This is a genomic window from Halobacillus sp. ABH2_015 (assembly GCF_056158945.1).
The window spans coordinates 3,293,761-3,350,721 of sequence record NZ_JBSWUG010000002.1 but is presented as its reverse complement, the minus strand read 5'-3'; the positions used below and the strand labels follow the sequence as shown (position 1 = coordinate 3,350,721).

Annotated in this window: 58 protein-coding genes and 1 riboswitch (1 of these 59 only partly in view); of the genes, 41 read left to right on the top strand and 17 right to left on the bottom strand. The window is 48.1% G+C overall.

Going from position 1 to position 56,961, the window contains the following annotated elements; genetic code table 11:
* Nucleotides 1–57: 57 nt before the first annotated feature.
* From ACXAD6_RS17350 to ACXAD6_RS17330, 5 genes are all read left to right on the top strand, one after another.
* A complete protein-coding gene (locus ACXAD6_RS17350) occupies nt 58–1,605 on the top strand; it encodes a Mur ligase family protein (RefSeq protein ID WP_474969968.1) in 1,548 nt (515 codons plus the stop codon).
* 45 nt (nt 1,606–1,650) lie between these two features.
* A complete protein-coding gene (gene cuyB / locus ACXAD6_RS17345) occupies nt 1,651–2,361 on the top strand; it encodes a cysteate racemase (RefSeq protein WP_474969967.1) in 711 nt (236 codons plus the stop codon).
* Between the two features lie 56 nt (nt 2,362–2,417).
* The gene (locus tag ACXAD6_RS17340) at nt 2,418–2,705 is read left to right on the top strand and encodes a hypothetical protein (protein WP_474969966.1); all 288 of its coding nucleotides are present in this window, start codon (nt 2,418–2,420) and stop codon (nt 2,703–2,705) included.
* A gap of 381 nt (nt 2,706–3,086) precedes the next feature.
* Nucleotides 3,087–3,980, top strand: a complete 894-nt coding sequence (ftsX, locus tag ACXAD6_RS17335) for a permease-like cell division protein FtsX (RefSeq protein ID WP_474969965.1) — start codon at nt 3,087–3,089, stop codon at nt 3,978–3,980.
* A gap of 49 nt (nt 3,981–4,029) precedes the next feature.
* On the top strand, nt 4,030–5,433 hold the full coding sequence (locus tag ACXAD6_RS17330; protein ID WP_474969964.1) for a murein hydrolase activator EnvC family protein: 1,404 nt from the start codon (nt 4,030–4,032) through the stop codon (nt 5,431–5,433).
* A gap of 151 nt (nt 5,434–5,584) precedes the next feature.
* On the opposite strand, the gene ACXAD6_RS17325 is transcribed toward ACXAD6_RS17330, so the two are convergent.
* Nucleotides 5,585–5,737, bottom strand: coding sequence for a hypothetical protein (locus ACXAD6_RS17325; RefSeq protein WP_474969963.1), 153 nt, complete (start codon nt 5,735–5,737; stop codon nt 5,585–5,587).
* A gap of 170 nt (nt 5,738–5,907) precedes the next feature.
* Here ACXAD6_RS17325 and ACXAD6_RS17320 point away from each other — a divergent pair, with 170 nt between their 5' ends.
* The 5 genes from ACXAD6_RS17320 (at nt 5,908) to ACXAD6_RS17300 (ending at nt 11,205) form a co-directional block, all read left to right on the top strand.
* A complete protein-coding gene (locus tag ACXAD6_RS17320; protein WP_474969962.1) occupies nt 5,908–6,873 on the top strand; it encodes a S8 family peptidase in 966 nt (321 codons plus the stop codon).
* 372 nt (nt 6,874–7,245) lie between these two features.
* Nucleotides 7,246–8,436 (top strand): Alp7A family actin-like protein, encoded by a 1,191-nt coding sequence (locus ACXAD6_RS17315; protein ID WP_474969961.1) that lies wholly within the window; start codon nt 7,246–7,248, stop codon nt 8,434–8,436.
* Between the two features lie 11 nt (nt 8,437–8,447).
* A complete protein-coding gene (locus tag ACXAD6_RS17310) occupies nt 8,448–9,047 on the top strand; it encodes a hypothetical protein (RefSeq protein WP_474969960.1) in 600 nt (199 codons plus the stop codon).
* Nucleotides 9,048–9,139: 92 nt separating this feature from the next.
* Nucleotides 9,140–9,829 (top strand): ABC transporter ATP-binding protein, encoded by a 690-nt coding sequence (locus ACXAD6_RS17305; RefSeq protein WP_474969959.1) that lies wholly within the window; start codon nt 9,140–9,142, stop codon nt 9,827–9,829.
* Nucleotides 9,826–11,205, top strand: a complete 1,380-nt coding sequence (locus ACXAD6_RS17300) for a hypothetical protein (RefSeq protein ID WP_474969958.1) — start codon at nt 9,826–9,828, stop codon at nt 11,203–11,205. Before ACXAD6_RS17305 ends, ACXAD6_RS17300 begins: the two co-directional genes overlap by 4 nt.
* Before the next feature lie 6 nt (nt 11,206–11,211).
* Here the strand turns inward: ACXAD6_RS17300 and ACXAD6_RS17295 are convergent, their stop codons facing one another.
* Both ACXAD6_RS17295 and ACXAD6_RS17290 read right to left on the bottom strand, forming a co-directional pair.
* The gene (locus tag ACXAD6_RS17295; protein WP_474969957.1) at nt 11,212–11,469 is read right to left on the bottom strand and encodes a DNA alkylation repair protein; all 258 of its coding nucleotides are present in this window, start codon (nt 11,467–11,469) and stop codon (nt 11,212–11,214) included.
* 41 nt (nt 11,470–11,510) lie between these two features.
* Complete coding sequence (locus ACXAD6_RS17290) at nt 11,511–12,116, bottom strand: biotin transporter BioY (protein WP_474969956.1); 606 nt, start codon at nt 12,114–12,116, stop codon at nt 11,511–11,513.
* Between the two features lie 254 nt (nt 12,117–12,370).
* On the opposite strand from ACXAD6_RS17290, the gene ACXAD6_RS17285 reads away from it, so the two are divergent.
* Nucleotides 12,371–14,281, top strand: a complete 1,911-nt coding sequence (locus ACXAD6_RS17285; RefSeq protein WP_474969955.1) for an LTA synthase family protein — start codon at nt 12,371–12,373, stop codon at nt 14,279–14,281.
* Between the two features lie 423 nt (nt 14,282–14,704).
* Here ACXAD6_RS17285 and ACXAD6_RS17280 read toward each other — a convergent pair whose 3' ends face one another.
* The 7 genes from ACXAD6_RS17280 to ACXAD6_RS17250 form a co-directional block, all read right to left on the bottom strand.
* Nucleotides 14,705–15,481 (bottom strand): sulfite exporter TauE/SafE family protein, encoded by a 777-nt coding sequence (locus ACXAD6_RS17280; RefSeq protein WP_474969954.1) that lies wholly within the window; start codon nt 15,479–15,481, stop codon nt 14,705–14,707.
* 71 nt (nt 15,482–15,552) lie between these two features.
* Complete coding sequence (locus ACXAD6_RS17275; RefSeq protein ID WP_027956743.1) at nt 15,553–15,783, bottom strand: sulfurtransferase TusA family protein; 231 nt, start codon at nt 15,781–15,783, stop codon at nt 15,553–15,555.
* Nucleotides 15,784–15,848: 65 nt separating this feature from the next.
* Complete coding sequence (locus ACXAD6_RS17270) at nt 15,849–16,979, bottom strand: MBL fold metallo-hydrolase (RefSeq protein WP_474969953.1); 1,131 nt, start codon at nt 16,977–16,979, stop codon at nt 15,849–15,851.
* Between the two features lie 35 nt (nt 16,980–17,014).
* On the bottom strand, nt 17,015–17,584 hold the full coding sequence (locus tag ACXAD6_RS17265) for a sulfurtransferase TusA family protein (protein WP_474969952.1): 570 nt from the start codon (nt 17,582–17,584) through the stop codon (nt 17,015–17,017).
* A gap of 34 nt (nt 17,585–17,618) precedes the next feature.
* Nucleotides 17,619–17,915, bottom strand: a complete 297-nt coding sequence (locus ACXAD6_RS17260) for a rhodanese-like domain-containing protein (protein WP_474969951.1) — start codon at nt 17,913–17,915, stop codon at nt 17,619–17,621.
* Between the two features lie 17 nt (nt 17,916–17,932).
* Nucleotides 17,933–18,412, bottom strand: coding sequence for a DsrE/DsrF/DrsH-like family protein (locus ACXAD6_RS17255; RefSeq protein ID WP_474969950.1), 480 nt, complete (start codon nt 18,410–18,412; stop codon nt 17,933–17,935).
* Between the two features lie 53 nt (nt 18,413–18,465).
* Complete coding sequence (locus ACXAD6_RS17250; protein WP_474969949.1) at nt 18,466–18,723, bottom strand: metal-sensitive transcriptional regulator; 258 nt, start codon at nt 18,721–18,723, stop codon at nt 18,466–18,468.
* 144 nt (nt 18,724–18,867) lie between these two features.
* Here ACXAD6_RS17250 and ACXAD6_RS17245 point away from each other — a divergent pair, with 144 nt between their 5' ends.
* A complete protein-coding gene (locus ACXAD6_RS17245) occupies nt 18,868–19,581 on the top strand; it encodes a DUF421 domain-containing protein (protein WP_474969948.1) in 714 nt (237 codons plus the stop codon).
* 33 nt (nt 19,582–19,614) lie between these two features.
* On the opposite strand, the gene ACXAD6_RS17240 is transcribed toward ACXAD6_RS17245, so the two are convergent.
* Nucleotides 19,615–19,998: a DUF302 domain-containing protein gene (locus ACXAD6_RS17240; RefSeq protein WP_474969947.1), complete on the bottom strand. Its 384-nt coding sequence runs from the start codon at nt 19,996–19,998 to the stop codon at nt 19,615–19,617.
* A 139-nt stretch (nt 19,999–20,137) separates the two neighbouring features.
* Between ACXAD6_RS17240 and ACXAD6_RS17235 the strand changes: the two genes are divergently transcribed.
* The 7 genes from ACXAD6_RS17235 to ACXAD6_RS17205 all read left to right on the top strand — a co-directional run bounded on the left by ACXAD6_RS17235 (nt 20,138) and on the right by ACXAD6_RS17205 (nt 28,072).
* Nucleotides 20,138–20,878 carry a Cof-type HAD-IIB family hydrolase gene (locus tag ACXAD6_RS17235; protein WP_474969946.1) on the top strand — a complete coding sequence of 247 codons (741 nt, stop codon included), beginning with the start codon at nt 20,138–20,140 and terminating at the stop codon, nt 20,876–20,878.
* 142 nt (nt 20,879–21,020) lie between these two features.
* Nucleotides 21,021–22,184, top strand: a complete 1,164-nt coding sequence (locus tag ACXAD6_RS17230; protein WP_474969945.1) for an acyl-CoA dehydrogenase family protein — start codon at nt 21,021–21,023, stop codon at nt 22,182–22,184.
* Nucleotides 22,177–23,322: a thiolase family protein gene (locus ACXAD6_RS17225; protein WP_474969944.1), complete on the top strand. Its 1,146-nt coding sequence runs from the start codon at nt 22,177–22,179 to the stop codon at nt 23,320–23,322. Before ACXAD6_RS17230 ends, ACXAD6_RS17225 begins: the two co-directional genes overlap by 8 nt.
* Nucleotides 23,319–24,086 carry a 3-hydroxyacyl-CoA dehydrogenase gene (locus ACXAD6_RS17220; RefSeq protein WP_474969943.1) on the top strand — a complete coding sequence of 256 codons (768 nt, stop codon included), beginning with the start codon at nt 23,319–23,321 and terminating at the stop codon, nt 24,084–24,086. The genes ACXAD6_RS17225 and ACXAD6_RS17220 overlap by 4 nt, the downstream gene beginning before the upstream one ends.
* Nucleotides 24,087–24,159: 73 nt before the next feature.
* Nucleotides 24,160–25,713 carry a fatty acid--CoA ligase gene (locus ACXAD6_RS17215; protein WP_474969942.1) on the top strand — a complete coding sequence of 518 codons (1,554 nt, stop codon included), beginning with the start codon at nt 24,160–24,162 and terminating at the stop codon, nt 25,711–25,713.
* Nucleotides 25,714–25,843: 130 nt separating this feature from the next.
* Nucleotides 25,844–26,683 carry a MerR family transcriptional regulator gene (locus ACXAD6_RS17210; protein ID WP_474969941.1) on the top strand — a complete coding sequence of 280 codons (840 nt, stop codon included), beginning with the start codon at nt 25,844–25,846 and terminating at the stop codon, nt 26,681–26,683.
* Nucleotides 26,684–26,743: 60 nt separating this feature from the next.
* Nucleotides 26,744–28,072, top strand: a complete 1,329-nt coding sequence (locus ACXAD6_RS17205; RefSeq protein WP_474969940.1) for an MATE family efflux transporter — start codon at nt 26,744–26,746, stop codon at nt 28,070–28,072.
* Nucleotides 28,073–28,241: 169 nt separating this feature from the next.
* Here the strand turns inward: ACXAD6_RS17205 and ligD are convergent, their stop codons facing one another.
* A complete protein-coding gene (ligD, locus tag ACXAD6_RS17200; RefSeq protein ID WP_474969939.1) occupies nt 28,242–30,002 on the bottom strand; it encodes a DNA ligase D in 1,761 nt (586 codons plus the stop codon).
* A 91-nt stretch (nt 30,003–30,093) separates the two neighbouring features.
* Here ligD and ku point away from each other — a divergent pair, with 91 nt between their 5' ends.
* From ku to thiE, 7 genes are all read left to right on the top strand, one after another.
* Entirely contained in the window at nt 30,094–30,939 is an 846-nt protein-coding gene (ku, locus tag ACXAD6_RS17195) for a non-homologous end joining protein Ku (protein WP_474969938.1), read from the top strand.
* Nucleotides 30,940–31,083: 144 nt separating this feature from the next.
* Nucleotides 31,084–32,043, top strand: coding sequence for a pyridoxal-phosphate dependent enzyme (locus ACXAD6_RS17190; RefSeq protein ID WP_474969937.1), 960 nt, complete (start codon nt 31,084–31,086; stop codon nt 32,041–32,043).
* A 16-nt stretch (nt 32,044–32,059) separates the two neighbouring features.
* A complete protein-coding gene (locus ACXAD6_RS17185; protein ID WP_474969936.1) occupies nt 32,060–33,742 on the top strand; it encodes a PucR family transcriptional regulator in 1,683 nt (560 codons plus the stop codon).
* Between the two features lie 88 nt (nt 33,743–33,830).
* Nucleotides 33,831–33,940: riboswitch (TPP riboswitch) on the top strand.
* Nucleotides 33,941–34,019: 79 nt separating this feature from the next.
* Entirely contained in the window at nt 34,020–34,508 is a 489-nt protein-coding gene (thiW, locus tag ACXAD6_RS17180) for an energy coupling factor transporter S component ThiW (RefSeq protein ID WP_474969935.1), read from the top strand.
* 46 nt (nt 34,509–34,554) lie between these two features.
* Nucleotides 34,555–35,358, top strand: a complete 804-nt coding sequence (gene thiD, locus ACXAD6_RS17175) for a bifunctional hydroxymethylpyrimidine kinase/phosphomethylpyrimidine kinase (RefSeq protein ID WP_474969934.1) — start codon at nt 34,555–34,557, stop codon at nt 35,356–35,358.
* Nucleotides 35,355–36,119 carry a hydroxyethylthiazole kinase gene (thiM, locus tag ACXAD6_RS17170; protein WP_474969933.1) on the top strand — a complete coding sequence of 255 codons (765 nt, stop codon included), beginning with the start codon at nt 35,355–35,357 and terminating at the stop codon, nt 36,117–36,119. The genes thiD and thiM overlap by 4 nt, the downstream gene beginning before the upstream one ends.
* On the top strand, nt 36,116–36,733 hold the full coding sequence (gene thiE / locus ACXAD6_RS17165; RefSeq protein ID WP_474969932.1) for a thiamine phosphate synthase: 618 nt from the start codon (nt 36,116–36,118) through the stop codon (nt 36,731–36,733). The genes thiM and thiE overlap by 4 nt, the downstream gene beginning before the upstream one ends.
* A gap of 78 nt (nt 36,734–36,811) precedes the next feature.
* On the opposite strand, the gene ACXAD6_RS17160 is transcribed toward thiE, so the two are convergent.
* Together ACXAD6_RS17160 and ACXAD6_RS17155 are read right to left on the bottom strand one after the other, a co-directional pair.
* Nucleotides 36,812–37,714, bottom strand: coding sequence for an aldo/keto reductase (locus ACXAD6_RS17160; protein WP_474969931.1), 903 nt, complete (start codon nt 37,712–37,714; stop codon nt 36,812–36,814).
* 31 nt (nt 37,715–37,745) lie between these two features.
* A complete protein-coding gene (locus tag ACXAD6_RS17155; RefSeq protein WP_474969930.1) occupies nt 37,746–38,966 on the bottom strand; it encodes a threonine synthase in 1,221 nt (406 codons plus the stop codon).
* Nucleotides 38,967–39,147: 181 nt separating this feature from the next.
* Between ACXAD6_RS17155 and ACXAD6_RS17150 the strand changes: the two genes are divergently transcribed.
* From ACXAD6_RS17150 to ACXAD6_RS17110, 9 genes are all read left to right on the top strand, one after another.
* Entirely contained in the window at nt 39,148–40,350 is a 1,203-nt protein-coding gene (locus ACXAD6_RS17150; protein WP_474969929.1) for a M24 family metallopeptidase, read from the top strand.
* A gap of 12 nt (nt 40,351–40,362) precedes the next feature.
* Nucleotides 40,363–41,334, top strand: a complete 972-nt coding sequence (locus ACXAD6_RS17145; RefSeq protein ID WP_474969928.1) for a cyclodeaminase — start codon at nt 40,363–40,365, stop codon at nt 41,332–41,334.
* A gap of 1 nt (nt 41,335) precedes the next feature.
* Nucleotides 41,336–42,514: a cystathionine gamma-synthase family protein gene (locus ACXAD6_RS17140; RefSeq protein WP_474970453.1), complete on the top strand. Its 1,179-nt coding sequence runs from the start codon at nt 41,336–41,338 to the stop codon at nt 42,512–42,514.
* 12 nt (nt 42,515–42,526) lie between these two features.
* The gene (locus ACXAD6_RS17135) at nt 42,527–43,711 is read left to right on the top strand and encodes a M20 metallopeptidase family protein (protein WP_474969927.1); all 1,185 of its coding nucleotides are present in this window, start codon (nt 42,527–42,529) and stop codon (nt 43,709–43,711) included.
* A gap of 2 nt (nt 43,712–43,713) precedes the next feature.
* A complete protein-coding gene (locus ACXAD6_RS17130; RefSeq protein WP_474969926.1) occupies nt 43,714–44,766 on the top strand; it encodes a homoserine dehydrogenase in 1,053 nt (350 codons plus the stop codon).
* Nucleotides 44,767–44,781: 15 nt separating this feature from the next.
* Entirely contained in the window at nt 44,782–46,224 is a 1,443-nt protein-coding gene (locus ACXAD6_RS17125; RefSeq protein ID WP_474969925.1) for an aldehyde dehydrogenase family protein, read from the top strand.
* 136 nt (nt 46,225–46,360) lie between these two features.
* Nucleotides 46,361–47,137 carry a CAP domain-containing protein gene (locus ACXAD6_RS17120; RefSeq protein WP_474969924.1) on the top strand — a complete coding sequence of 259 codons (777 nt, stop codon included), beginning with the start codon at nt 46,361–46,363 and terminating at the stop codon, nt 47,135–47,137.
* A 58-nt stretch (nt 47,138–47,195) separates the two neighbouring features.
* A complete protein-coding gene (locus ACXAD6_RS17115) occupies nt 47,196–47,894 on the top strand; it encodes a GDSL-type esterase/lipase family protein (protein ID WP_474969923.1) in 699 nt (232 codons plus the stop codon).
* Nucleotides 47,895–47,930: 36 nt separating this feature from the next.
* Nucleotides 47,931–48,941, top strand: a complete 1,011-nt coding sequence (locus ACXAD6_RS17110) for a Gfo/Idh/MocA family protein (protein WP_474969922.1) — start codon at nt 47,931–47,933, stop codon at nt 48,939–48,941.
* A gap of 44 nt (nt 48,942–48,985) precedes the next feature.
* Here ACXAD6_RS17110 and ACXAD6_RS17105 read toward each other — a convergent pair whose 3' ends face one another.
* Together ACXAD6_RS17105 and ACXAD6_RS17100 are read right to left on the bottom strand one after the other, a co-directional pair.
* Nucleotides 48,986–49,348 (bottom strand): winged helix-turn-helix transcriptional regulator, encoded by a 363-nt coding sequence (locus ACXAD6_RS17105; RefSeq protein WP_474969921.1) that lies wholly within the window; start codon nt 49,346–49,348, stop codon nt 48,986–48,988.
* 20 nt (nt 49,349–49,368) lie between these two features.
* The gene (locus ACXAD6_RS17100; protein WP_474969920.1) at nt 49,369–49,569 is read right to left on the bottom strand and encodes a hypothetical protein; all 201 of its coding nucleotides are present in this window, start codon (nt 49,567–49,569) and stop codon (nt 49,369–49,371) included.
* Between the two features lie 307 nt (nt 49,570–49,876).
* Between ACXAD6_RS17100 and ACXAD6_RS17095 the strand changes: the two genes are divergently transcribed.
* The 5 genes from ACXAD6_RS17095 (at nt 49,877) to ACXAD6_RS17075 (ending at nt 55,591) form a co-directional block, all read left to right on the top strand.
* Nucleotides 49,877–51,589 (top strand): ABC transporter ATP-binding protein, encoded by a 1,713-nt coding sequence (locus ACXAD6_RS17095; protein ID WP_474969919.1) that lies wholly within the window; start codon nt 49,877–49,879, stop codon nt 51,587–51,589.
* Nucleotides 51,586–53,394, top strand: coding sequence for an ABC transporter ATP-binding protein (locus ACXAD6_RS17090; RefSeq protein ID WP_474969918.1), 1,809 nt, complete (start codon nt 51,586–51,588; stop codon nt 53,392–53,394). The genes ACXAD6_RS17095 and ACXAD6_RS17090 overlap by 4 nt, the downstream gene beginning before the upstream one ends.
* 57 nt (nt 53,395–53,451) lie before the next feature.
* On the top strand, nt 53,452–54,348 hold the full coding sequence (locus tag ACXAD6_RS17085) for a vanadium-dependent haloperoxidase (protein ID WP_474969917.1): 897 nt from the start codon (nt 53,452–53,454) through the stop codon (nt 54,346–54,348).
* Between the two features lie 113 nt (nt 54,349–54,461).
* The gene (locus ACXAD6_RS17080) at nt 54,462–54,917 is read left to right on the top strand and encodes a cupredoxin domain-containing protein (RefSeq protein WP_474969916.1); all 456 of its coding nucleotides are present in this window, start codon (nt 54,462–54,464) and stop codon (nt 54,915–54,917) included.
* A 20-nt stretch (nt 54,918–54,937) separates the two neighbouring features.
* Complete coding sequence (locus ACXAD6_RS17075; RefSeq protein WP_474969915.1) at nt 54,938–55,591, top strand: LysE family translocator; 654 nt, start codon at nt 54,938–54,940, stop codon at nt 55,589–55,591.
* 118 nt (nt 55,592–55,709) lie between these two features.
* Here ACXAD6_RS17075 and ACXAD6_RS17070 read toward each other — a convergent pair whose 3' ends face one another.
* Nucleotides 55,710–56,210 (bottom strand): GNAT family N-acetyltransferase, encoded by a 501-nt coding sequence (locus ACXAD6_RS17070; protein WP_474969914.1) that lies wholly within the window; start codon nt 56,208–56,210, stop codon nt 55,710–55,712.
* A 57-nt stretch (nt 56,211–56,267) separates the two neighbouring features.
* Here ACXAD6_RS17070 and ACXAD6_RS17065 point away from each other — a divergent pair, with 57 nt between their 5' ends.
* Nucleotides 56,268–56,961 carry the 5' portion of a lysine N(6)-hydroxylase/L-ornithine N(5)-oxygenase family protein gene (locus tag ACXAD6_RS17065; RefSeq protein ID WP_474969913.1) on the top strand. It continues 611 nt past the right edge of the window, so only the first 694 of its 1,305 coding nucleotides appear in the window; its start codon is at nt 56,268–56,270; the stop codon falls past the right edge of the window.

The following is a 56,961-nucleotide window of genomic DNA, read 5'->3' as shown; positions in this document are numbered from 1 at the left end:
TGCGGATGATCATCGAAATGGAAATCAGTCAAAAATGAGCAGGGAAGGTAGATAACAATGGCTATGCTTAATCAGTTATTATCATCGATTGAAGTGTTGGAAGCCTGGAATGATAAAGACATATATGTCCAGGGACTTGCCTACAATTCTAAAAACGTAAACGAAGGGGACGTCTTCGTCTGCATTAAAGGCTTTAAGACGGATGGGCACCGCTACGTGAAAGATGCGGTCCAGAGTGGTGCAGCAGCAATAGTTGTAGAAGATTACCAGGACGGATGGGGCGATCTTCCTCAATACCGCGTCGCGGACAGCCGTCAGGCTCTGGCTGCGTTAAGCGATGCCTACTACAACCACCCTTCCCAGGCTATGAAAACCATCGGGATTACAGCCACGAATGGAAAGACATCCACTTCCTTTATGACTGATGCCATTTTGGAAGAGCACGGATTGAAAACAGGATTGATCGGGACCGTAGTCGTGAAATACGGCGACTATTCCGAACCGACCAAGCTGACGACACCTGAATCGCTGGATCTGCACAGATATTTTGCAGAAATGAGAAACCAGGATGTTTCCCACGTAACGATGGAGGTTTCATCCTCCGCCCTTGATTTAAGCCGGGTGGGCAGTGTCGATTTTGATATCGTCTCATTGAACAATATCAGCAGAGAGCATATTGATCTTCACGGATCTTTTGAGGAATACTTTAACAGTAAAGCCAGCTTGATCCGGAACGCTTCTGAAGGGAGCTGGGCAGTCCTGAACCTGGATGATTCCTATTCGGCATCCTTAGTTGAAGAAACGAAAGCCAATGTCCTTACATTCAGTGTGGAAACCGCCGATGGGGATCTCGTCTGTAAGAATCTTGATCTTTCAACGGGACGAGCTAAGTTCACAGTGGAAATCCGCCGCCCGTTCTCTGTCGGGAATACCGGGTACGCTCCACAGGAATTCGATATTGAATTGTCCACGCCGGGTTATCATTCCGTTTACAATTCCATGGTGGCCATTGCAGCTGCACTTCTGAATGAGGTACCGATTCCAACGATCCAGTCCGGGATTAAAGGCTTTGGCGGGGTGGAGCGCCGCTTTGAAATGGTTTTTGAAGATGACTTCAAAATGCTGGATGATCACTTCGCCAACTATGGAAATATCAACGTTACACTGAGTACGCTGCAGCAGATGGACTACTCAGACTTGAAACTTGTTTATGCTATCCGTGGAAGCCGCGGGGTCACAGTGAACAAAGAGAACGCGAATGCCATTGTTGAATGGGCTCCGCGTCTTGGCTTGACGGAAATCATTGCTACAGTGAGCCATTCTCATGTGACTGAGAAGGATGTTGTGACGGACGAAGAGGTCCGTGTGTTCCAAGAAGCAATGGATGCAGCCGGCATCAAAGTCCATCTTTATAAAGAGCTTGATGACGCTGTGAACCACGCTATATCTGAAGTGAAGGAAAACGATGTGCTGCTGCTTGCAGGATGTCAGGGCATGGATCCCGGCGCAAAGATTGCTTTAGAACAGTTAAGTACAAAAAGACCAGACATCGACGAAGATCAGCTGTTCAAACCGTTGAAAAACCGGGTGGCCGGTGTTCTGTGAATGGCTTCTCAGCCACGTATCGGGTCTTTTGTAAGGAGGCAGACGATGAACGACAAAATTATCGGCATACTCGGGGGGATGGGACCTGAGGCTACGGCTGAATATTATATGAAGATTATCCGCGCGACACAGGCCGAAAAGGATCAGGATCATTACCGTGTGATTATTGACAGCAATGCTAAAATCCCGGACCGTACTGCGGCCATATCCGGGCGCGGGGAAAATCCTGTCCCGCAAATGATCGATGCCGCTAAAAATCTGGAAAAAGTAAATGTGGATGTGGCTTGTATTCCGTGTATGACAGCCCATTATTTTATCGAAGATGTTCAAAAAGCCGTATCCTTCCCACTTATGAATGCTTTTGAAGAGTTAAAAAAATACATCGAGGATCATTATCCCGCGGTTCGTAAAATCGGGGTGCTGGCAACGTCCGGCACACTGCAGACCGGATTGTTCAAAAAGCACCTTGGGCACCTTGATGTTATTGAACCGCGCCCGGTGACACAGAACGAGAAAGTGATGGAATCCATCTATGGAAGCAATGGCATTAAAAGCGGCAACACGGATGCAGAACCGCTCTCCCTTTTAAAAGCTGCTGCTGAGGAACTGCTCGATCAGGGCGCAGAAGTGATCATCTCCGGCTGCACAGAAATCGGTCTGGTTCTAAAACCCTACCATCTTCCTGTGCCGCTGCTTGATCCCATGGAAGTCGTAGCCCATGCCGTAGTAAAAGAATCTGTATTCCAGAAGTCATGAACCTTCCCGTTTCGTCTTATATATAACTAAGACGATTCACTCGAGGGGGAAAGGCATTGGCAAAAAAAGCGTTTGAGCGATTCTTGTTCGAGTCATTTCAAGAAGGTATCTTCTTCAGGGAACTCCGCTTGTCTGAAAAAGAGGTGACACGTCTCAAGAAACTCTACCCTTCGGCTGAGATTAAACAGACGAGCCCGGTGGATGCCGTGCTCCGAAAATCATGGTACGAAGTAAACCTGGATCCGGACGCCCGGACGAGGAAGTCGTACGATTCCGTAGTACTGGAAAACCTCCTGCTCAAGAGGGAAATTGAAAAATTAAAGAATCATCACCTGAAAAAATAAGCTGTCTTTCTACAAGGACAGCTTATTTTTTTATGCTTATTCAGGGTCTATAGACCTGATTATATTTACCTGTAAAGACTCGTGAATATGACGGATGATGTCGAAAAGAAACCCTGATATTACAGGGTTCTGTAAACTTATGAAACACAAATGTAATAATAATTTGTCTTTATTTAGCGAATATATTTGATATAATTAGTAGGGTAATTGAACGAGACGACTGAGACTACATAATTTTTTACAACATAGATCAACAAATATGAAAGATTGGTAGGAAGTGATAGAAATTGTTTGAAACACATCACCGTATAACCGAAGACGCAGGCAGGATGAGGGACTTTCAAACCGTTATAAATCAGAAGTGCCGGGGTGACAGGAATTATGAAATTTAAAACGTTCGGCCGGCACGGAAAAGAAGGCGTCAAAAACATAACGAGAAACAAGTGGATGTCGGTAGCCTCCATTTCAGCGGTAACCGTAACCCTTCTGCTTGTAGGAGTTTTCGCGACACTTCTCCTGAACTTGAATGATATGGGAGAACAAATCGAGGAAGACGTCGAAGTCCGTGTTTTCATCGACCGTACCGCAGATGAGGAAAGCCGTGAGAACCTGCAGGGTCAATTGGAAGACGTATCGGGTGTATCCAGTGTGAATTTCCAGTCGAAGGATGAAGGCCTGGATAACCTGATCAACAGCATGGGAGATGAAGGGGAAGCCTTTGAATCTCTCAAAGATGAAAATCCATTGAATGACGTTTACGTAGTAAAAACGGCAGATCCACAGGATACGATTCAGGTAGCTGAATCGATTGAAAGCTTTGAAAACGTGGACAAAGTCGAGTATGCCAAAGAGACCGTAGAACGTTTGTTCAGCGTTATGGATGTAGCCAGAAACGTCGGACTGGCGATTATCGCAGGACTTTTGTTTACAGCGATGTTTTTGATTGCGAATACAATCAGGATCACTATCGTAGCCAGGGGACGTGAAATCGAGATTATGAAAATGGTAGGAGCGACCAATTGGTTCATACGCTGGCCTTTCTTATTCGAAGGTATCCTAATCGGAATTCTCGGGTCGATTTTACCTATCGCCTTTGTGATCTTTGGTTATGAGGCTCTCTACAATGAGATTACGGCCAGATATCCTACTTTATTTATAGACTTACTGCCGGTTTATCCGTTTGTTTTTGAAGTATCTGCCCTGCTTGTCCTGATGGGGGTCACCATTGGACTTTGGGGAAGCTTTACGTCCATCCGTAAGTATTTGAAGGTTTAAAAAATAGATGAATCATACACACAGGTGAGGAATCGGGGGAGGAAGAAGAGTGAAATCAAAAATCATAACTGCCGCTCTTACTGCCGGTCTGATTCTATCCGGTTTACCTGTTTCAACAACGGTGAATGCTGAAACAAATCAGGAGAAACTGGAAGAGAATAGACAACAGCAGTCTGAAAATGAGCAGGAAATTCAAGAAAAAGAAGATACAATCGCTGAGCTTCAGGAAGATCAGGATGAAGTAGATGCTGAGATTGCACGTCTGGACGAGCAGACGATGGATACACTGGATAAGATCCAGACGAAGGAAAATGAAATCGCACAGACAAGAGAGAACATCGATCAGCTGAAAGAAGAAATTGCGGAGCTTGAAAAGCGGATTGAAGAGCGTGATGAACTTCTTAAAGAACGGGTGAAATCCATGCATCAAAATGGTGGAAGCGTGGATTACCTTGATGTTCTCATGGGCGCTGAAAGCTTCGGAAACTTCCTGGAGCGTGTCATGAGCCTGAATACGATTGCTACACAGGATAAGGAAATTCTGGAAGAGCATCTTGCTGATAAGCAGGCTGTGGAAGAAAAAAAAGCCCAGGTGGAAGAGGAATTATCTTCCCTTGAAAGTAAATTGTCCGAGCTTGAAACATTAAAGCAGGAGCTTGAAAGTAAGAAAGAAGAAAAGGAAGCCTTGATGTCCACACTTGAGCAGGAAGAAGCAGATGCTCATAACCACATGGTCAGCGTGGAAGAAGAACAGGAAACGCTTGCTGCACAGGAAGCCGCTATTGAAAAGGAAATCGAGCGTCAGCGCCAGCTCGAACTTGAACGGAAGCGTAAAGCTGAAGAAGAAGCCAGAAAGAAGGCTGCAGCTGAAAAAGCCGCAGCTGAAGAAGCCGCTGCAGAAAAAGCGGCTGAGGAAGAAAAAGCAGAGGAGACTGTAAGCAGTGCCTCTTCCAATTCTTCATCTTCGGATAAATCCAGCTCATCTGATTCAAGTGAGTCTGAAAGCACGTCCAGTTCGTCATCCAGCAGCAACAGCTCAGGATTCATCTGGCCTGCTAACGCACCGGCCGTATCTGAATATGACCGTAACCGAATCCACCCGATTTACGGAACGCCTCGTCTTCACTCAGGGATTGATTTAGCTGCCGGAGGCACGATTCCGATTCATGCATCCGCATCAGGTACAGTTATCCGGGCAAACTATTCATCCAGTTACGGAAACGTGGTTATGATTTCCCACTATATGAACGGTCAGACGTTCACAACTGTTTATGCACACTTGAGAAGTACACCGGCTGTATCTGCCGGTCAAACGGTCTCTCAAGGCCAATTCCTAGGTAATATGGGGAGTACCGGTGATTCTACAGGACAGCACCTTCACTTCGAAATTCACGAAGGTTCCTGGAATGGAAGCCGTTCAAACTCTGTAAACCCTAGAAAGTATCTCCCATAAGTGAGAGGAGCTGTATCGATATGAATCGGTGCAGCTCTTTTTTATACTTTTCAAACCGGTGATGACCCTGTCATTGCTGCCTGCTTCTTATACTGCTTGATGCCTCGGTGGCCTGATGTATGTAATGGAACTGGTAAGCGTGCCTGACGGCTTAAATCTCTGCCACATAAGGGGCAGGTCCAATGTTCGTTCTGACAGCTGTAGGATGCCCTGTGGCAATGATGACATATTTTCCTGTACATAAGGCAAGGTCACTCCTTGAATAGTTGTTCTTTATAAAGAACTTTCTTTCATTATACTCCATTGCGCGTTGGATTCAATATAAAATACATATGTTCTTTATATCATTTGTGATTCTAAGGTCCTTATTTCAAAAACCTGTCCGAGGTGGGTATATCTGGATGTTATAATGAAAGGAAGAATGACTCCAAGATTGTACACCAACACCCTTTACCATAATGGAGGAGGATGTCCATGAGTCGGATGAAATTGATTCCGTACCGTACAGAAGCGATTATAGAAACAACAAACGAGCGGCCGAAAGGTATACAGATGGTGGAAGCTGAAAGCCTCTGGGAAGAATCGGATCAAGGAAATGGAAGCGTTACAGCGATCATTGATACAGGTTGTCAGCTTGATCATCCTGATCTTGAAGAAAACATCCTGGATGGACATAACTTTACGGATGATTATGGAGGGGATCCTGATAATTACTCAGATAACAATGGCCATGGGACACATGTAGCAGGGACCATTGCTGCCGTAGAGAATGGGGAAGGTGTCATAGGAACGGCACCCAAGTCAAAACTTCTCATCTTAAAGGTCTTATCAGAGGATGGGGGAGGGGAGTATGAATGGATTATTGATGCCATTCATTACGCCGTTAACTGGAGAGGACCCAATCAGGAACGGGTGAGAGTCATATCCATGTCACTTGGAGGTCCTCAAGATACAAAAGCCTTGAGAGAAGCTGTTAAAAACGCTGTCAGCCAAAATGTATCCGTCGTTTGTGCTGCTGGTAACGAGGGAGATGGCAGGGAAGACACGATGGAGTACGGTTACCCTGGAGCATATAATGAAGTCATTCAAGTAGGAGCCGTAGATGAACGGCGGAAACTGGCTGATTTTACGAATACGAACACCCAGCTTGATCTTGTGGCTCCCGGAGTGGATGTCCTTTCCACCTATTTAGAAGGAAAATACGCGAGGCTCTCTGGTACATCAATGGCCACGCCTCACGTCTCCGGGGGACTCGCTCTCCTTATTCCATTAGTTGAGAAGCAATTCAATCGATCGATGACAGAATCAGAAATATTCTCCCAGCTTATCAAACGTACGACTCCTCTTGGATATTCAAAAACAGCAGAGGGCAATGGGTTGATGACTTTGGCTTTAACGAAGAAGTTGGAGGATTTGTTCAGTACTTATATGAAGCAGTAAAAAGAAGACGATGCAGATAGCATCGTCTTCTTTTTATGGATCTCAGTCCATGTAATAGAAACAGTGATGAAAACTCAGTCCGTGATTTTGTGTAGAAAAATGTAAAAAACGTAAAAATGATCTTATGTATACAAAAATGTTTGCAAGTGTACAAAAAGAAAACGTTTTGTTTGCGTTTATGATTGCATGCGTACAAAAGCGTGTACATGCCGTCATAAAAGGAAGTGTGCAATTATGTGTGCAAGTACACAGTATTGTTTACTTGTATGCATAAATGAACACGAAAAAAGGAGGATTGACTATTCTCTGATAGTTTAATAGATTCTAACTAAGGAGAGGTCATTTAAATAACTTATAAAAGGAGAACTGTTTATGACACATTCAAGAATTGCAGCCATTGATGTTGGTAATGATGCTTTGAAAGCAAACTTCGGGAAACTGGAATCTTCCCTTTATATTCCTAACGTAGTAGCGAGAGATTTGGAGGACCGCCCGGTTATCGGGATTGAGGATCTGGATGATAAAAATCCACTCGATAATCTACATATTCGGGTGCATTCCCCTGCCCTCAGGGAAAATAATGCGATTTACCGCGTAGGTAATCTGGCGACAAAAACAACAAACTCCACCGAGCTTGATCCAGGAAGCTATAAATCGGAAGAAGATCAGACCCTGATTATGCTGTTTGCGTCCCTTGCCCTTGATGCGGTTTCTGGAAAAGGATCTCAGCAAGCTAAAAATAATGTAGTAGAAGCCAACTATACGCTCGGTACGGGTCTTCCCCTGCGTGAAGTCAAAGAAGGGAAGGACGTAGGATACCGTTCCCAGCTCCTCGGATCTGTCCACCAGATTGAATTTTTAGTAACCCCTAAATACCAGGGGATGAAAGTCAACCTTAAGTTTGACGAAGTGAAAGTTTATCCGGAAGGCTTCGCCGCCTATGTCAACCTTGTTATGGATAATGATTTGAACATTATCAACAAGGAGCTTGTGGACAAGCAGATTCTTATTCAGGATATTGGTGGATTATCCACAGATATCGCGGTCATCCGCAACCGTAATGTGGATGATGACAAGGCACAGGGATTCAACCTCGGTGTTTCTGAATCGCTGGAAATGATTCGTGATGAAATTTTGACGAAGCATGGAGTGGAACTCGACAGCCGCCGGGACGTAGTCGATATTATTACGAGGAAGAACGACCGTCACCACATTATGGTTCGCGGGAGCCGTACAAGTGTCCATGACATAACCGATCGTATTCTCCTTGAACTGGCTAAGAAACAATACCGATACCTGCGCAACGTGTGGCAGAAAAATTCCCAGACGGAAATCTGCTATTTTGTTGGTGGAGGCTCTGCCGTTCTTAAGGAATACATCAAGATGTTGAACAATAAACTGGACGGATTTAATATTGAATTCTTCGAGGATGAGGAAGAAAGCATCTGGATGATGGCAAACGCTTATTACAAGCTGATTTCCGACTTTATCCGTAAAACGAACAAAAAACCAGCCGAACCGGCGAATAAAAAAGTGGAACAACAGACCGGATCTTCCAAGTAAGGTGATCATTCATGAGTTCATCTAGAAAAAGTGTCGAACGGGGGCAGTCCATTACATTTCGTGTCCCCTCGGACACTCCGGATCATTTATTGAAACAATTGTCGCACTTGAAAGAGACAGAACGGCGCAATTTTTCCAGCCGTATTGCTCAGTTCGTTATGGACGGAGTGAATGAATCTCTTTCCAAGGATAAAGAAACGATTACAGTCCCCCTTCCGAAAGCCTTGTCGAAAGAGCAGAGAAACTGGATGAAGCATGAACATTCCGAAGCATTGATCGGCAGTATCCTCCATCAACTCATTATGGATCCCGTCCGTGCTACAACACTACTGGCTTCCCTGAACAGCCGCGCCTATGATATAGACGACGCCCTGTATCTTCAGGAAGAAACCGCTGCATCCGATGAGCCTCAAGTTCCTGTTATTCCTGATGAAGAGGAAGAAGGAGAAGAGCTGAAGGAGCCGGTGTTGGATACAACCGGAGACGATGATTTGGATGGACTGGACCTTGGCCATTTCCAGGACGACCTCCGTGATGCGGAGTCGTCGGGGGAAGCCGAGGAAGAGGATGATGACCTGCTCGGAGATTTTCTTTCAAGGATGAATCAATAATCGTAAGCCCGCTCTTAACACAGGAGAGGGCTTATTTTTTTGAAACTTTTTACTGGAAAATTACGTAAACCATTATACGAGGAGGGATATACTTGGTACTTCGTGTAGAGAATTGTTCAGTGGAAATCGCCGGAAATCCGATCTTACAACACGTAAGTCTCCAGGCCGGACGCGGAGAAATCCTTGCTCTGGTCGGTCATAATGGAGCAGGCAAATCGACGTTGATGAAAACGATGATTGGTATGAGAGGGAAGCTGACAGGGACGATTATGATTCAGCAGGAAAGTATGGATGACCATTTGAAGAACTATAAGCGTTTATTCAGTTATATCCCGGAAGAGCCGCTGCTGTTCAGTGAACTAACGACCCGGCAGCATTTTGATCTATACAGGCGGAGCTACTCCATCGATGAAGATATTTTTGCAGCCAGAGTTGAAGGGTATTTGGCCGCCTTTGAAATGACGGACAAAAAGGATGACTATCCAGAAGCGTTATCCAAAGGAATGAGGCAGAAGGTTCAGACGATTTGTGCCCTCCTGCCGGATGTTCCTGTTTTGTTTATTGACGAACCTTTTATGGGTCTGGATGTATACGCTGGTCAATATTTAGAAGAAGAGTTGATTCGCAGAAAAGAACAGGGCATGACGATTATTCTGACCACTCACCAGCTGGACAAAGTGAAAGCTCTGGCAGATACATACGTTATGTTGAAACATGGTTCTGTGTCTTCCTCCGGCCCTGTCGAATCTTTTGAGAAGCTGGAAAGAAGGGGGCATAAATGAACAGGCCGGAGAGCAGGCAGGTTTTTCGGCTGCTGCAGCGTAGTCGTCGGCAGAAAAAGATGCATTTGTACCGAAAATCGTTTAAGACGTTGTATGATCCTGTGGTATTTCTTTATGCCGGGGTCATGGCCGTTATATTGCTCTTTATCAGCCTTGATTGGTTGAAAGAATTCACCCCGTTTTTTCAAACATTGGAAAAACGTGCCTTGATGTATCTCCCTTTTCTTCCCCTTGCTGTGTGGGTGAGAGCTTGTATGGCAGCTTTCAAGGATTCCTCGCTGCCTTTTACTTCATCAGAACTTCACCTCAGCCTTCTTCCTCATTCCAGACGGGACATTCTTTTATATTTATACAAGGAGAAGGCAGGGAAAACCCTCCTTCTGGCAGCCGTTTTGCTATTGGCAGCCGGTTCTATCACCCCACTATCGTCAGCCTTTACACTTTTATTTCTTATGGTATATGGAGTCAGTCATCTGTTTGAGGTGTGGATTCAATGGAGATTATACAGCACACCGTGGTATATCAAACTGGTGCTTGCCGCTGCAGGGGGAATGGTTATAACGGCCGGCTATACAGCAGGATCCTTCCTTGGTCTGGTTATCGGGACACTGGTATGGGCTGCCGCAGCTTCCAGTGCCTGCTTTTATTATTATGAACCTTCCTGGGGCAGGATCGCGGAACGGAACGACGCAAAGGTTTGGAACCTGTGGCTGGTCAATCAAGTGACGAATGTCGCTGTGAAACCACCCAGACGGTTTACTTCTGCGGTCCAGAGAAGGAGAAACAGTAGGTTTTATCCTAAGCGGTTGTATGATCGGATCTGGCTGTCCCATGGAAAAGAATCCTACAACTATCTGCTGTCTGCTCTAACAGCGGGCGTCCTTATTATCATCGTTGTCCCACTCCAGGAGGACTGGATGAGATTTTTCACGGTGCCGCTGGCTGCTTTTATCTTTGTTGAAGTGTCGACCAGTATCTTTCACAATCTTTTTAAACAGCCGACGGTATTTCGATTTATCCCAGTTGAGGATGAACTGCTCGCCCTTACGTATGTGAAATGGATGACCCCCCTGCTTGTTATTTATGGATGTGCGGTGATGGTTATTCAGGGGATGCTCGGTTTCTCTTTGGTTTCTTCGTGTATCCAGGCATTGGCCATTGCTTGTTGGACGGGGTATGACTTGAAAGGGAGCGTGTTGGAGGAGATGAGGAAAGTGAATGAAGAATCCTTTTATCCCGCTTCGTGGAATCGATTGGCGGGATATGTATTCACAGCCGCCGTTATGGTGTATCCACCTTCAGCTCTCCTTCTTATAGTCTTCTTCCTCACCCGGGGAGGGTTCCGTTTGAATATACGACGAAAAAGAACCCTCTGATTCTATTCAGGGGGTTCCATTCATACGGTGGTGTCCAGCAAAGGCTATGAAAGAGGCTTCATCTTCAATCAGACCGCAGGCCCCGCACTGGACCTTAATGGCTGGTCCTTGATAAGCGAGATGAAAGGCATCCATGGTTTCTGCAGTGTAAGAAGGATTTTTTTCTCCAGTCTGCGGGTCCATCTTGACCGGCATTGCCTGCTGTTCAATGACGTTAAAGCGAGAACGGTTTGTTCTGCATCCTGGACATAAATAAGGATTCAAATCGATCACCTCCAGGAATAGGGTTCCCGAAAGGCCGGCATTTATGAGCCGGCCTTATTTCCCGGGGAATAGAACGAGGAGGCTTCCTTTGGTACGGATTGCTGAATGAACTGTCCGGCCACGAGTCTATTTCTGACCGTAATGCCCAGCCAGGAGGCAAGAAACGCCTTGATCAATCCGACCGCGATAAAAGGATAGGCACCGGTGGCAAGGGCTGCGGTCCAGCTGATATCAAGAACGAATTTTAACTGCAGGGTTCCACATAGAAGAGTGATGACCATCCCGGCCGTATTCGCCGCCAACGCCCATCCTAAGTTGAATGACGTTTTTTCGAGGATATATCCAGTTATAAATGCACTGAGTATGAATCCGAAAATGTATCCTCCCGTCGGTCCGGCAAGAACCTGGGGCCCTCCGCTGAACCCTGCAAATACAGGCATCCCTACCGCACCCAAAGCCATGTATCCAACCATAGCTGCTGCGCCCTGGCGGCTCCCGAGAATCGTGGCGGTTAAGCCGACAGCAAGTGTCTGGCCGCTGATCGGTACAACGGGAAGAGGGATTTCAACTTGGGCCATGATGGCCGTTAATGCGGCGAAAATCGCACTATTCAACAAAAATCGAAGCTTTCTGCTTTCGTCTGACATGAAGCAGCCTCCTTTTGTAAACTTATTTTATAATAGGTTAACATAAAAAGAGGAGAGAGATGACAAACGATGAAAAATTCATGTATAGATAGTAACTTTTAAGTGTCATAGGCCAAGAGGTTCATTTTTCCATGACAAACCTGTAATAAACCAAGGATAAATGTGTCAGAGTTTTAAAACTATCGCCATAATGGTACAAAAATGAAATAAGATGAGTTAAAATAGGGTAATGTAAAATTAACGGAGGTTTTACAATGTTTACAGGAAATAAATATATAAATAAAAAAACAGGACTGAAACTACTAGTCTATGCATTTGTGATCGGTCTATTCTGGTTGAAAATGTATTATATTCAAACAAACATTTTCACATTGGGTGTCGAGAATGCGAATGAGGCGAATATTCTGGCCTTCAACCCGCTCAGCAGTATATTCCTATTGTTCGGAGTTGGAATTCTGCTTGGACGCCGGCGAGGGATGTTTGCTGCCTACATTCTAGGATCCATCCTGCTTTATGTGAATGTTTTGTTTTATCGTGAATACAATGATTTCATCACTATTCCGATGTTAAATCAAGTAGCCAACCTGGCTGACCTCGGGGGAAGTATTACGACGATTATGAGTCCTGCTGACTTATGGTTGTTCGTTGATGTGATTGCTGCAGGCTTTCTGTTGTTTTATCTCAAACCTTCCCGCTTCCAGGCGTTCACACCGAAGCGGCCGGAGGGAATCGTTCTGGCCATCGTTGCTATTCCCCTGTTCATTGTAAACCTTCAATGGGCGGAGACAGAACGTACGGACCTGCTTGAACGAACATTTGACCGCAACATGCTTGTCAAATACATTGGTGTATTGAACTATCATGTGTATGATATTGTTCTTCAAGGGAAGACCGAAATGAAGAAAACGCTGGCGGACAGCAATGAGCTCGTCCCGGTCATTAACTATTTGAACGAAAACAAGAAAGAAGACAGCGACAGACTGGAAGGTGCCGCTGAAGGCAAGAACGTGATTGCCATTTCATTGGAAAGTACACAGACCTTTGTAGTGGATAATACGCTGCACGGCGAGGAGCTGACTCCTTACTTCAACGACCTGAAAGAAGAGGGGATCTACTTTGATAACTTCTATCACCAGGTTAAACAAGGACGGACGTCTGATTCCGAATTTCTACTGGCGAACTCCCTTTATCCTCTGAACCGTGGCGCCGTATTCTTTACGCACTCCGGTAACGAATATAAAGCGATGCCGAGAGTACTTGGTGAAAATGGCTACTTTACAAATTCCATGCACGCCAACGATAAGACATTCTGGAACAGAAACGTAATGTATGATTCGCTGGGGTATGATGAATTCTTCTCCAAGGAAGATTATGAGGTAACGACAGAAAAGTCCCACGGGTGGGGGTACCTTGATGAATACTTCTTTGAAGATTCCTTGAACAAAATGCAGGAGATGGATCAGCCGTTCTATTCTAAAATGATTACGCTGACCAACCACTACCCGTTCACACTTCCTGAAGAGTTGAAACTCATTGAAGAAGGAGAAACGAGCAGCGGCACATTGAACCGTTATTTCCAAACCATCCGCTATCAGGATGAAGCGTTGAAAAAATTCGTCGAGGACTTCAAGAACTCAGAGCTGTATGACAATACAATCCTCGTCATTTATGGAGATCACTTCGGGATTTCCGAGAATCACCAGGAAGCGATGGGTGAGTATTTAGGAAAAGAAATAAATGAGTATGAACAGTTCCAGCTTCAACGTGTTCCTTTCCTTATCTACGGAAAAGACATCGAATCTGAGGAGAATCATACGGTTGGTGGACAAGTTGACCTGCGTCCAACCCTCATGAATCTTTTAGGTATTGAAGATGAGAACCCTGTCCAATTTGGTCATGATCTGTTGGATGAAGACCGCCGTCAACTGATGATCACACGAGACGGAAACTTTGCCAACGAAGAATACGTTGGTATTCAAGGCACATGCTATGATCGTGAAACAGGAGAAGAAGTCGAAGATGGAGCTGCCTGTGAAGATGGCTTCACGGCCGCACAGGAAGAATTGGAGATGTCCGACTCCATCGTATACGGCGACCTGCTCCGCTATCTGGACGAAACGGAATTGGTCACAGAAGATGAACAACCCCAATCAAACGAAGAATAAACCAAATCCCTCTGCTGTCAGGCAGAGGGGTTTTTATGTCCAGAGTGCATAAGAAGGTTTTCAAATATAGAAAGGTTCACGGTAACGGACCAGAAGCGACGGCCCTCCATCCCGGAAATCCTCCGGGGGTAGAGGGGCGGGTAAAGATAACAACGAAAAAAGGACCTGGGAAGGTCCTTTTTTAAAAGCTCTGTTAAAGTCTGTTGTTGATATTTTAAACGAGTACTAAATCGTTTCCGTCTGGAATTAGGGGTCCGGTCTGCTATTTACTCAGAGCATGGGACGGCAGGGAAAACCGTCCGCTTTCCGCTGGGAACGATGAGTCTCCTCGAACTCCAAGGTCGCCTCATACAAATCCCATGACAGAAAGGGGTGATAGGAGCTCACATGTTAAATAACAACACCAAGCAATAACAGAGCTTTTTAAAAGATGTCCATCCAGATCTTAACCGTCGATGCCAGGATCAGTACAGCAAGGACTGTCTGGAGAATCTTTGTATTCACTTTCTTACCAGCGGATGCTCCGAGAGGGGCCGCAATCAGACTGGCCACAATCATAATAGCAGCAGGCGCGTATTCCACCTGTCCGGTCGTAATTTTTCCAATCGTTGCGCCGATGGAAGAAATGAACGTAATCGCCAGAGAAGAAGCAATCGTCATTCTTGTTGGGATCTTTAATACGACAAGCATAATGGGTACAAGCAGGAAAGCACCGGCTGCACCGACGATCCCGGCTCCAATCCCGACAATCAGGGCAAGCCCGGCGGCCAGCGGACGGTTGAATGTCACTTCATCCATCTCTTGGTCATCCAGTCCATTTTTCGGAATGAACATCATAACGGTAGCAATCAGGGCGAGGATACCGTAAACAAGGTTGATACCTGCTTCCGGCATGAAACGCGACCCGTACCCTCCGATAAAGCTCCCGATCAGAATGCTGATTCCCATATAAATAATCAGCGGCTTATTTAAGTAACCGCCTTTCCGATAGGCCCACACACCGCCGATGGTGGCAAAGAAAACCTGGACCGCACTGATCCCGGAAACTTCATGAGAGGTGAAGGCTGTAAAACCGACAAGGGGTGGAATATAAAGCAGCATCGGGTATTTTATAATCGACCCGCCAATTCCGAGCATGCCTGATACATAGGAACCGACAAAACCGATAAGGAAAATCGTAAGAATAAATCCAAATTCCATGAAGATGACCTCCTTAAAAAAGGGAACCTCTACCGGTTCCCTCTGCATTTTTTATACGTGAATCTGTGTGCTTACTCGCCTTTTTGAATCCAGAATTTGAATAAGCCGTCTTCTTCTTCATGTTTCAGCAGTTCATGACCGCCGGACTTTGCCCATGCTGTCAAATCGCTTTTCGCACCTTTATCTGTGGCGTGAATTTCAAGAACTTCACCGGCTTCAACGTCTTTCATCGCTTTTTTTGTTTTTACAATCGGCATTGGGCATGCCAGACCTTTTGCATCAAGTACTTTCGCTGCGTTCATATTGTTTCCTCCTCAATTTTGATTGATGCATGCGTCCGTAGTGGACGGACGCATGTCAGAATGGTTTATCTTACAGCACAGCGGTTTGGACCAATCTCCATTTCCCGCTGCTCTTCGTGGTCAGGGCTGATTCTGCCCATATTCGTTTCACGGATCTGTTGATAGGCGTTTGGCTGTGGTGGCAGGTTTTCTGTAACCATACGGCGGAATTCACCTTCATCGGATATATTCAAGCCGTGGTTCCGGGAAAACAGAGTTCCAAGTTTCTCTGCTACCGTGCCGTCTTCGTTCAATTCGTTCATCATCATAAAGTGGGCGGGGAGGACGACGAGTTCATTAGAGAGTTCCTTATAGCGTGTATAAAGGGTTTCGCGCAGGTCCCCTACCCAGTCCTCTGCTTTTCCAGCCAGGTCAGGACGGCCGATGGAATCGATGAATAGAATATCTCCCGTCATCAGAAACGTATCGTCCACGACAAAAGAAGTGGATCCGATTGTGTGTCCTGGTGAGTACAACGCATGAATATCAATGTTCGAATGACCGATCTGGACGTGATCGGCATCCCTTAGAGGCTGATAGTTGAAGACAACTTCACCGGCATCTTCCGGTGGCAGCCAGTAAACAGCTCCTGTTTCCTCTGCAAGCTTACGACCGCCTGAAATGTGGTCTGCATGAAGATGGGTATCAAAGACATTCGTAATCGTTACTCCGAGTTTTTCAGCAAAATCCGTGTAGGCTTCGGTCATTCTTACTGCATCAATGATGGCTGCTTCGCTTCCGGATGTGACCATATAGGAAAGACATCCTTTTCCGAGACGGACGAACTGATACAGTTCACCGCCGTCCTTCAGATCACTGACTTTCCTTGGCTCGAGATGCTCACTCCAGGCTTTCATACCGCCTTCCACTGAATAAACATCTGTCATTCCTTCTTCAACAAGCATCTCTGCAACCATTTGTGAAGAACCACCTTTGGCACAAACGACAGCAATCGGTTGATCTTTTGGCAGCTGTCCTATAATTTCATCGACACCGTCCAGCAAATCAAAATAGGGAACGTTTAAATAAGAAAAATGCTCACTTTCGATTTTCCAGTCCTGATGGGCATCTTCTGTGCGGACATCCAAAAGGAACAGCTCTTCGTTATTCAGGACTTTATGAGCAATGTCTTGGATCGACATATTTTTCATTGTCATTCTAGTACCCCCTGCGGTATATTTTTATCAAAAAATTATTGATTCAGTGATTTCGTTTCACCGTTCCAGCCGCTCATCCCGGGAACTACGTTATAAACAGCAGGAAACCCTTTAGCGGCAAGCTTTTGTGCGGCCAGGTCGCTTCGGCTGCCTGTGCGGCACACGACATAGACCGTTTTACTTTGATCGAGTTCATTGCCACGATCGTCGATTTCACCCAAAGGAATAGAAATGGCCTCAGGGATGTGATGGAAGGCATATTCTGCTGTTTCGCGAACATCAACAATGATGGATTCAGGATTTGAGCGAACAGCATCCAGTTCTTCGTTGTTCACGACATCCGGGTGCTTTTTCTCTGCTGTTTCTTCATCATTTGATTTGCGTACATAGTGTTTGAGGATTCCGTCTTCTTCAATGGTACCCAGGTACTGGTGACCGGCACTCTTCGTCCATGCCTGCAGATCTGCCGTTGATCCTTTATCAGTGGCCTGGACTTCAAGTACCTGTCCGGATTCCATGTTTTTCATCGATTTTTTCGTCTTCACGATCGGCATCGGGCAGGCTAATCCTTTAGCGTCCAGTGTTACATCTGTTTTCAATTCCATTGCAATTCCTCCTCTACCCATAAGGGTCACTTGGTTATTTCGTCGGTCCTTCCCAGCTCATCATGCCGCCTTCCATGTTCGTGATATCAAATCCTTTATCTTCAAGGATCTCGCTGGCACGGCCGCTGCGTCCACCTGAACGGCAGACCATAAGATAAGGTTTTTCTTTATCAAGTTCATCTGCGCGGTCTGCAATGGATCCCAGCGGAATGTGTTTAGCACCTGGAATCATACCTTCAGCGACTTCTTCATCTTCGCGAACATCCACAATATTTAATGTTTTTCCTTCATTCAGCTTTTGTTCTACTTCTTTTGCCGTCAATGTCTTCATTCTTGATTCCTCCTCGATTATATAAACAGGTTTACAGCGCCGTCTTCAGCATCAGCGAGATAGGCGGCTACGCCGGCATATTGAATGTCATCCAACAGTTCTTCTTTCTGCAGACCTAAAAGGTCCATAGTCATCGTGCAGGCTACAAGGTTCACATCTTGTTCCTGGGCCATGTCGATCAAATCCGGCAGTGGCATAACGTTATGCTTTTTCATGACGTCTTTGATCATCTTCGGTCCAAATCCGGCAAAGTTCATTTTAGAAATGCCCATTTTATTTACACCTCTAGGCATCATCCGGCCGAACATTTTCTCCATAAACCCTTTTTTCAATTGGATGGGTTCATCTTTACGTAAAGCGTTCAATCCCCAGAACGTGTGGAAAATGGTGACTTCATGATCATAAGCTGCTGCTCCGTTGGCAATGATGTAGGCAGCCATTGCCTTATCATAATCCCCGCTGAATAAAATGATATTCGTCTTTTTTGTCTCAGACAATGTTATATCCTCCTTGAATTAATACACCCTAGGGTATATTAAAATCTAAAAATTTATCTGCTTTTGACGAGCAGTTGAACGGCCTCATTAATGGAGGCTTCTTTATCTTCCTGTTGATCTGCTTCCTGGATGCACTCCACAAGGTTGGAACTTACCACAAGTCCAATCGCTCGGTCAATGGCACTCCGCGAAGCAGAAAGCTGCGTAATGACATCTTTACAGTCTTTATTTTCTTCCATCATCTTCAATACACCACGCAGCTGGCCTTCGAGACGCTTGACTCTGTTCTTCATGGCGTCATTATATTCCATGTTTTCCCCTCCTTGTGAAGATGTTTGCTGTTGAACAGTACATGACATATCATATACCCCTATAGGTATAATGTCAACACCTTCGTTTGAATGAATGGATAGGACGAGAAGGAAGGGTGAAGCTAGGAAAGGAGGTGAGGGTCCATGGATTTATGGAAAGACCTGTTCATTGTCGTCCTTCGGATTGTTACGATTCTCCCGCTGATGCTCGGGGTTGGTATTTTCATGGGGAAACGGTCGATCGGGGAACTGCCGGTCTTTGATTTTCTCGTCGTGCTTGTGTTAGGTTCTGTCGTTGGCGCAGATATCGCGGATCCTGATATCGATCATATACATACGGTTGCTGCCATTATTGTTATAGCCCTGCTCCAGAAATTCATTGTTACGGTGAAGCTGAAAAACAGGAAGCTGGGCAGACTGCTGACATTTGAACCGACCATTGTCGTATATGAAGGGAAAATGGTGGAGAAAAACCTCCAGCAGATCCGCTATTCCATTGATAACATCACTCAAATGCTTCGCGAACAGCAGGTTTTCGATCTCACTCAGGTGGAGCTCGGAATCGTGGAGGCCAACGGCCAGTTATCTGTGAAATTAGTGCCTGAAAAAGAACCGCCCACACGTGAGGAATTCCAGATGCCTTTAAGGGGAGGGGGGTATGATATCCCCGTCATTCTTGATGGAACCCTCCAGCTTGATATCCTCCAGAGGATGGGGCGTGACCGTGCGTGGCTGGAATCAGCGCTTGGAGATCATCAGGTAACAGATGTTTTCTTCGGAGCTATAACAAGTGAAGGGGAATTTCATTACTCGTTAAAAGGGAATCCTCCAGACAATCTGCCTCCGCTGAACCATTAAAAAAGAGCTGCCACGAGGCAGCTCTTTTCACCCTTATATCGATTTGTCCATACAGCGGATCAAACGTGATTCAATATCTTCAGCCATGGCAAGAATTTGGTCGTCATTCACCATTTGTGTAAGGGAGGATGGTTTGGGCATTCCGATCCTTGTTTGCTGCTGCTCTTTATAAACAACCATTTTACAAGGCAGGAAGTATCCAGCCATTTTGTTCTGTTCCAGGACACGCTGGGCTTCTTTTGGATTGCACACTTCAAGAACCCGGAAATCGTCCTCAAAATCCAAGCCTTTCTCGTTCAATTTTCCCTTCAGGTCAAAATTCCATAGGACACCGAACTGTTCCTCTTTCAAATTCGCTTCCAGGCTTTCAACGGCCTGCTCTACGCTTTTTTCTGTTTCAACCGTATAATGAAACATGTTCTCCCTCCTTATGAATTCTTCTTTACCATACCCATTGTGGTATGTTGTTAATCATGGAGGATTGGAAAGGTGTGAATTGTAAGAGGGCCGTCCTTATATTAAAATGGAGTGTGGATAAAGAGAGGACGTGATTGGAATGACAGAAGATATCAAATTAATAGCTCTTGACCTTGATGGTACGTTAGTGAATCACGCAGGAGAGGTGTCAGAAGCCAACGCTGCTGCTGTGAAAGAGGCGAAGGAGAAGGGGATCCATGTGGTCCTGAGCACGGGACGCTCCCTTTCCCGGTGCCGGCATATTTCTGAAGCGCTTGGCCGTTCGTCGTACATCGTCACCATTAATGGTGGAGAGATTTATAATCATGATTACGAACTGGTGGATCAGACGAAACTCGATCACAGCCATGTGAACCGTTTGTGGGAAATGAAACAGGAACACGGCCTTTATTTCTGGTCATCAACAGTCCAGGGGCTGTACAATACGCAGAACCCTTTTGATAATGAAATTGAAGACTACGACTGGCTCAAATTCGGTTTCGATATCGAAGATGATGAGGTCCGTCAAGTGATCCTGGATGAGCTTCAGGCTAATGATGCGTTGGAAGTGACGAATTCAAGTCCTACCAATATTGAGGTGAATCCCGTAGGCGTGAACAAGGCAGCTGCCCTGTTGAAAGTGTGCCGGTGGCTGGATCTTGATATGAAGAATGTCATGGCTGTCGGCGACAGCATGAATGATATAGCCATGATCCGGGAAGCGGGTCTTGGTGTAGCGATGGGCAATGCACAGCAGATTGTCAAAGATGAAGCCTCTTTTGTAACGAAATCAAACAGCGAGGACGGCGTAGCCGCAGCGATTAAAAAAGTTATAGAATAACGAACAAAACCAGTCCGGCAAGGGCTGGTTTTTTTGTCATTCGATGCAGAAAAACAATTTTTTGTAAGCGTTTTCCGTTAAGGGCAGGAAAAACGAGGAAGAGAGGAGAAATAGGTGCTTAGTAAAGGCGGGGAGGGTGGACATGAAAGCGGGATACATAACAGAAGAACATGAAATGCTCCGGGATTCCTTTGAAAAATTTTTAAAAAAGGAAGCTGTCCCCTATTACAAAGAATGGGAGGAAAAGGGGGAAGTGCCCCGGTCCTTTTGGAGAAAACTCGGGGAGCAGGGCTATTTGTGTCCATGGCTTAGTGAAACCTATGGCGGGATGGAGGCAGATTTCGGTTACTCTGTCATCATTAATGAGGAGCTTGAAAAAGTAGGAACCGGTTTGATTGGGATCGGCCTTCACAATGACATTGTCGTTCCTTATCTGGAAGCCTATGGTACGGAAGAGCAGAAGGCAAGGTGGCTTCCGAAATGTGTGACAGGAGAGGTGATCACGGCTGTTGCCATGACGGAACCGGGAGCGGGGTCGGACCTTGCTGCCATTCGTACAACAGCAGTAAAGAAAAATGATACGTATGTCATGAATGGAGAAAAGACATTTATTACGAATGGGATTCATGCGGATTTAATTGTCGTCGTCTGTAAGACAGATCCTCATGCTTCCCCGCCGCATAAAGGGATCAGCCTGTTCGTTGTTGAGCGGGGGACGCACGGTTTTTCAAGGGGAAGGAAACTTGAAAAAGTCGGACTGCACAGCCAGGATACCGCGGAATTGATTTTTGAAGATGCCATCGTCCCTTCCTCCCAGCTGCTGGGAAAAGAGGGAGAGGGATTTTATTATTTGATGAATCAGCTGCAGCAGGAGCGGCTGATTGTAGGCATCGGAGCTGTTGCGGCCTGCGAACGGATGTTGGAAATAACCGTGGATTACGTCACCCAGCGTCAAGCTTTCGGAAGGTCCATCGCTTCGTTTCAAAATACTCAGTTCAAACTGGCTGAGCTTCATACAGAAATTGAAATCGGCCGCACTTTCCTGAACCGGACGATTGAAGCTCATATGCAGGGAGAAGACGTTGTAAAGGAAGTATCGATGTCCAAATGGTGGACGACAGAACTCGTGAAAAAGACAGCCCTGGAGTGCATGCAGCTCCACGGCGGCTATGGATATATGGAAGAGTATGAGATTGCCAGGAGGTTTCGTGATGCCCCTGTAACGGCTGTCTATGCAGGTTCCAATGAAATCATGAAAACCATTATTGCGAAGAAGATGGGATTGGGAGGATCAAAGCATGAATGAAGTCGTAATTGTTGAAGCGGTTCGAACGCCTGTAGGGAAAAGGAATGGCGTGCTAAGTTCTATCCGCCCGGATCTGCTTCTGGCCGGCGTTTTGAATGAGGTCGTAGAAAGAGCCGATATTCCAAAGGGAACCGTGGAGGATGTGATTGCAGGTTGTGTGTCACAGGTGGGGGAGCAGGCCGGTGACATTGCCAGAATTGCAGCCTTAACGGCCGGATTTCCTGTTGAAGTTCCAGGGGTAACCCTTGACCGTCAGTGCGGCTCCAGCCAGCAGGCCGTTCATTTCGGTGCACAGGCGATTGCATCCGGTGACATGGATGTCGTCATTGCCTGTGGTGTTGAAAGCATGTCCCGCGTCCCGATGTTTTCAAACATGAAAGGCGTTTCCTTCAACGAGATGCTGACGGAGCGCTTTGACATGATCAATCAAGGGGTATCAGCGGAAAGAATCGCCGAACAATGGAAGCTTACGAGGGAAGAGCTGGATGCTTATGCAGCAGAAAGCCATCACCGGGCTTTGGCAGCTATCCAGGCAGGGTATTTTCATAAGGAGATCATGGCTGTGGAAACAGAGGCTGGACGGGTTGAAGTGGATGAGGGACCCAGACCAGGTACATCTGTGGAAACTTTATCCACCCTGACGCCGGCTTTTCAGGAAGGCGGCTGCATTACAGCAGGGAATGCCAGCCAAATTAGTGACGGCGCGGCAGCTATCCTGCTGATGTCGAAAGATAAAGCGGAACAGTTCGGACTGACTCCAAAAGCAAAAGTCCTTGCCCGTGCAGTGGTGGGATCAGATCCAACGCTCATGTTGACGGGGCCGGTTCCAGCAACCTGGCAGGTGTTGAAAAAAGCCGGTTTGAGAATAGAGGATGTGGATGTGTTTGAGGTGAATGAAGCCTTTGCGCCCGTCCCTATGTTCTGGATGAAAGAGACCGGAGTATCTCATCAGAAATTGAATAGGAACGGTGGAGCGATCGCTTTAGGCCACCCGCTCGGGGCTACCGGAGCCAAATTGATGACCAGCTTGGTTCACGAATTAGAACGGACGGAGAAGCGTTACGGACTGCTCGCTGTGTGTGAAGGACACGGCATGGCTAATGCCACAGTGGTGGAAAGAGTGGGAGGACACTCATGAATGTCTCAGGTGTGACAGCGTTCATCACAGGCGGAGCTTCTGGCCTTGGAGAGGCCGCTGCCCGGAAGATCATCCGGCAGGGCGGCTGTGTCGTGATGGTCGATCAGAATGAAGAGAACGGAAAGGCTCTTGCCCGCGAACTTGGGAGCCGGTCGCTTTTTATCCAGACGGATGTAACATCTGAGACAGAAGTCCAACAGGCTTTAGAGAAGGGTGTGGATGTGTTTGGGGGCATTCAGGCGGTTATCAACTGTGCCGGTATTGTCACGGCTGAAAAAGTAACAGGCAGAGAGGGACCCCACTCGCTGGATTCGTTCCAAAGGGTGATCCAGGTCAATTTGACAGGCACCTTTAATGTTATCCGCCTGTCTGCTGAAGTTATGCAGAATAATGAAGCTGTTGAGGACGGGGAACGAGGCGTCATCATCAATACTTCTTCTGTCGCTGCTTTTGAAGGCCAGATTGGTCAGGCGGCCTACAGTGCCTCAAAAGCAGGCGTAGCCGGGCTGACGCTTCCAGTTTCCAGAGAGCTGGCCCGCTGGGGTATCCGTGTGATGGCCATTGCACCCGGACTTTTTGAAACGCCGATGTTTGACCGTCTTCCGGAACAAGCAAGAGAAGCTCTTGGTCAAATGACACCATTTCCGAAGCGGCTGGGAAAACCTTATGAATTTGCCAATCTGGTTGTAAGCATCATAGAAAATTCTATGTTGAATGGGGAGGTGATCCGCCTGGACGGAGCCATACGGATGCAGCCGAAATAATCCTTCCGTGTCCTGGATTTCTTGTTGAACCGGCAGAAAAGCCACTGGTAAAAACGAAAAGGAGTCGATGAAAATGGGACCAACATTAAAGAGCATGTTTGAGCAGACTGCTGCGAAGTATCCGGATAAAGAAGGCCTTGTAGATGTTCGGCTTGGAGTGCGGTGGACGTTCAAGGAGTGGGAGGATGAAGTGGACAGGACAGCCGCAGCGCTTTCTGCTTCCGGTGTGGAGAAGGGGGATAAAGTATCAACCGTCCTGTACAACACAGCAGAATTCGCCACGGTTTTGTTTGCCTGCATGAAAATCGGTGCTGTATTCAACCCGATCAACTTCCGACTTACAGAAAAAGAGATCCGCTTTATTTTGCAGGATGCCGGTCCGAAAGTTGTCCTGTTTGAAAAAGCGACGGCCCCTCAAGTGGAAAAAGTGGCTGGTGGGATGCCGGGAGTGGAGTTCTGGTCGATTGATGAAGCCTTTTCTTTTGCCTCTCATTATTACGATCGTATGGAACAAGTCCTGGAGCGCCCCCCTGTCTGTGAGGTCCAGGAGGATGACCCTTACGCAATCATGTATACATCAGGGACGACCGGTCTGCCGAAAGGAGTCATTCATACCCACAGGGATATGGTGGACCAGGCGCTCATTATAGCGGCTTCCATGCGTCTGCAGGAAGAAGACAGAGGGCTGACCGCGGCACCTATCTTCCACTGCGCGGAACTGCACTGTGCCTTTTTCCCACGAGTTATGATTGGTGCATCCAATGTTCTTCTCCATCATTTTGATGCCCCGGCAGTGATCAAGACCGTAAGAGAGGAACAGATTACAACGTTCTTCGCTGCACCGACAATGTGGAATATGCTGCTGCAGGAAGACTTCTCCCATGAGGACTTTTCAACACTGCGTCAAGGGCTGTATGGCGGCGCACCAATGGCTCCAGCGCTTACTTTAAGACTGCATGAAGTGCTCGGGGTGGAACTGGTCCAGGCGTACGGGATGACTGAAATGGGACCGGCGATTACGGCGTTGTTCGACCACGAGCAGATCGAGAAAGCCGGATCGGCGGGAAGGCCGATTTTCCATCATGACATACGGGTCGTACGGACGAATGAACACGGTCCTGCGGAGCCCAATGAAATTTGTAAGCCTCAGGAACTCGGGGAAATTATCGTGAGGGGGCCGAGTATGATGAAGGAATACTACAACAACCCGGAAGCGACGAAGGAAGCGTTGTATAAAGGCTGGTACCACACCGGGGACATCGGCTCCTTTGATGAAGACGGCTATTTGTGGGTGAGTGACCGGGTGAAGGATATGATTCTATCCGGCGGGGAGAACATCTACTCGCGGGAAGTGGAGGACTGCTTATTCGCACATCCGGGTGTCCTGGATGCCGCTGTTATCGGTGAGCCGGATCAGCTTTGGGGAGAGCGGGTCGCCGCTTATATCGTCAGAAAAGACCCCGGACTATCGGAGAAGGAGCTCGATGAATTCTGTATTTCAAGTGGGCAGCTTGCCCGCTATAAAAGGCCGAGACGCTATGAATTTGTGGACGAACTGCCGCGGAATGCCAGTGGGAAGCTTCAAAAATTCAAACTGAGGGAAACCGTGGAAAAGGTAACAGAATAGCAGAAAGAAAAAGGGTGCCCCTGATCAAGGCACCCTTTTCTAATGGAAAAATCCAGCCCAGAGACCCGTGCGATCGGTTTAGGATATGATATAGGATAGGGGGGAGAGATGAAAGGGAGGAGGGATACTTATGAAGCGGCGCTTTCGTATCGGGGAAATGGCCCGGTTATTTCAGATTTCTGCTTCTACGTTAAGGTATTACGATCAAATCGGGCTGTTTCGTCCGGGGTATGTGGATCCGGAAACACAATACCGCTATTATAACTTTGAACAGTTTGTCGTATTGGATACGATCATATTTCTAAAGAAGAACGGCTTTTCCATCGATGATATCCACCACCAGCTGGCAAACCGGACAGCTGAAAATACAAAAGAGCTGCTGGAGAGCAAACAAAGGGAAATCGATAATGAAATGGTAAGGCTGAAGAAGGTTTCCGCAATGATTCAAAGCAAAATTGAGACCATTGATGAGGGGCTTGCGCTCCGCCGGTCGCCTTCTTTCGTCTATCGTTATTTTCCTGAGCGCCCGATTACGTATTTGTATAATGATCAACCGGTGGATCTTTTTGTAGCATCAGACGCCATTTTTCTTCAGGATCTGGAAGAACTCGCATCTGCTGGAGGCGGTTATGATGGATTTTTCACAGGGGATATGGGGACGATGGTCGACATGGACAGTCTTCATGGAGAAGGACCTGCGAAATATTTCGCTGTGTTCATATTTTTAGCAAAAGACAAGGAAACACCGGCGAGTCCCAGCCTTCCTGAAGGGACATATGCCTGCTACCCCCACCGGGGGCCTTATGAGACGATTAAAGACAGTTATGCCGTGATGCTGGATCACTTGAAGGAGGATGGAAGGCAGATATCAGGGACACCTCTGGAAGTGGCGGTTCTTGATGAATCGGTAACCAACGATTCATCTGCCTATGTTACTTGGATTCAAATTCCTGTAACAGAAAAGGATTGACCTTAAAGTCACTTTAAGGTTTATACTTTCTCTTGCAAACAGATGCAGGAGGTCATAAAGATGAGTGGAACACATGAGACGTTGAGAACCAAACCAGTAAGACAGGTATTCTTTCAATATTTCTTCCCGGCGTTGTTCGGGATGATGCTGATGTCGATCAACATCCTGATCGATGGCATATTCGTAGGCCGCGGTGTAGGCGAAGAAGGACTGGCTGGTGTCAATCTTGCTATGCCGGTTTTCTCATTAATCTTCTCCATTTCCCTCTGGATCGGAATCGGAGGAGGGACGATTTATTCCATGCATATCGGCCGTGGAGAGCCTGACAAAGCGCGGAGTGTCTTTTCGCTTTCCACTGCGGCTTCTCTCGTTATACTGGCTGTAATCGGAACAGCCGGATACTTTTTCATTGAGCCAATCGCTTATTGGCTCGGGGCCAATGCGGATACGTTCGCTCCTACCGTGGACTATTTAACGGTTTTATTTCTGCTGGGGTGGTTGATTGCCCTTCAGCAGCTCCTCAGTATCTTCGTCCGGAACGATGGAAGTCCTACCCTCTCCATGGTGGCGCTTGGGGTAACCGCCATCGTGAACATTGGTTTGAACTATTATATGATTTTCATTTTGGAAAAAGGGGTGTTTGGAGCGGCACTGGCGACCGTGCTTGCCAGTGTGGCAGGTCTGGTTGTGCTGCTGCTTCACTTTTTCAAGGAAAATACCCATCTGCGAAAACCGGTTTTTCTATGGTCATGGAAGCTTCTTGGAGAAGTTATGACCATCGGTTTTCCGAGCTTTCTTGCAGAGGCGGGGACGCTTGTATTTGTCGCTGGATATAATATAGCGATCGGGGCGTTACTTGGAACGGAAGGCGTCGCCGCTTTTTCAGTAGTGAATTACCTGCACGGCTTTATGTTCTTATCCTTTTTCGGTATTGAGTCGGCCCTCCAGCCGATGATCAGTTATTACCATGGAGCTGGGAGCAAGGATGCCATCAAGGATTCAGTGAGGATAGGTGAACGGACAGCTGCAGGTCTCGGCATCGTGCTGCTAATCATAGGAGTTTTAGCTGCCCGTCCTCTTGTTTCCTTGTTTGGAGTGGAGTCCAAAGATGTCACGGATCTTGCGGTGAACGGCATCCGGCTGTTCTTTACCGGTTACTTGTTTTTAGGCTTCAACTTCGTTTATATGACCTATTTCCAGTCCGTAGGTCAGATCCGCCCTTCGACAACGATTATTGTTCTGCGGAGCTTTGTATTCATCCTTCCGCTTTTATGGCTGCTTCCAAATTGGTTTGGAGCTGCAGGGGTATGGCTGTCTCTGCCTCTTGCGGAAATGTTCGTCGCTGTTCTGCTTGCTGTCATAACCCGGAAACAGGTGTTAAAAGCTTGAATTATAAGTCATGAAGGCATCTGAGGCATGCGGGAAGGTTGGGAAAAAGGAGAATCGACCGCTGGATTTCTCCTTTTTCCAACACCTCTACATAAAAAATGGAACCTCGACATCCGTCTGTATGAAAGAAGAATGGTGTATTTTCCTATTTCCCGGGCAATATCCGACATCAATAGTCGAGCAGGGCTTGAATCTGATCCATCGGTTGGAGGGCTCTGGCTTTTTCATAGTCCTGAAAAGGATCCCCTCTTTTTTGGAGCCTTTCAAGCATGTTCTCCACCGTGAATGACCGGGGGTCCAGTCCATCCTGTACGTCCTCCCAGTGCAAAGGGGCGGCAATCGGAGCGCCGTCCTTCGCCCGTACAGAATAGGGAGCGATGATCGTCTTCCCTTCCCCATGCTGGACATAATCGATGTACAGTCTGTCTTTACGCTTTCTTTTCAATCGTTCCACAGTGAAAAGATCCGGTTTTGTCTCAACGAGGAGCCGGGCTAATGTCTTTGTGATGGCCCGCGTTTCTTCATAAGTAAGATCTCCCTCTTGGAACGGGATGTGAAGCTGCATCCCTTTGCTTCCTGATAGTTTAATGAAGCTGATCATGCCCAGCTCATCCAGCCATTTCCGGCAGAGAAGAGCGGCTGTGAGGCAGAGAGGGAAAGCCTCTTTTTCTGGAGGATCCAGATCAAGAATGATTTCATCCGGGTGAACACCGCCTGCTTTTTCAAAGGGAAGATGGAATTCTACGGCTCCCTGATTCGCCAGCCAGAGAAGACCATGAAGTTTTTCGCAGATCATATAGGGCTCTCCTTTTTCCATCCACAGTTTCAGTGTATCCGGTGCATAATCCGGCCGGTGTTTCTGGAAGAAGGATTCGTTATGAATGCCGTCAGGAAAGCGGATCACGGTCAATTTCTTTTCTTTCATGAAAGGCAGCATATAAGGAGCGATATGACGGGTGTACAGAAGATAGTCCCGCTTGGTCACACCTGGGAACAGCTCTTTTTCAAGGCTGGTCGGCTCAAAACGGCCGGGGAACAAACTTAAATCCCACGTCATCTTCCTTGATGTACATTCTTCTGGTGTGTGATCGAAACGGAAACGGTGAAACATCGGTTCCCGGAACTCTCCACTTTCAGCTCCTAAGCAGTGGATGTCAGCACAGACGCTCGGCGGGAGTGTCCACTTGTTCTTTTCTTTTTTCCCTTTCTCCTTAAAAAATTGACGAAGAGTGGCAGCTTCTTCATGTGGAAGACCATGTTTGAAGCGTCCAGCTTTTCGAATCTGCCCCTTGTTATACACACCTGTATCCACATATCCATTGCCCGGGTCGAAGCGGGTGAGGAATACGGATGCTGTTTTCCACTGCTTCCACTTCAGCCAGTGCCGGGTCCTTTCTCCGAATTGATAGGTGCTGGTGCTCCGTTTGGCGATGATTCCTTCACCAAAGTGCAGGTGGATGATGTCTTTCAGCTTATCCACATGTTGATAAACGGCCACCATTTCAATTCGTGGGTGTTCCCACTTGGCAAGGAGTTCCGTCAGCCGTTGTTTTCTTTCTTTTAACGGAATTTTTTCCTGAACGAAATCAAAAGCTGCAAATAAGGCAGGCCGCTCCGCCGCTGCTTTTCGAATGTTCGCTGTCTTTCTTAAACGTCCCCGCTTTTGGAGAAGGTCGAAATTGGCTTGAAAAGCTGTATTCAGAATGACAATTTCCCCGTCCAGAATAAAGGGACTTGTATGCGGAGGAGGGACGGCTTCACTGATTTCAGGGAATTTATTTGTTAAATCCTTCCCGTTCCGGCTGATCAGGCGGATGCCTTCAGATGTACATTCGAGGAATGCACGGAAGCCATCATATTTTGGTTCATACATCCACTCCCCGCCTTCAGGGAGATCGTCGGACGGGGTAAGCAGCATCGGGCGTTTCATACGTTCCCTCCTTTTTCCCTTAGGTTGTCCTTTCAGGATGGAACATATTTTCACTTTGAACGCAAAAGCTAAGAAAAAAGGAGCCATCACTATGCACACCATGTGGAAAGGAACCATCAGTTTCGGTCTGGTCAACATTCCTGTGAAACTGCATGCTGCTACAGAAAATAAGGATATTAAGCTGAGGCAGCTGCATAAAGAGTGTCATTCGCCGGTGGAATATGAAAAGAGCTGTCCTGTCTGTGACAGAGAAATCGAAAGTGAAGAAATCGTTAAGGCCTACGAGTATGCGAAAAATAAGTTTGTTGTCCTGGACAACGAGGATTTAGAGCAGCTGAAAAAGGAACAAGACGATAAAGCGGTGGAAATCCTCGATTTTGTAAAACTGGAGGAGATCGACCCGATATACTTTGAACGGAGCTATTTCATCTCTCCAAACGAAGGCGGGGCCAAGGCCTACAGCCTTCTGCGTCAGGCACTCGGGGATACCGGTAAAATCGGGATTGCCAAAATCATCATCCGCTCGAAGGAGCAGCTGGCTGTTTTAAGGGTGTATGAGAACACCTTAGTCATGGAGACGATCCATTATCCTGATGAAGTGCGGAGTGTCCAGGATGTCCCGAATGTCCCTGAAGAATCTGATTTAAGTAAAAAAGAACTGAGTACCGCTGTTACATTGATCGACCAGCTGACCACCGAATTTGATGCTGGGAAATATAAAGATGACTACCGGACAGCGTTGATGGAACTGATTGAAGCGAAGAAAAATAATGAAGAAATTACAACAGCGAAGGATAAACCGGCTCCGGATAACGTTACAAGTCTGATGGACGCCTTGGAAAAATCCCTTGAAAAGACAAAAGGACCCACGAAAAAGCGCAAGACCAAAGCAGCACGAACGAAAACAACGACGTCTGGAAAGAAGAAATCATCCTGAATACATCAAGCCCTCCCCGTCATGGGAGGGCTTTTTTTAGAGGGTTTTACAAAGATTCCCCTCTCTGCCCCTTTTCCGACTATCAATCCATCCCCTATAATAAGTAATAATCAGAATTTTTTATCTATTTCAGGGGGGGATTCTTTGGAACAGCTGTTGTTGAGAGATGTGTGGAAAGCGAGGAAACGTATCGGGAGCATCGTGAAACCGACGCCGCTTGTGTATTCGGAGTATTTCTCCGACCGCTCAGGGCAGCCGGTTTACTTGAAAATGGAACAATCCCATCCTACAGGATCTTTTAAAATAAGGGGGGCGGCAAACAAGCTGCTATCTTTAACAGAAGATGAAAAAAAGCGTGGTGTGACAACATTTTCTACAGGAAATCATGGAATCGCCACCGCCTACGCAGCACGGCAGATGGGTATTCCTTGTACGGTTTGCCTATCCCGTCGTGTTCCAGAAGCGAAGCTTAGACGTCTGAAGCGTCTGGGGGCGGATATCGAACGGACGGGGGTCAGTCAGGATGAAGCTGCTGTTCGCTGCAGGGAGCTGGCATCTAAGTATGGAATGACGATCGTCCAGCCCTTTGATGACCCCGAGGTGATTGCTGGACAGGGAACCATCGGTCTTGAATTGATGGAACAGCTTCCTGAACTGAAAGAAGTGGTGATCCCGCTGTCCGGAGGCGGCCTTTTATCCGGGATCGGATTCGTTTTGAAAAAGATGGATCCTGCTGTTTCAGTCACCGGGGTGACGATGGAACGAAGTGCCGTCATGCAGGCCAGTCTGAAAAAAGGGGCGGTCGTTAGGCTGGAAGAAGAGGATACCCTGGCCGATAGTCTGCTGGGTGGCATTGGTGAGGATAACCGTTATACATTTTCTATGACCCGGTCGTTGATGGATAAAGGTGTGCTTTTACAGGAAGACCGTATTAAAGAAGGATTATACAGTCTCCTTGATCATCATAAAATTATCGTAGAGGGTGCAGCCGCTGTTGGAGCCGGCTATCTCCTTGATCAGCCGATTTTGGAAGGGCCTGTGGTCTTGATCATTACGGGAAACAATGTAGATACAGATACGGTTCGAACGTGGATGGACAACTGAAAAAGGGGGAGTGGGGATGGGTGTACCTGTGGAAGAGGTATTGAAGCTGCCGATGTTAGAGAAAGCGAACGTGCAGACGCCTGTTTATGAGCGTGATGTGGAGTGGATCTCTGTCATAGAGACGCCTGTCGAAAATTTTGTGAGAAACAATGAATTTGTTCTCAGCACGGGAGTGGGATGCGGGGAGGATATCCCGGCCCTGGAGGCCTACGTGAAGGATGTCATCCGGTCAGATGCTTCCATTCTGGCTTTTGCCACCGGCCGTCATTTGTTTAAAATCCCTGATCGTATCATTGCTCTAGCTGAACAACATGAGCTCGTGCTTGTGGAAATCCCCTGGGAAGTACGGTTTGCGGATATTCTTCAAGGCGTGCTGCAGTTAATCAATGATGAGAAACAGAAGATTCACAGGCATGTCGAAGGGATCCGTCAGGAATTGATCAATTGCGTGCTGAATGGGAAGGGACTTCAGGAAATCACGACCATCCTCTATCAATACACAGGGCTGCCCAATGCCATCAGTGACCATTTGAAGCACATCCGGGCCAATCAGCATTTTGATTCTTCCCTGATTGAAGCGTTGAACGGGCGTAAAGAAGCGGTTGTTTCTTTAATTGAGCATCCTTTCCGTGTGGAGCACCCGCTTACACATTTTATAGAAGCTTATCAAATCGGTGAAGAATGCTGTTATCAGCTTACGATTCTATCCAACTATAAGAAACAGGGATATTTGTTGTTTCAGCCGGAAAAGGACCAAGAGGTAACAACAGAGATGATGACGATTCTTGAGCACACGCTGACCGCCTGTGCCCTTTATTTCGTGAAGGAAAATGCCATCGAAATGACAGAAATCCGTCTCAAGGATAACTTTCTTTTGGAACTGGCGAAGCAGGAGCAGCGCATGGACAAGCAGCTGTTGTCGAAAGCCAGGCTTCTCGGCTATGATCTTGAGAAACCTTACGTCTGCTTTGTCGGAGAGGTTCTGTTCCATCGGCCGGCAAGCCGTTCAGTAGGAAACGATGGACAGCTTCCCTCTTCTTCTTCTCTACAGAGCCGCAACTATTACATCCAGAAGGAGGCCGCTTATGCCGGGCACATGGTGGGACGGCAGGTGATGACGACCTTTGATGAAGAGAGAGTCATCATCTTTCTGGAGGCGGATAAAGCAGGCAGTGAGGAAGCAGCGAATCAATTTCTGGACCTTGTCGAAAGGCGTTTGTTCGAACTGCTGGCTGGTGTCACGATCCAATGGGGGATTTCGTGTCATAAAGAAGGGTATCAAGTCTTCCATCACAGCTATGAGGAAGCGCGGACAGCCCTGCAGATGGGAGAGCAGCAGAACGAGGCCGGGGGCCGGACATTCTTTAAGGAGACAAGGATGAACAGGCTTTTGATGGCCTTATCCCATAAAAAAGAAATCGAGGATATTGTTCAGGATACTCTCCAGCCCCTGATTGATTATGATCAGAAAAGGCAGGCGGAGCTTCTTCATACATTTATGGTTTATAACAAGTACAACAGCAATGTCAGCCAGACATCGAGGGCACTGAATCTGCACCGGCAGTCCCTTCTGCACCGGCTGAGGAATATTGAACAGCTGACGGGGTTGTCCTTGTTGAACGCGGATGATTTATTTTTACTGGAGCTGAGTGTGCGGCTGTGGCTCCTGAAAAAAGTAGAGAAGCCCGGGCCGCAGTGAACGGAAGTCTTTTTGCCTGGCTGCATGAGGCAGGAGATGATGACAGATTCAACCAGTTTTGTTATGATGGATGCAAGTGAATAGATTTCAAAACTACTAGGGGAGCCTGAAGAGGCTGAGAGGAAAGCATGGACGCTTTCTGACTCTTACGTACCTGATCTGGTTAATACCAGCGGAGGGAAGTAGTCACATGATCGTCATTGATCGACTTCTTCTATCAAAACCAGGTCCCCGGTGGACCTGGTTTTTTATTTTATTCCCAGGAAGGAGCTGACTGATGAATAAAACCAGAATTCTTACATTCATGGCCGTCCTTGTGGCCGTAGGTACACTAGGCTCGCAGTTTTTATGGTTTCCCGCTGGAGCAGCCAAAGCCTACCCTGTCCAGCACGCCGTCAATGTCATGGCAGCCGTAATGCTCGGTCCGATTCCAGCGGTGGCGGTCGCTTTTGTCATCGGCCTGCTGCGTTTTCTGCTGGGACTTGGGACGATTCTGGCTTTTCCCGGAGGTATGTTCGGGGCGTTTTTTGCCGGTGTATTTTATAAGGTTTATGCACGGAAGCTTTCTGCAGCAGCAGGAGAAGTGCTGGGCACAGGTGTGATTGGTGCTCTGGCCGCCGTTCCCTTCGCCAGCTGGTTCATGGGAAGCTCAGCAGCGGTCTTTGCGTTTCTTCCGTCGTTTCTAGTGAGTAGTCTGTCAGGAGCGGTCATTGCTGTGTTCCTTTTATCAAGAGTGAAGGTGGAAAGCCCGCTCCCGCAGTCCTGATGAAATCCAATTGAAAAGAATGATTGATAGGAAAGGAAGTGGTTCAATGAAACCCGCATGTGTATTAACAATTGCCGGTACGGATCCAAGTGGAGGAGCCGGCATCCAGGCCGATTTGAAAACATTCCAGGAATTGAAAAGCTATGGTATGAGTGTGGTGACTTCGGTTGTCGCCCAAAATACGACAGGAGTCAAAGATGTGCATCATCTCCCTGACTCCTTCATCCGTGAGCAGCTGTTTGCGGTAAGTGATGATATGCCGGTGCACGCTGTGAAGACAGGGATGATTGCCAATAAGGAAATGATGCAGGTCATTAAAGACTGGATGCAGACCATCGATGCTCCGTATATTATGGACCCTGTCATGATTGCTCAAAGTGGAGATCCGCTTGTAGAGCAGGAAGAACAGATCTATTTAAAAAGGCATCTTGTACCAGAATCGACGCTTGTCACCCCCAATATTCCGGAAACAGAAACCCTTCTCAATCGAAGGATCCATCATGAAGAGGATATGAAGGAAGCAGCTGTGGAAATTGTAGAACAGCTGGGAGCCGGTGCTGCGCTTGTAAAAGGCGGCCATTTAAAAGGGAAAGCGGTCGACTTTCTATATGACGGATATGAGCTGCACACCTTCGAAGAAGAACGGATTGATTCAGCGAATACCCATGGCACAGGCTGCACGTACTCGGCTGCTATAGCCGCTTATATGAGCCAGGGATATCCGCTCGCGCAGGCGGTAGAGAAGGGCAAGCATTTTGTGACAGAGGCTATTCGCCATTCTTTCGATCTTGGTAAAGGGGACGGCCCGACCAATCATTTCGCTGTACGCAGGGAGGTTTTTCATCCATGACACAAACATTGATCCAGAAGCTGCGGAGTGAACGCCCTTTGATTCATAACATTACCAATGCAGTCGTCATGAATTATACAGCCAACGGCCTGCTTGCTCTCGGCGCTTCGCCGATTATGTCGAATGCCGTTCAGGAAGCCGGGGATGTCGCTCGTTTGGCAGACGGCCTTCTGTTGAATATCGGCACATTGAACGAGCAGCAGGTGGAAGCGATGCTGGAGGCGGGAAAAGCGGCGAATGAAGCCGGCGTCCCTGTCGTTCTGGATCCTGTAGGAGTCGCTGCCACCTCCTACAGGGAAGAGGCCTGTAGGAAAATATTGTCGACAATTCATGTCGATGTGATCAAAGGCAATGCGGGAGAACTGGCTTTCCTTGCTGGAGAGAAAGTCGAAACAAAAGGGGTGGACTCTGGAGAAGCCTCCAATACCGATGAGATTGCTCTCAAAGTTTCTGAACTTTATCAGACGATGGCTGTCTGCACAGGCAAAACCGATGTGATCGGGTATGAAGGAGAAGTCTTCAAAAACGATACAGGACACCAATGGCTTTCAAAAGTCACAGGATCCGGATGTCTGCTTGGTGCCGTTCTCACTGCGTTTCTTGCCATTGAAGGAGACCGCGCAGGAAACGTCCGGGCCGGTCTCTATCATTTTGGTAAAGCAGCAGAACAGGCCGCTTCTCACCCTCATGTGTCAGGACCCGGGACATTTGTTCCTGCGTTTATCGATGCTCTGGGAGCAGAAGAGGAGGCGGACCGGTGAATTTGGAACAGCAGCTCAGAAAATATTTGATCATGGGCAGTCAGGACTGTGACAGGGACCCTTTATCCATCCTGGACGAAGCGATTGAAGGGGGCATTACGGCTTTCCAATTCCGGGAAAAAGGGGAAGGGGCGCTGCAGGGGAATGAAAAATATCAGCTGGCGGCTGCATTGCAGCAGCGCTGTAAATCCGCCGGTATTTTATTCATCGTAAATGATGATGTGGACCTTTTCCGCCGATTGAACGCGGAAGGCATCCATGTCGGTCAGTCGGATGAACACGTCAAGGGGATCCGGGAGGCACATCCTGATGCGGTGATCGGTCTGTCCGTCTCCGACCTGGATGAATGGGAAAACAGCCCCGTTGATCTCGTTGATTACCTTGGAGCAGGACCGGTCTATCCTACAACGAGTAAAAAGGATGCCAACCCGGTTTCCGGTACGGAATGGATCAAAGAATTAAAAGATAGACAGCCGGACATGCCTGTGGTCGGCATCGGGGGCATCACGACGGAAAATGCACACAGAGTGATGGAAGCCGGCGCATCCGGCACAGCTGTCATATCCGCCATTACGAAAGCGGAGGATATCCGGAAGGCTGTTGGAGAGTTATAAACGCTGAAAAGGACCGGAACGACGCGATGACGAGCGTCGTTCCGGTCCTTTTTATAGAATCAAACGTTTGTAAATGAATTACGGTACATCATGGCCCATGGAGCTCTGTAGAATTTCAAACCACTGATCATGAGTAAGGGTGTAATCCAGGCTTCTAACGGCACCGGCGATCCGGTTCTTTTTACCGGATCCGACGATCGGCATAATCCGGGACGGATGGTTCAAAAGCCAGGCATACATGACTTCATCTATGCCCTCGGCACCGATTTCCTCCTGGATCTTCGCCAGTGTGTCTCGCAGCCGCACGGCTTTATCATCGTTGGATGTAAAGACTTCTCCGCCGGCCAGAGGGGACCAGGCCATGGGCGCGACGCGTTTCTGCTGACAAAGGTTTAACGTACCGTCTTCAAAGTTTTCCAGTTGGTAGGCGGAAAGTTCCAGCTGGTTGGTTACAAGAGAAAACGGCAGATAGGATTCAAGCATCTGCCATTGATGATCCTTGAAATTGGACACACCAAAGGTACGTACTTTTCCTTCTTTCTGCAGCTGAATAAAGGCCTCAGCTGTGGATGCAGGGTCCATGAACGGGTCGGGACGATGGATCAGCAAAGTGTCTACATACTCTGTCTGAAGATCGGTAAGCGACTGTTCCACCGACTTGATGATATGTTCTTTCGTCGTATTGTAGTGATGAGACATATGCTCCGGGCGGTTTTCTGAAGGAAGTACGATGCCGCACTTCGTTACAATCTCCATCTGATCCCTGAGAGATGGCTTCAGACTGAGTACCTCTCCGAAAAGCTTCTCACAAGTATAGCTTCCGTAAATATCAGCATGGTCAAATGTCGTTATGCCTTGATCGATATTGTGTTCAATCAAGTCCAGTGTCTCTTCCTTCGATTGGTTCCAGTCGGCTAAACGCCATAATCCGTGTACAATGCGTGAATAAGAGAGGTCTTCTGCTATTTGTATGCGTTCCATTCTATCCCAACTTTCTTTAAGAATACTTTCATCATACCTTTCTTTTCAAAGTGTCACCAGGTTGAAGGATTGGAATATCAAGGTTTACGGTGTCCGGATATTTGATGCCGGCTCCGGTATTCAATACGACGACGTGCTCTTCTTCCTTGATCCAGTTCTTCTGACGCAGCTGCCGGGCAGCAGCAAAAGCAGCCGCACCTTCCGGGCAGACGAATGTTCCCTCCATTTCCGCCGCCCGCTGCTGTTCTTCCAGAATCGATGATTCAGATACAGCAGCCGCAAAGCCATTGGACTCATAGATCGCCTCCAACACAAGGAAATCACCGATGGCTTTCGGAACGTTGATTCCAAACGCCATCGTATCTGCATCCTCCCAGAAATCGGACTCTGTCCGTCCCTCTTCCCAGGCCTTCACAATGGGGGCACAGCCCTCTGACTGGACAGCAGCAAGTCGCGGCATCCGCCCGTCTTCTACCCATCCCAGTCGCTGGAGCTCCCGAATCGCTTTATAAATACCGATTAAACCGACGCCGCCTCCGGTCGGATACAAAATGACATCCGGCAGCTTCCATTCGGTCTGTTCTGCGATTTCAAGCCCCATTGTTTTCTTTCCTTCGATTCTATAAGGCTCTTTCAATGTGGAAACATCATAGATGTCCGGGTCCTGAGCGGCCCGTGAAATGATTTGGCCGGCATCGCTGATCAAGCCATTGACAAGGAAAAGGCGTGCTCCCGAAACCGCGCACTCATTCCGTGTGATTTTCGGGGCATCGACCGGCATAACAATGGTGGGGGTGATGGACGCTCTGGCGGCATAGAGGGACCAAGCCGCTCCTGCATTGCCATTTGTCGGCATAGCCAGTTCCTTCACGCCAAGTTCGCGGGCTTTGGATACCCCGACAGCTGCTCCGCGGGCTTTGAAAGAGCCCGTCGGAATGACGCCTTCATCCTTCATATCCAGATGGGGGATGTTCATGTCTTTTCCAAGAGCGGGCAGAGAAAGGAGCGGTGTCATCCCCTCTCCCAGGGAGACCCGGTAAGAAGGGTTCTGTAGTGGAAGAAGTTCATGATAGCGCCAGAGATCGGGATTGCGGTCCCTGAGGCTTTCTTTTGACCAAGATGTAGACAGCGCTTCCAAATCATAGTTTACAAGCAGTGGTGAGCCGCAAGTACATAAGTGGTGAGGTTCTGAGGTGTTGTAGGTTTTCGAGCATTTCGGGCAGTAAAGGTGAGAGATGTAACTGTACGTCATGGATCATCCTCCTACAAGCATTTATAAAGAGCATAACACCAAAGGGGACATCTGTGTCCATTATGTAGCAAGGACAGCCTTGAAAATTCATACAATTTTTACATTACATAAAAAATTTCTGTTGAATACAATGGACGTAATGAAGATTTAAAATTCTGACTACTTGGATGGAGGGGATGGAATGGTTCTTCCGTTTGACATTTTGGAGTACCAGAAGCGTCTGCAGGCCGTCAAAGGAAATATGGCGGACAGAGGGATCGATGTGCTGCTGATAACGGATCCTGCCAATATGAATTATCTCTCCGGTTATGATGCGTGGTCCTTTTATGTCCATCAAATGCTCGTAATTTTGATTGATGAACCTCAGCCACTCTGGATTGGCCGATACCAGGATGCCGGCGGTGCCAAAGTGACGACATGGATCTACGATGAAAATGTCATCGCCTATCCGGATTACTATGTCCATTCAGCCGTTTACCATCCGATGGATTTTGCAGCGGAAATCATCCGGCAGATCGGTCAGGGGAAACGACGCATCGGTGTGGAAATGGATCACTACTACTTCACGGGTATGGCTCTGGAACGGCTGAAGCAGGGACTTCCGGACGCTTCTTTTGCGGATGGTTCGCTTTTGGTCAACCAAGTGAGGATGGTCAAGTCAGACCAGGAAATTGAATACATGAGGCGGGCAGCCCGGATTGCGGATCTTGCCATGACTCAAGGGGTGGAAAGCGTCCGGCCCGGTGTCAGAGAATGTGATACGGCAGCGGAGATTTACTACCATCTCGTAAAAGGGACGCCGGAATACGGCGGGGATTATCCATCCATCGTGCCGCTTCTGCCGACCGGAGACCATACATCGATTCCTCATTTAACGTGGACGGACCGTCCGTTTGTAGAAGGAAGCGCCGTTATTATAGAACTGGCAGGGTGTTATAAGCGGTACCATGTTCCACTTGCAAGAACCGTAGCCATCGGACAGCCGAATGAGAAGATGAAGCAGGTCGCTCCCGTGGTTCTCGAAGGTATTCAGACGGTGCTTGATTTTGCGAAGCCTGGAGTCACCTGTGGAGAGCTTGAAGAAGTATGGCGGCACACGATCAAAAAATACGGATATGAAAAAGAAGCCCGTCTCGGGTATTCTGTCGGCATGAATTACCCTCCGGACTGGGGCGAGCATACAGCCAGTATTAGAAAAGGGGACCCGACTGTCCTTCAGCCTAATATGACCTTCCACCTCATCCCGGCACTCTGGTTTGATACAGATGGGATAGAAATATCGGAAACGTTCCGGGTGACGGACTCAGGCAGTGAACGCTTCACCACATATCCTCAGGAATTAGTCATTCGTGACCATTTGGATTTGAGCGGACAAATCAGCTGAAAGGAAGTGGCCGTGATTCACTTGTATACCAGGGAGGAGATCGAGCGCCTCATACGTCTCGATCCTTCATTACTCAAAGTCATCGAACAAGCCTTTACGGCATTGGTCACGAAAAAGGTGACGATGCCGCCGATTATGCGTATAGACGTGCCGGAGCATAACGGGGAAGTGGACATCAAGTCCGCCTATATTGAGGGCGAAGACAGTTTTGCTGTTAAATTATCCACCGGCTTCTTTAACAATCCTTCCGCAGGCCTTCCGACATCCGGAGGCATGATGATTCTGCTTGACAGCCGTACCGGACAGCCGCTTGCCGTGCTGGCAGATGAGGGTCTATTGACAGATCTGCGTACCGCCGCCGCGGGGGCCGTGGCAGCGGCGTTCTGCAGCAGAAAAGACGCACACCGGGCCGGTATCATCGGGACAGGTGCCCAGGCAAGACTCCAATTGAAAGCTTTGACGCTCGTCCGTCCTATCGATCACGTATATGTGTATGGACGAAGAGTGGAACAGGCGGAAGCGTATAAAAAAGAGGTGGAAAACGAACTGGGCCTGCCGGTAACGATCTGCTCAAGCGTGAAGCAGGTCGTCGATGAAAGCGACATCGTTGTAACGACCACCCCGTCCCGTGAGCCGCTGATTTATGCAGCATGGTTAAAACCCGGCCTTCACATCACAGCAATGGGATCGGATGCGGAACATAAGCAGGAGCTTGACCACGGGGTGTTGGAACAAGCGGACAGCATCACCTGTGATGTCATCCATCAGTCCAGACGTCTCGGGGAACTGAGAGGGGTACCGGATCTGGAAAAACAGGCTCTGGAACTCGGGGAGCTCACTAGCGGCCGTAAACAGGCCCGAACTTCCGATGAGGATATTACGGTCTGTGATTTAACAGGAACAGGGGTGCAGGACACAGCCATCGCAAGGTTTGCGTGGAAAGCTTTGAAAAATAAAGGAGATGATCTTCGTGAAAGAAGCTAAAATGAGCACAAAATCTATCTGGGCTGGTGAAAAGGAACAGCTGGCTTTCGGAGCGACACAGGTACCTGTCGTCCACAGCGTATCTTTTGGTTATGACGACATGGATGAATGGTATGACGTTGCTGTAGGCGCTAAGCCCGGTCATATTTATGGCAGGAACACCAACCCGACTGTGCAGGCGTTTGAAGACAAAATCCGTATCTTGGAAGGAGCGGAGGCAGCCACAAGCTTTTCCACAGGGATGGCGGCCATCAGCAATACGCTCAGTACGTACTTGTTCCCGGGCGACAGGGTGGTGTCCATTAAAGATACGTACGGCGGAACGAATAAAATCTTTACTGAATTCCTTCCCAAACAGCAGGTCGAGGTTGTCCTTTGTGAGACTGGAGATCACGAGTTGATTGAAGGGGAGATTGCCAAAGGATGCAAGGTGTTGTACTTGGAAAGCCCGACCAATCCAACCGTGAAGATTACGGATATCAAGCGGATGGCTGAGGCTGGAAAGGCTGCTGGTGCCCTTGTCATCGTCGATAATACATTTGCGACACCGGTCAACCAAAACCCACTGGAGCTAGGGGCAGACCTTGTCATCCACAGTGCCACGAAATTCCTCGGTGGCCATGCTGATGCTCTTGGGGGAGCAGTCTGTGGCAGAAAAGAATTGATTGAACCGATCTACCACTACCGTGAAATCAATGGAGCCACCCTCGACCCGATGGCTGCCTACCTGCTTCTGCGCGGGATGAAGACGTTGAAGCTGCGCGTCGATCAACAAAACAAGAATGCTGCAGCCATCGCTGAATACTTGAAATCCTTTGACGAAGTGGAAGCCGTTTTCTATCCAGGCCTTCCGGAGCATCCGCATCACCAGACAGCGAAAGAACAGATGAGAGGATTCGGTGGCATGCTCAGCTTTTCTGTGAAAGGCGGAGTGGCAGGTGTCCGTGATTTACTGCCTAAGTTGAATTATGCCAATAGAGCCGCCAACTTAGGGTCTGTAGAAACCGTTGTCGGCCCTTCGAGAACGACGAGTCATGTGGAGTGTACACCAGAAGAACGAGCGGCTATGGGAATTCCTGAAGGCTTGATCCGCTATTCGGCGGGAATCGAAGACATAGAAGATTTGAAGGCGGACTTAGCCCAGGCATTCCAATCGCTGAAAACCTATGTGAATCCTTAAGGGGGGAGCGGTGTGGAGACCAGAAACCCGGACTTGGCCTTGAGATCCCGTCAATTGTTTGAGCAGCTGGTCAGCTGGAGAAGGGATTTCCACCGCCACCCTGAACTCAGTTTTCAGGAAAAGCGGACGAGTGAAACGATTGCTGCGGAACTTAAGAAGCTTCCACTCTTTAAGGTAGAAGAAAAAGTAGGCGGCCATGGCGTGGTTGCTTCCATTCGTCATGGAGAAGGTCCGGTGGTCGGACTGCGGGCAGATATGGATGCCCTCCCGATTCAAGAAACGACCACCCATTCGTTCTCTTCCAGGGTTCCAGGGGTGATGCACGCCTGTGGCCATGATGCCCATATGGCTGTACTGCTGGGTACCGCTCAGCTGCTGCATGAAGATGCAGAACGAGGGCGTTTCAAAGGCACAGTGAAGTTGATCTTTCAACCGGCCGAAGAATGCTGCGACTCTAAAGGGGAAACCGGAGCTGTGAAAATGCTGCAGACAGGAAGATTGGATGATATTCAAAAAATGGTGGGGCTCCACATGTGTCCGTGGCGTAAACCAGGGGAAGTGCAGTGGCATGACGGGCCGAGTATGGCAAACAACGATGAATTTTCCATTGTCATCCATGGTTCCGGCGGCCATGCCGGCTATCCACAGCAAGTGAAAGACCCAATCTGGATGGCCTCCTCGCTGCTGGGAGCTTTATACAGCCTGAATGGGCGCCGGATGGACCCATTGGAAGTCGGGACACTCAGCGTCGGCCGGGTTCAGGCTGGTGAAGCGGGAAACATTATCCCCGACCGGCTTTATCTGGAGGGTACGATCCGTTCTTATAAGGAATCCGTCCGAGAACAGCTGCTGGAAGAATTGAAGCAGACCCTTGCCATCGTGACAGCCCTTGGCGGGAAATATGAACTTACTGTCCAGCGGGGAGAACCAGCCCTTGTAAACGACCGCGATATCAACACAGCCATCAAAACAGCCGCAGGTTCTCTGAAGCTTATTGAAGAACCCTTCGGCATGGGGAGTGAAGATTTCAGTTTTTACACGAAAACCATTCCCGGTGCGATGTTTTTCCTTGGCTGTGGGCTGACCGAAGAGAAAAGTCTGCATCAATCCGATTTTGATTTGGACGAACAAGCACTGCCCCATGGTGTTCAAGTCCTTTTGGGGAGTGCTTATGAACTATTAAAGCGAGGGGGATGACAATGCCTGTTAAAATCGCCTTTATCGGTTTTGGAGGAGTCGGACGCGCACTTGCGGAAATCATCGAAGAGAAAAGATTCCGCCTTAGGAAGGAGTATGGCTTGGATACTGTCGTTGTCGGAGTCAGTGATGTTATGAAAGGGGCGGTATATCATCCGGATGGGCTTGATATTCCCGTTCTTTTGAAAGGGCTCAGCGATCATGGGACTGTGGAAACCTATCCGGAACACGCGGGTGTCGTTAAAGGCTGGGACAGTTTGGAGATGATCGATCACGCTCATGCAGACGTCATCGTGGAAGTCACTTATACGAATGTGGAAACAGGCGAACCGGCATTGACCCACTGCCGCCGGGCTCTGGATCAAGGGAAAAGTGTCATCACGACGAATAAAGGACCTGTCGCCCATGCGTATGAGGAGTTGACCCGGAAAGCGGAGGAGAAAGTTGCATTTTTCGGTTTTGAAGGCACGGTCATGAGCGGAACACCTGCGCTGCGTCTTCCAGAGCAGACACTTGCAGGAAATACGATCCATAAAATTAAGGGCATCCTGAATGGTACGACCAATTATATTTTGACGGAAATGGAGCAGGGTCTGGACTATGGAGAGGCTTTGAAGCAGGCGCAGGGCCTAGGGTATGCAGAAGCTGATCCCACCAGTGATGTGGAAGGTTATGATGTCCGTTATAAACTCGCCATCCTGTCCAGTCATGTCTTTGGTGTGGCGTTGTCCCCGGAAGATATTCCTTGTACAGGGATTACGGGAGTGAGTGCATCGGATATACAGGAAGCGGAAAAAGCGGGAAAGAAATGGCGGTTGATCGGTACATTAACCTTGGACGGTGACCGTGTTACAGGGGTGGTCAAGCCGGAACGCATCTCCGCTCATGAGCCTCTTGCGGGAGTATCAGGAGCCTTGAATGCCATTTTATATGACTGTGACATGTCCGGCCCCATTTTTATGACAGGAGCAGGAGCGGGACTGAAGGAAACCGGGTATGCCTTGTTGATTGATTTGATCCATTACCATAAACAGCAGTCAAGAATAAAAGTGTAGGAAAGGAGCAGAGCCATGAAAACGAATCCTGTTGTTGAAAAAATGCTGTGCGCGGGACGGTGGGTCGAAGCCGATTCCACTTTCCCGGTCTACAATCCTCAGGACGGGCGTTTACTCGCCGAAGTACCTTCCGCCTCCAAATCAGATATGGAAGAGGCGGTGGAAGGGGCGCATCGTGCTTTTACTTCCCGGCGCCCTTGGCCGACGCATGAACGGATGACAGTGTTGAAAAAAGCTGCCGCTTACGTGCGGGAGAATCAAGAGTCCTTTGCTGAAGTGATCGCCCTGGAAGGAAGCAAAACGATTACCGAAGCCAGGGGAGAAGTGAAGCGGGCGGTTCAGACGATTGAAATCAGTGCCGAGGAAGCGCGGCGGTTAAAAGGAGAAACCATCAATTTTGATCAGAATGAAGGCGGTGAAAACCGAGTCGGCTATTATCAGCGCTTTCCGATCGGTGTCATCGGAGCTATTACGCCGTTTAATGATCCCCTCAACTTAGTGGCGCATAAGATCGGCCCTGCGATCGCTGCGGGTAATGCGATTGTCCTGAAACCGGCCTCTGTCACCCCCTTAAGTGCTTTGAAACTTGCTGAGGCGTTTACAGCCGCAGGGCTTCCAGAAGGGTATTTGTCCGTCATTACAGGATCAGGAAAAGATATTGGTGACACTTTAATCACTCATCCGGCCGTTCAGATGATCTCATTTACCGGTGGACCCGAAGCAGGTGATGCGATTACGAAAAAAGCAGGGACAAAAAAATTAAGTATGGAGCTCGGATCCAATTCCCCTGTTATCGTCTTGAACGACGCAGACCGGGAAGAAGCTGTAAAAGCCTGCGTTTCAGGTGCTTTTTCAGCGGCCGGGCAGAATTGCATCGGTGTGCAGCGGATTTATGTGGAGGAACAGCAGTATGGAGCTTTTCTTGATGAGTTCGCAGCCGCGTCAGCTGCTCTCCATGTTGGCGATAAAATGGAGGAAGAAACGGATGTCGGGCCGATGATTCAGGAAAAAGAGGCGCTCAGGGTGGAAAGCTGGGTGGAGGAAGCGGTCAGCGAAGGGGCGGAGATCGTCCTTGGTGGAAGAAGAGAAGGAGCCTTTTACTATCCGACCATTCTGACCGGCGTTCCGCATGATGCAAAAGTGGCTAAGGAGGAAATATTCGGACCTGTTGTGCTCGTACACCCGGTGAGAAGTCTGGATGAAGCGATTGAATTGTCCAATTCTGTGAACTACGGGCTGCAGGCGGGAATTTTCACCAATACTATTCAACAAGCGTTTGAAGCTATTCAGTATATGGATGTTGGAGGACTGATGATCAACGACAGCAGTGATTACCGGATTGATGAGATGCCGTTTGGTGGAACCAAGGGATCGGGGATCGGCCGGGAAGGTGTGCGCTTCAGCATGGAAGCAATGACCGAGCAGAAGGTCGTCTGTTTCCGATTGAATCACCGGTGATAAGTACGAAGACTGTGGGGTTCCGCAGTCTTTTTTTTCGTGGAAAAGCAAGAGTGATGCTGGTACTTCTTTTCAGGGATAAGGTTATGGAAAGAGCAGATAGTATAGATGAACCTATTCCTTAAGGAGGATGAAAATGAGGAAGAATATCCTTGTGATCTTATCAGTCATCATGCTTCTCGGCTTGCTGGCTGCTTGTAATACAACAGAAGAACGTGCGCGTGAAAGTCAGCGCAACAATTTGAACCAGGTTACCTTCGATCCGGAAGATGAGAACATGCAGCAGGAACAAAGGTATGCCGTAGACCCCCGTTCCAATGAACAGAGCCGTTTCGATGCCAACGTCTATTTTGAGGGCATCAATCCCAATGGTCCGAATGGAAGGATGGAAGGCCCGTACTTTTTCGATCAGGAAGGCCGTTATGACCAACGTCAGGCTGCACCATCCGGGGATAACCAAGGACAGCCGGAGTCTGCTCAGCAAAACAAGAACCAAACTGAAAAAGACTCCAGCCCAAGCGAAAGCCAGGCAGCATCCGGTGATTTTCAGAAAAAGGTCATCGAGTTAACAAACGAAGCCCGTAAAAAGAATGGGTTGGAGCCATTGAAGAATAGTGCAGAAGTGGAAGAGGTCGCCCAGGTGAAATCAGAGGATATGGCGGAGAATGATTATTTTTCCCATACGTCTCCAACCTACGGCAGTCCGTTCGATATGCTGAAGGACTTTGATGTCGATTATTCTACAGCGGCTGAAAACATAGCTGCAGGCCAGCAGTCTCCAAAATCCGTTGTGGATGGATGGCTGAACAGCTCCGGACACCGGAAAAATATCATGAACAACAGTGTCACCCACATTGGTGTAGGCTATGCCAAGGATGGGAACTACTGGGTGCAGATGTTCATAGCGAAGTAAAGAAAAGCGGCCGGCTCTGCCGGCGCCTTTCTACATAAACCAGCAAAGGACGATACACATGAAGAAGACAGGACTACTACTGTTTCTGCTCATATGGATGACGGGAGCTGTCCATGTCTACAGCTTCCCTGAAAAGCAGATCACAGCGCTTGGTGACTCCATCCCATATGGGTATCACCTTACCCCCGTCAATAAACAGCCATCACCTTATGCTTTTCCTTATTTGATTGGGAAAAAAGGGAACATGGCCGTCAATAATCTCAGTGTCCCGGGACTTACATCAGGAGAACTGCTTCAGGAGTTGAAAACAAATAAGGTCTTCCGTAAAGCGGTCGCTGATTCGGATTATATCCTTCTTTATATTGGAGGGAATGACCTGCTCAATTTCCTCAAGAAAAACGATAACCTACAAGGGGTGGATCTGGAGAAAGCGGCACCTGTCATCAGAGATCTTATTTATAATGTGTATTCGACAATCCTTGAAATTGACGATTTGTCAGACGGGGAAATTCTTGTCTATAATTTATATAATCCCTATCCGGCAGCCTCTGATCAGTTGAGTGCCCCCCTCTCCTACATTAATCAGCAGTATCAATCACTCGTCCAACTGGTCCGTCATTTTGCCTCTGTTACGCTGATTGATGCGTATGGAGCTTTTGAAGGACATCCGGAATATATCATAGAACGGGATGTTCACCCGAACAAAAAGGGACAGGAAAAACTGGCTGAGCTGGGCTGGAATCAGTTGAAAAACTAGCGGTAAATATAGGGGTTTCCTATGGTTTCATGTATAATGACCATAAAGAAGGGGCGGTGTATCGTTTTGAAATTTGCCATCATAGGAACAAATACCATTACCGAAAAGCTGATTGAAGCCGGGCGCAGCCATCCGGAATTTGAATTGACAGGGGTTTATTCAAGAAACCAGGAGCGGGCCGATGCGTTCGCCGATCAGTACGGAGCTCCACTCCGTTTCACAAAAATAACAGACCTGGCTCTCAGTGAAGAAATCGAGGCCGTCTACATAGCCAGTCCGAATGCTCTCCACGCCGAACATGCGGTCACTCTTATGAAGCATGGAAAACATGTACTCTGTGAGAAGCCGATGGCGTCAAACCAGCAGGAAATTGCCGGTATGATTGATACAGCCAAAAACCAAGGGGTCGTCCTGATGGAAGCGATGAAGTCCACGCTGATGCCTGGATTTTCAGCGGTGAAGCAGCATCTCCATAAGCTGGGCCCTGTCCGCCGGTATGTAGGGAACTTCTGTAAGTACAGCTCCCGCTATGACGCGTATAAGCAAGGGGAGGTCCTGAATGCCTTCAAACCTGAATTATCCAACGGCTCATTGATGGATTTAGGGATTTACGGCATCTATCCGATGGCGGCTTTATTCGGGGCACCACGCTCCATTAAAGCAAACGGCCTGTTTCTGGAATCCGGTGTCGACGGCCAAGGATCTGTAACAGCGGACTACGGCGATATGGAAGGGGTCGTTATGCACTCGAAGATTATCGACTCCCATTCTCCTTCAGAAATTCAAGGAGAAAAAGGGACCATGATCATTCCGAACATATCTGAACCGGAAAACATCCACATCCTATACCGGGACGGAAAACGGGAAGAACTGACGGTCGAGAGTGATTTTCCTCCTATGTATTATGAAGTGGCTGAGTTTATTGAGGTCACTGGACGGGGGGCGAAACAGTCTTCTGTAAATTCCTTCGAACACACGTTGATCACTGCCCGGATTATGGAGGAAGCCCGCAGACAGATTGGTCTCCTATATCCCGCAGATGAATAAGACGAAGAGAAAAGAGGCACGTGTATGAACGTGCCTCTTTTTTCTTAAGATGTGGATTCGTCACCTGCCCGGTCAGGATAGGGCTGTGCAGCTTCCAATTCTTCCTGATGCTTGATTCCCCACTGGTTCATAGCATGGAGGAAGGAAGCTGTTGAGCGGCCGTAAGGGGATAAGCGGTATTCAACATGAGGCGGAACGGTCTGATGGTCAATTCTTTCCACAAGTCCGTCATTCATCAGCTGTTTCAGCTCACGTGCCAGGATCCGCGAAGAAATATTACCATCAAGAGTACGACGCAGCGCATTAAACCGCATGGATTCAGCCTGAAGAAGCTTCCAGAGAATCAACCCCTTCCATTTCCCACAGACGACCTCAAGTGTGACACTAATGCCGACTCTGCCTCCCATCAGTCCCGCCTCTTTTCCATTTATTTTTTCTGCCCCTGTTTCTGCATGGCTTTTTCATAGCCTTCCATGATGCCCTGGGCATATACTTTATTTAATACCGTCATTGTTTGAGGAATGATTTTTTCTTCCTCTGATTGAGATATTTGATTCAACAAGTCCACAAGTTCGAGCAATTCTTCCGTAACCGGAAAAATTGGCTTTATATTGTCCAAATGGATCACCTTCCTGATAAATCGGAAAACGCTATTACTATAATTCTATTTCCTTTTTATTCACATCACAAGTAGTTACAAAAAGGTTAGTTTCAACATAGACCATTATGAACTAAAAATAGTTGGTTAAGCAACAACTAAGTCCGTGTTTTTGGTTTGTACAGCCTGTTGGAAAGGGGTGTACAGGTTATACAAAAGTTATACTTATATAATGAATTTCGGGGTTTTTGTATAAGTGCATGCGTCGGACCATACATAACACAGGGGCTGTATACGGAACAGCTTGTATAGTGGACACAGCCGGAAAGGAAAAAATATGAAACGAATATTTTCTTATGCCATTCCATATAAGAAATCCGTAGTTATCGCTTTACTGCTGATGGTGATTGAGTTGATCGTCGAACTGACTCAGCCCGTCCTTATGGCGAAAATTATCGATGATGGAATTGTCCCGGGTGATTTATCGGAGGTCACGATCTGGGGACTTGTTCTGCTCGGGTTATCGTTCGCCGCCTTTGCTGCCGGGATAACAAATTCCTTTTATGCCGCCGATTTCAGTCAAGGAGTGGGGCATGACCTGCGTCGTGACTTATTTGAAAAAGTCCAGTATTTTACCGATGATCAATTTCAAAGGATCTCGACACCGAGTCTCGTTACAAGAATTACAAACGATGTCATACAGCTGCAGTCCCTGCTTTTCATGCTGGTCAGAATCGGGCTTCGCGCCCCTCTTTTCATCATTTCTGCCCTTATCATGGCACTGACCATTGATGTCCGGCTTTCCATGATTTTGATTGGGGGTGTTCCTGTATTTCTCGTATTCTTATTTTTCACTTTAATGAAAGGGGTCCGGTACTTTAAAAAAGTGCAGGAAAAGCTTGATGCTTTGAATAATGTAATCAGACAGAATTTATCTGCCGTCCGTCTTGTGAAAGGATTCAATCGCAAAGATTACGAGGAAGAGCAGTTCCGCACGGCTAATGCGGGGCTCGTCGCTGAGAATAAAAAGGCGCTCTGGTTGATGGAAACCGCTATGCCGATGGTCATGCTCGGCATGAATGTGGTCATTCTCGTTCTGTTATGGACGGGCTCCGGTTTTCTGGCCATCGGAAGTCTGCAGCCGGGAGAGCTTGTCGCCATCATCAATTATGCGACTAAAATTCTTTTCACATTCTCTGTGTTCACCTTCCTCATTGTGATGGTTTCCCGCGGCCAGGCTTCTGCCGGGAGGGTGGAAGAGGTTCTTTTATCATCTGTGGAGACCGACCGTGCGGCCGGGTCCTGTTCGCTTGACCATGTCGAAGGTGGAATAAATTTCTCGAATGTCTCTTTCCGCCGGGGCGGGCAACGTATTCTAAACAACATTTCCTTTGAAGCTGAGAACGGAAGCACCGTGGGAATCATAGGAGAAACAGGCTCAGGTAAAACGTCTCTCCTTCATTTAATACCCCGATTATACGAAAAAGAATCCGGTCGAATTGTTTTGGACGGAAAAGATATGGAGGATTATTCCCTGGAGGTGTTAAGGCAGTCCGTCAGTCTTGTTCCTCAGGAGGTCCAGCTTTTCTCAGGAACGATCCGTGAAAATATCAGCTGGGGCAGACCGGGAGCGGACGAAGCAGAAATCAGGGAGGCGGCCGCTCAGGCGCAGATAGCTGACTTCATTGAATCACTTCCTGGTGGGTATGATACACAAATCGGGCAGAAGGGCGTCGTTTTTTCCGGCGGGCAGAAACAACGGTTGTCCATTGCGCGGGCTTTAGTGCGGAATCCGTCTGTTCTGCTGCTGGATGACAGCACCAGTGCTCTCGATGCCCATACGGAAAAACAGCTGTTGAAAAGTCTGGATGATCAGTCCTGTACGGTCTTCATTACAGCGCAGAAGATCAGTTCCATCCAGCAGGCGGATCTGATTCTGCTGCTTGATCAGGGGAGGATTGCTGCGAAAGGAACACACGAGGAACTGCTTGAAACGAATGCCTATTACAAGCGGGTCTTTGAGTCACAAAAGGAAGGGGTGATGTCATGAAGCGCCAGGAAGCAGGGGGAGGCCGCCATCACTCAATCGGAATGTCAGGACAGAAGGCGGATCAATTTGGTTCGACTTTAAGACGGATTTGGAGCTATATGAGTGGACGCAAGTGGGCTTTTTTCCTCGTTATAACAGCTATTGTACTAAGTGCGGGTCTTTCTCTTCTCGGACCTTACCTGCTCGGAAGAACAGTAGATACCGTCATTGAGGATCCAGGTAGAGGACAGCTGCTCATCATGCTTGGGCTTCTCTTGGGTGTATATCTGATGCACTCTGTCTTTTTATGGCTCCAAAATTACTGGATGATCGGGATTGCCCAGGAGGCTGTGCAGGGTATGCGGGACCAGTTATTTGCCCATGTTCAGCAGCTGCCTGTCATCTATTTTCAAACAATGCCGCAGGGGGAGCTGATGAGCCGTCTGACCAACGATATTGAAAATGTAAGTCGGACGCTGAACACAGCGGTTGTCCAATTCGTTACGAGCGTGTTGACCATTGTGGGTACAATCGGAATGATGCTTTGGCTGAGCCCTGTGCTGACTCTTTTGACATTGACGATCGTTCCGGTCATGTATGCCGGTATGAAATGGATTACGAACCGGACAGGCCCTTTTTTTAAGAAACAGCAGCGGAATCTCGGTGACGTGAATGGATATGTAGAGGAAATGTTCACCGGTCAGTTCATCGTAAAAATGTTCTCAAGAGAACCCCGCGTCATTGAGGACTTTGCTGAAAAAAATAAAGCGTTGAGAGAGTCCGGCTATTACGCGCAGGTATATACCGGGTTTATCCCCAAACTGATGAACATGCTGAATAACGTCAGCTTTGCCATTATTGTAGGAGCAGGCGGCCTTCTCGCGGTCAATGGATTCATATCGATTGGAATCATTGTGACTTTCACGACCTATTCCCGTCAGTTCACCCGGCCTCTTAATGATCTTGCCAACCAATTCAATATGATCCTGTCAGCTGCTGCAGGAGCGGAAAGAGTTTTTCAAGTGATGGATGAACAGATGGAAACCGAGGATGAATCCCGGTCTGTATCGATTCCTCTGCAGGGGGAAGTGGAGTTCCAGAATGTCTCCTTCGCCTACAAGGAAGGACAGGATACCTTGAAGGATATCAGCTTCAAGGTGAAACAAGGGCAGACAGTGGCCCTTGTAGGACCGACAGGGGCAGGGAAGACCACTGTAATCTCCTTGTTATCCCGCTATTTTGAACCGGATCGAGGAAGCATCCTGCTGGATGGTACAGCTTTGAGCGATATCCGCCGGGACAGTCTGCGCAGTCAGATGGGAGTCGTTCTCCAGGACGCTGTCATGTTTAACACGACAATTCGGGAAAACATCCGGTACGGCCGTCTTCGTGCTTCGGATGAAGAGGTGGAGCAAGCCGCCATTTCTGCACATGCTCATGATTTTATCGTCCGGCTTCCGGACGGCTATGATACGAAACTCGATTCGGATGGGAAGGGGGTCAGCCACGGGCAGCGCCAGCTTCTTTCTATCGCCCGGGCCATGATCGCTGACCCGGCACTTTTGATCCTTGATGAAGCGACAAGCAGTATTGATACAGTGACGGAAATCAAAATCAATGCAGGACTGACGGAATTGATGAAAGACAGGACAAGTTTTGTCATCGCCCACCGTCTGCATACGATTCGATCGGCGGATGTGATTCTTGTTATGGAGAATGGGGCCATCGTAGAGCAGGGGACCCATACGTCCTTAATGAAACAGGGCGGCAGATATGCGGGATTGATTCAAGCTCAGTCCGGGACTCAGCGTTCATCAGCTCGGTGAAAAATACACCACCGTGGTCCCTGTGTCATATGGTATGACATAAGGGAGGGGAAGCGTATGTCCCGTAATCACAACTATCCACTTTGGACGGAACTGCCTTACGCAGGAGAAGATCATCCTCCGAAGCTCGATTCCGGTGTTGAAGTGGAGGCAGGTGAATGGAAGACTTATTTTATTCACCACAGCCGCCGGCATGGGTTCAAACGGCTTGATGGACAGCCAATCCGTTTAATGATCCAGGACCCGGAAACGATCCACTGGCAGGAAGAGTTAAAGAAAGTGAAGAAAGTACTGGCAGGTTTGACGGACCATGACATCCGTGTAGCGAAATATTGGGGGGAGGGGCCGGCTTCCAAGCAGTGGCTTCCGATTGCTGATCGTTTAATCGACACTTATGGGGTGGAAGCTCCACGGGCTGCCCGGATGTTAGGGGCTTTGTTCAGTGGGATGAATGATGCGTTCGTCGTCTGCTGGTCGTTGAAGTATAAGTGGCTGGTGCCGCGTCCGAACCAGCTTGATCCATCTCTGGCCACCGTCATCTGCACACCGGACCATCCTTCGTATCCGTCCGGCCATGCAACCGTATCCGGAGCCGCAGAAGCTATATTAACCTACTTCTTTCCGGCAGAAAGGAAAAAAATCAGGGAGCTCGCGGAGGAAAATGCCCGGTCACGGCTGCTCGCTGGTGTTCACTATCCTGTCGACAACGACCAGGGCCTTCGACTGGGGCGCCAGATCGGCGGCATCGTTGTTGAAGAATTGAAGAAGGATCAAGTCCGGGGTGTCCCGCTCGATCGACCTTTCACCCAGTATAGAAATGCGGACGTGTACCCTGCGGATTATACGCAGGCCATACCCTTTGATTATGATCAGCGGTGCCGGTCCCTGCTTCTCAGCGAAGACGATGAATCCTCGTCCTATACGGAATGGATTGATCCAAAGCTCTTTTTTTAATATGGATGAGAGAGAACAGCCGGACGGCTGTTCTTTTTGTATGGGAAAAAAGAGACAAGTTCCCCTGGAGGACCTGCATATATATGTAAGGAACATCTACAGGAGGGATAAACATGGAAGCATGGATATGGTCGGCGAAGAAAATCGGTCTGATCGGGGGTGCCCTTGTTATAGCACTGGCCGCCTATTTTATCGGATCATTCTTTTGGAAAAGTGCCGTCTCGACAACGACAGCCCCGTCAGGTGGAGAACCGCGGGTGGTCCAGCTTGTAACAGGGGAATTCAAAGCCGAAAAAGCGGATGGCACAGAAATGGAAGCCTACCGATGGGACCCGGGAACAATTCTTATTGAAAAGGGAGAGGATGTCCAATTATCCATTTATGGAGTGAATGGGAAAGAGCATCCTTTCTATATTGAAGGTACAGACATCAAAGGAGTGGTGGAGCAGGGCAAGGAAACGGTGGTGGATTTGAAATTTGATAAGGAAGGCATCTACCGGCTGATCTGTACAACGCATGCAGAGATCGATACCGACGGACCTATGATTGCCTACATTGTCGTTGATTAAATCTGCAGGGGGGAGAATGGATGGTTACTCTTCTTGCAGGTTCCATTGTCCTGGGATTATCTATAGCAGCCCCTGTCGGACCCATTAACATAGAAATTATCCGGAGAGGGCTGACCTTTGGCTTCTGGCCGGCGTTATGTGTAGGGCTTGGCGGGATGTCTTCCGATTTACTGCTGATGTTTGTGATGTTTTTAGGAGCAGGCACTGTGCTGTCATGGTCTTGGGTGCAGATTACTTTATTGCTTCTTGGATGTTTGGTTTTAACGCATGCCGGGTGGACAAGCTTCCGTAAACCTGTCGTAGCGGAATGGGACGCAGCGGAAGGAAACAGGAGCAGCCGTGGTGCCTCCTTGGTTTCCTATGCCCGCGGCGTGCTGATTGCCGGCACCAATCCCATGAATATTCTTTTCTGGGTAAGCATTTACGGATCTGTGTTAAGCGGTGCGCTGCAGAAAGAGGATGTTCTTCACTCTTTTTTGATCAGCTCCATGGTCTTTATTGGAATCGGATTGTGGAACATGAATCTCGCTTTTATTGTCCATTTCAGCAGATCCATCATGACCTTTACTCTGCTGAAATGGGTTCAGAGAACGGCCGGACTTGTTCTCTTTTATTATGGAGTGAAATTCGGATTTGAAGCATGTCTTCTCATTGGAAGATCCGGGTGGCTGTAGCAGACGGATCTATCAAAGCAGATCCTTAAGGCTGTCGGAAAGGTTTCCGGCAGTTTTTTGATGGATGAATCTCGTTCATCTCTCTTTGGGAACAGCTCTCCGGGGGTTCTTTGGTTTGTCAAAGCTTCTTTTGAAAGACGATCATGTCGATCCCCCGTATGCCGTTTTCATAGAACGGTTCCGGATAGGACAGGAAGAAGTCTTTTTTTATAGAATGAAAGCGGAAGCCGGCTTTCTGGTAAAACAAGAGGTTCTCAATGCTGGAGTTGGATGTTCCGGCGATCACCCTTGTTTTTCCTTTGCTCCTGTAAAAGGCTTCAATCTTTTTAATCGCTGCTTTTCCGATTCCCTGCCCGCGGAAAGCTTCCTTTAAAGCGATATTCTTAATTTCGATGGTAGATTCTTCCGGGAACGTACATACACATCCCCCTGCTGTTCTGCCGTCTACAGTAATCGCATAGAAATCGCCCTCGTTCATATACGACCGGATCAGCTCTTCGCTTTCATCAGCCAGCAGAAGGACGTCCATGTAAGCAGCGGGTTCTTTTTTATGTATCTTCACTTCATCGTTCAAGTATATCTGCTCCTCTCTACGAACATCCTGAGCATATGATAACATAAGACTAGTAGATCAAATTCTGAAATCTATCACTTTTCAGATAAGGAGTCGTGGATGATGGAGCAACAAGAAAAGGTTTTTGACTTAATCGGTGTAGGGGTAGGACCATTCAACCTCAGTTTAGCAGCACTTTCTGAGCCGCTTGAAGATGTAGAGGCTCTGTTTTTTGAAAAACAGCCCGCCTTTGAATGGCACCCAGGGATGTTGATCGAAGGGACGAAAATGCAGGTCCCATTTCTCGCTGACTTAGTAACGATGGCGGATCCGACAAACCCGTACAGCTTTTTGAATTACATCAATAAACATGGACGGATGTATCCTTTTTATTTTCTGCAGCGCCTGGATATCCCGAGGAGGGAATATAACGATTACTGCCAATGGGCCGCTGAACAGCTGACCAGCTGTGTGTTTGGAAAAGAAGTTGTGGGATTGACGCTCGAGGAAGAAAAGTCGTTGTATACGGTTGAAGTCCGTGATGTAGGAACACAGGAGGTTTGCACGTATTACGCAGAGAACCTTGTGCTCGGCACAGGCAGTGTCCCTGTGATGCCGGCCTCGTTCCGAAAAGTGGAAGGCGAGGGGGTTTTTCATACGTCTGAATTTCTATCCCACTACGACCACTGCAGGAATGCGGAATCGATTACAGTTGTCGGTTCAGGACAGAGTGCTGCCGAAACGTTTCGCGAACTTCTGAAAGAGCAGAAGAGCGGGGGCTACCGGCTGGATTGGATCACCCGTTCTGCCGGATTTG

What these genes read in the sequence shown, in the direction of transcription:
- ACXAD6_RS17350 (WP_474969968.1), top strand. Translation starts at nt 58, where the DNA reads ATGGCTATGCTTAATCAGTTATTATCATCGATTGAAGTGTTGGAAGCC.
- cuyB (WP_474969967.1), top strand. Translation starts at nt 1,651, where the DNA reads ATGAACGACAAAATTATCGGCATACTCGGGGGGATGGGACCTGAGGCT.
- ftsX (WP_474969965.1), top strand. Translation starts at nt 3,087, where the DNA reads ATGAAATTTAAAACGTTCGGCCGGCACGGAAAAGAAGGCGTCAAAAAC.
- ACXAD6_RS17325 (WP_474969963.1), bottom strand. Translation starts at nt 5,737, where the DNA reads ATGGAGTATAATGAAAGAAAGTTCTTTATAAAGAACAACTATTCAAGG.
- ACXAD6_RS17320 (WP_474969962.1), top strand. Translation starts at nt 5,908, where the DNA reads ATGAGTCGGATGAAATTGATTCCGTACCGTACAGAAGCGATTATAGAA.
- ACXAD6_RS17315 (WP_474969961.1), top strand. Translation starts at nt 7,246, where the DNA reads ATGACACATTCAAGAATTGCAGCCATTGATGTTGGTAATGATGCTTTG.
- ACXAD6_RS17310 (WP_474969960.1), top strand. Translation starts at nt 8,448, where the DNA reads ATGAGTTCATCTAGAAAAAGTGTCGAACGGGGGCAGTCCATTACATTT.
- ACXAD6_RS17300 (WP_474969958.1), top strand. Translation starts at nt 9,826, where the DNA reads ATGAACAGGCCGGAGAGCAGGCAGGTTTTTCGGCTGCTGCAGCGTAGT.
- ACXAD6_RS17290 (WP_474969956.1), bottom strand. Translation starts at nt 12,116, where the DNA reads ATGTCAGACGAAAGCAGAAAGCTTCGATTTTTGTTGAATAGTGCGATT.
- ACXAD6_RS17285 (WP_474969955.1), top strand. Translation starts at nt 12,371, where the DNA reads ATGTTTACAGGAAATAAATATATAAATAAAAAAACAGGACTGAAACTA.
- ACXAD6_RS17280 (WP_474969954.1), bottom strand. Translation starts at nt 15,481, where the DNA reads ATGGAATTTGGATTTATTCTTACGATTTTCCTTATCGGTTTTGTCGGT.
- ACXAD6_RS17275 (WP_027956743.1), bottom strand. Translation starts at nt 15,783, where the DNA reads ATGAACGCAGCGAAAGTACTTGATGCAAAAGGTCTGGCATGCCCAATG.
- ACXAD6_RS17270 (WP_474969953.1), bottom strand. Translation starts at nt 16,979, where the DNA reads ATGACAATGAAAAATATGTCGATCCAAGACATTGCTCATAAAGTCCTG.
- ACXAD6_RS17265 (WP_474969952.1), bottom strand. Translation starts at nt 17,584, where the DNA reads ATGGAATTGAAAACAGATGTAACACTGGACGCTAAAGGATTAGCCTGC.
- ACXAD6_RS17260 (WP_474969951.1), bottom strand. Translation starts at nt 17,915, where the DNA reads ATGAAGACATTGACGGCAAAAGAAGTAGAACAAAAGCTGAATGAAGGA.
- ACXAD6_RS17250 (WP_474969949.1), bottom strand. Translation starts at nt 18,723, where the DNA reads ATGGAATATAATGACGCCATGAAGAACAGAGTCAAGCGTCTCGAAGGC.
- ACXAD6_RS17245 (WP_474969948.1), top strand. Translation starts at nt 18,868, where the DNA reads ATGGATTTATGGAAAGACCTGTTCATTGTCGTCCTTCGGATTGTTACG.
- ACXAD6_RS17240 (WP_474969947.1), bottom strand. Translation starts at nt 19,998, where the DNA reads ATGTTTCATTATACGGTTGAAACAGAAAAAAGCGTAGAGCAGGCCGTT.
- ACXAD6_RS17235 (WP_474969946.1), top strand. Translation starts at nt 20,138, where the DNA reads ATGACAGAAGATATCAAATTAATAGCTCTTGACCTTGATGGTACGTTA.
- ACXAD6_RS17230 (WP_474969945.1), top strand. Translation starts at nt 21,021, where the DNA reads ATGAAAGCGGGATACATAACAGAAGAACATGAAATGCTCCGGGATTCC.
- ACXAD6_RS17225 (WP_474969944.1), top strand. Translation starts at nt 22,177, where the DNA reads ATGAATGAAGTCGTAATTGTTGAAGCGGTTCGAACGCCTGTAGGGAAA.
- ACXAD6_RS17220 (WP_474969943.1), top strand. Translation starts at nt 23,319, where the DNA reads ATGAATGTCTCAGGTGTGACAGCGTTCATCACAGGCGGAGCTTCTGGC.
- ACXAD6_RS17215 (WP_474969942.1), top strand. Translation starts at nt 24,160, where the DNA reads ATGGGACCAACATTAAAGAGCATGTTTGAGCAGACTGCTGCGAAGTAT.
- ACXAD6_RS17210 (WP_474969941.1), top strand. Translation starts at nt 25,844, where the DNA reads ATGAAGCGGCGCTTTCGTATCGGGGAAATGGCCCGGTTATTTCAGATT.
- ACXAD6_RS17205 (WP_474969940.1), top strand. Translation starts at nt 26,744, where the DNA reads ATGAGTGGAACACATGAGACGTTGAGAACCAAACCAGTAAGACAGGTA.
- ligD (WP_474969939.1), bottom strand. Translation starts at nt 30,002, where the DNA reads ATGAAACGCCCGATGCTGCTTACCCCGTCCGACGATCTCCCTGAAGGC.
- ku (WP_474969938.1), top strand. Translation starts at nt 30,094, where the DNA reads ATGCACACCATGTGGAAAGGAACCATCAGTTTCGGTCTGGTCAACATT.
- ACXAD6_RS17185 (WP_474969936.1), top strand. Translation starts at nt 32,060, where the DNA reads ATGGGTGTACCTGTGGAAGAGGTATTGAAGCTGCCGATGTTAGAGAAA.
- thiW (WP_474969935.1), top strand. Translation starts at nt 34,020, where the DNA reads ATGAATAAAACCAGAATTCTTACATTCATGGCCGTCCTTGTGGCCGTA.
- thiD (WP_474969934.1), top strand. Translation starts at nt 34,555, where the DNA reads ATGAAACCCGCATGTGTATTAACAATTGCCGGTACGGATCCAAGTGGA.
- thiM (WP_474969933.1), top strand. Translation starts at nt 35,355, where the DNA reads ATGACACAAACATTGATCCAGAAGCTGCGGAGTGAACGCCCTTTGATT.
- ACXAD6_RS17160 (WP_474969931.1), bottom strand. Translation starts at nt 37,714, where the DNA reads ATGGAACGCATACAAATAGCAGAAGACCTCTCTTATTCACGCATTGTA.
- ACXAD6_RS17155 (WP_474969930.1), bottom strand. Translation starts at nt 38,966, where the DNA reads ATGACGTACAGTTACATCTCTCACCTTTACTGCCCGAAATGCTCGAAA.
- ACXAD6_RS17150 (WP_474969929.1), top strand. Translation starts at nt 39,148, where the DNA reads ATGGTTCTTCCGTTTGACATTTTGGAGTACCAGAAGCGTCTGCAGGCC.
- ACXAD6_RS17140 (WP_474970453.1), top strand. Translation starts at nt 41,336, where the DNA reads ATGAGCACAAAATCTATCTGGGCTGGTGAAAAGGAACAGCTGGCTTTC.
- ACXAD6_RS17130 (WP_474969926.1), top strand. Translation starts at nt 43,714, where the DNA reads ATGCCTGTTAAAATCGCCTTTATCGGTTTTGGAGGAGTCGGACGCGCA.
- ACXAD6_RS17125 (WP_474969925.1), top strand. Translation starts at nt 44,782, where the DNA reads ATGAAAACGAATCCTGTTGTTGAAAAAATGCTGTGCGCGGGACGGTGG.
- ACXAD6_RS17120 (WP_474969924.1), top strand. Translation starts at nt 46,361, where the DNA reads ATGAGGAAGAATATCCTTGTGATCTTATCAGTCATCATGCTTCTCGGC.
- ACXAD6_RS17115 (WP_474969923.1), top strand. Translation starts at nt 47,196, where the DNA reads ATGAAGAAGACAGGACTACTACTGTTTCTGCTCATATGGATGACGGGA.
- ACXAD6_RS17110 (WP_474969922.1), top strand. Translation starts at nt 47,931, where the DNA reads ATGACCATAAAGAAGGGGCGGTGTATCGTTTTGAAATTTGCCATCATA.
- ACXAD6_RS17105 (WP_474969921.1), bottom strand. Translation starts at nt 49,348, where the DNA reads ATGGGAGGCAGAGTCGGCATTAGTGTCACACTTGAGGTCGTCTGTGGG.
- ACXAD6_RS17095 (WP_474969919.1), top strand. Translation starts at nt 49,877, where the DNA reads ATGAAACGAATATTTTCTTATGCCATTCCATATAAGAAATCCGTAGTT.
- ACXAD6_RS17090 (WP_474969918.1), top strand. Translation starts at nt 51,586, where the DNA reads ATGAAGCGCCAGGAAGCAGGGGGAGGCCGCCATCACTCAATCGGAATG.
- ACXAD6_RS17085 (WP_474969917.1), top strand. Translation starts at nt 53,452, where the DNA reads ATGTCCCGTAATCACAACTATCCACTTTGGACGGAACTGCCTTACGCA.
- ACXAD6_RS17080 (WP_474969916.1), top strand. Translation starts at nt 54,462, where the DNA reads ATGGAAGCATGGATATGGTCGGCGAAGAAAATCGGTCTGATCGGGGGT.
- ACXAD6_RS17075 (WP_474969915.1), top strand. Translation starts at nt 54,938, where the DNA reads ATGGTTACTCTTCTTGCAGGTTCCATTGTCCTGGGATTATCTATAGCA.
- ACXAD6_RS17070 (WP_474969914.1), bottom strand. Translation starts at nt 56,210, where the DNA reads ATGTTATCATATGCTCAGGATGTTCGTAGAGAGGAGCAGATATACTTG.